At 74.2% G+C, this 56141-nt stretch carries 53 protein-coding genes and 2 tRNA genes (2 of these 55 running past the window's edge); 29 read left to right on the forward strand and 26 right to left on the reverse strand.

The features are described from left to right. The 5 genes from ybeY to RDI86_RS07185 form a co-directional block, all read left to right on the forward strand. Nucleotides 1-274, forward strand: partial view of an rRNA maturation RNase YbeY gene (gene ybeY / locus RDI86_RS07165; RefSeq protein WP_021482948.1) — the 3' portion only. The gene continues 179 nt to the left of window position 1, outside the view; only the last 274 of its 453 coding nucleotides appear in the window; its start codon lies off the left edge, out of view; its stop codon occupies nt 272-274. Next, the gene (locus RDI86_RS07170) at nt 271-1605 is read left to right on the forward strand and encodes a CBS domain-containing protein (RefSeq protein ID WP_308821035.1); all 1335 of its coding nucleotides are present in this window, start codon (nt 271-273) and stop codon (nt 1603-1605) included. The genes ybeY and RDI86_RS07170 overlap by 4 nt, the downstream gene beginning before the upstream one ends. Continuing rightward, complete coding sequence (era, locus tag RDI86_RS07175; protein WP_043651768.1) at nt 1602-2552, forward strand: GTPase Era; 951 nt, start codon at nt 1602-1604, stop codon at nt 2550-2552. The genes RDI86_RS07170 and era overlap by 4 nt, the downstream gene beginning before the upstream one ends. A gap of 77 nt (nt 2553-2629) precedes the next feature. Next, a complete protein-coding gene (locus tag RDI86_RS07180) occupies nt 2630-4228 on the forward strand; it encodes a prolyl oligopeptidase family serine peptidase (protein ID WP_308821036.1) in 1599 nt (532 codons plus the stop codon). Nucleotides 4229-4310: 82 nt separating this feature from the next. Continuing rightward, nucleotides 4311-5963, forward strand: coding sequence for a PQQ-binding-like beta-propeller repeat protein (locus tag RDI86_RS07185; RefSeq protein ID WP_308821037.1), 1653 nt, complete (start codon nt 4311-4313; stop codon nt 5961-5963). Between the two features lie 8 nt (nt 5964-5971). Here RDI86_RS07185 and RDI86_RS07190 read toward each other — a convergent pair whose 3' ends face one another. The 5 genes from RDI86_RS07190 to RDI86_RS07210 all read right to left on the reverse strand — a co-directional run bounded on the left by RDI86_RS07190 (nt 5972) and on the right by RDI86_RS07210 (nt 9796). Further along, the gene (locus tag RDI86_RS07190; protein WP_308821038.1) at nt 5972-7039 is read right to left on the reverse strand and encodes a hypothetical protein; all 1068 of its coding nucleotides are present in this window, start codon (nt 7037-7039) and stop codon (nt 5972-5974) included. Beyond that, complete coding sequence (locus RDI86_RS07195) at nt 7039-7662, reverse strand: ABC transporter ATP-binding protein (RefSeq protein ID WP_251176164.1); 624 nt, start codon at nt 7660-7662, stop codon at nt 7039-7041. Before RDI86_RS07195 ends, RDI86_RS07190 begins: the two co-directional genes overlap by 1 nt. After that, complete coding sequence (locus tag RDI86_RS07200) at nt 7659-8723, reverse strand: peptidoglycan-binding protein (protein WP_170963182.1); 1065 nt, start codon at nt 8721-8723, stop codon at nt 7659-7661. Before RDI86_RS07200 ends, RDI86_RS07195 begins: the two co-directional genes overlap by 4 nt. Before the next feature lie 34 nt (nt 8724-8757). Continuing rightward, on the reverse strand, nt 8758-9246 hold the full coding sequence (locus RDI86_RS07205) for a hypothetical protein (RefSeq protein ID WP_128957480.1): 489 nt from the start codon (nt 9244-9246) through the stop codon (nt 8758-8760). Between the two features lie 169 nt (nt 9247-9415). After that, nucleotides 9416-9796, reverse strand: a complete 381-nt coding sequence (locus RDI86_RS07210) for a hypothetical protein (RefSeq protein ID WP_308821039.1) — start codon at nt 9794-9796, stop codon at nt 9416-9418. A 276-nt stretch (nt 9797-10072) separates the two neighbouring features. Here RDI86_RS07210 and RDI86_RS07215 point away from each other — a divergent pair, with 276 nt between their 5' ends. The 8 genes from RDI86_RS07215 (at nt 10073) to RDI86_RS07250 (ending at nt 19093) form a co-directional block, all read left to right on the forward strand. After that, the gene (locus RDI86_RS07215; protein ID WP_308821040.1) at nt 10073-12319 is read left to right on the forward strand and encodes a hypothetical protein; all 2247 of its coding nucleotides are present in this window, start codon (nt 10073-10075) and stop codon (nt 12317-12319) included. Between the two features lie 231 nt (nt 12320-12550). Next, nucleotides 12551-14332: a 2-isopropylmalate synthase gene (gene leuA, locus RDI86_RS07220; protein WP_043651760.1), complete on the forward strand. Its 1782-nt coding sequence runs from the start codon at nt 12551-12553 to the stop codon at nt 14330-14332. 120 nt (nt 14333-14452) lie between these two features. Next, complete coding sequence (locus tag RDI86_RS07225; RefSeq protein WP_308821041.1) at nt 14453-15574, forward strand: FtsX-like permease family protein; 1122 nt, start codon at nt 14453-14455, stop codon at nt 15572-15574. After that, nucleotides 15571-16281, forward strand: a complete 711-nt coding sequence (locus RDI86_RS07230; protein WP_076405535.1) for an ABC transporter ATP-binding protein — start codon at nt 15571-15573, stop codon at nt 16279-16281. Before RDI86_RS07225 ends, RDI86_RS07230 begins: the two co-directional genes overlap by 4 nt. A 119-nt stretch (nt 16282-16400) precedes the next feature. Next, on the forward strand, nt 16401-16973 hold the full coding sequence (locus RDI86_RS07235; RefSeq protein ID WP_009862740.1) for a TetR/AcrR family transcriptional regulator: 573 nt from the start codon (nt 16401-16403) through the stop codon (nt 16971-16973). Nucleotides 16974-17027: 54 nt separating this feature from the next. After that, entirely contained in the window at nt 17028-17846 is an 819-nt protein-coding gene (gene recO / locus RDI86_RS07240) for a DNA repair protein RecO (protein ID WP_308821042.1), read from the forward strand. Then, nucleotides 17846-18649 carry an isoprenyl transferase gene (locus RDI86_RS07245; RefSeq protein ID WP_061266733.1) on the forward strand — a complete coding sequence of 268 codons (804 nt, stop codon included), beginning with the start codon at nt 17846-17848 and terminating at the stop codon, nt 18647-18649. Before recO ends, RDI86_RS07245 begins: the two co-directional genes overlap by 1 nt. A 69-nt stretch (nt 18650-18718) precedes the next feature. Further along, nucleotides 18719-19093 (forward strand): VOC family protein, encoded by a 375-nt coding sequence (locus RDI86_RS07250; protein ID WP_043651741.1) that lies wholly within the window; start codon nt 18719-18721, stop codon nt 19091-19093. A gap of 42 nt (nt 19094-19135) precedes the next feature. On the opposite strand, the gene RDI86_RS07255 is transcribed toward RDI86_RS07250, so the two are convergent. The 6 genes from RDI86_RS07255 to RDI86_RS07280 are packed head-to-tail and all read right to left on the reverse strand — an operon-like array spanning nt 19136 to nt 23641. Then, complete coding sequence (locus RDI86_RS07255) at nt 19136-19813, reverse strand: alpha/beta hydrolase (protein WP_308821043.1); 678 nt, start codon at nt 19811-19813, stop codon at nt 19136-19138. A gap of 30 nt (nt 19814-19843) precedes the next feature. After that, nucleotides 19844-20452 (reverse strand): DedA family protein, encoded by a 609-nt coding sequence (locus RDI86_RS07260; RefSeq protein WP_076405531.1) that lies wholly within the window; start codon nt 20450-20452, stop codon nt 19844-19846. A gap of 3 nt (nt 20453-20455) precedes the next feature. Further along, the gene (locus RDI86_RS07265) at nt 20456-20848 is read right to left on the reverse strand and encodes a Fur family transcriptional regulator (protein ID WP_009864106.1); all 393 of its coding nucleotides are present in this window, start codon (nt 20846-20848) and stop codon (nt 20456-20458) included. Further along, complete coding sequence (locus RDI86_RS07270; RefSeq protein WP_076405529.1) at nt 20845-21813, reverse strand: metal ABC transporter permease; 969 nt, start codon at nt 21811-21813, stop codon at nt 20845-20847. Before RDI86_RS07270 ends, RDI86_RS07265 begins: the two co-directional genes overlap by 4 nt. After that, nucleotides 21810-22640, reverse strand: a complete 831-nt coding sequence (locus RDI86_RS07275; protein WP_082774215.1) for a metal ABC transporter ATP-binding protein — start codon at nt 22638-22640, stop codon at nt 21810-21812. Before RDI86_RS07275 ends, RDI86_RS07270 begins: the two co-directional genes overlap by 4 nt. After that, nucleotides 22637-23641: a metal ABC transporter substrate-binding protein gene (locus tag RDI86_RS07280; RefSeq protein WP_308821044.1), complete on the reverse strand. Its 1005-nt coding sequence runs from the start codon at nt 23639-23641 to the stop codon at nt 22637-22639. Before RDI86_RS07280 ends, RDI86_RS07275 begins: the two co-directional genes overlap by 4 nt. 155 nt (nt 23642-23796) lie before the next feature. Between RDI86_RS07280 and RDI86_RS07285 the strand changes: the two genes are divergently transcribed. Beyond that, nucleotides 23797-25200 carry a glycine--tRNA ligase gene (locus tag RDI86_RS07285; protein WP_031316194.1) on the forward strand — a complete coding sequence of 468 codons (1404 nt, stop codon included), beginning with the start codon at nt 23797-23799 and terminating at the stop codon, nt 25198-25200. Between the two features lie 111 nt (nt 25201-25311). Here the strand turns inward: RDI86_RS07285 and RDI86_RS07290 are convergent, their stop codons facing one another. Further along, nucleotides 25312-25470: a hypothetical protein gene (locus RDI86_RS07290; protein WP_021483859.1), complete on the reverse strand. Its 159-nt coding sequence runs from the start codon at nt 25468-25470 to the stop codon at nt 25312-25314. 117 nt (nt 25471-25587) lie between these two features. Between RDI86_RS07290 and dusB the strand changes: the two genes are divergently transcribed. Then, nucleotides 25588-26823, forward strand: a complete 1236-nt coding sequence (dusB, locus tag RDI86_RS07295; protein WP_074809728.1) for a tRNA dihydrouridine synthase DusB — start codon at nt 25588-25590, stop codon at nt 26821-26823. A gap of 75 nt (nt 26824-26898) precedes the next feature. On the opposite strand, the gene RDI86_RS07300 is transcribed toward dusB, so the two are convergent. Together RDI86_RS07300 and RDI86_RS07305 are read right to left on the reverse strand one after the other, a co-directional pair. Beyond that, nucleotides 26899-28752 (reverse strand): glycoside hydrolase family 13 protein, encoded by a 1854-nt coding sequence (locus tag RDI86_RS07300; RefSeq protein WP_168944391.1) that lies wholly within the window; start codon nt 28750-28752, stop codon nt 26899-26901. A 181-nt stretch (nt 28753-28933) separates the two neighbouring features. Next, on the reverse strand, nt 28934-30010 hold the full coding sequence (locus tag RDI86_RS07305; RefSeq protein WP_241005729.1) for a LacI family DNA-binding transcriptional regulator: 1077 nt from the start codon (nt 30008-30010) through the stop codon (nt 28934-28936). A 264-nt stretch (nt 30011-30274) separates the two neighbouring features. Here RDI86_RS07305 and RDI86_RS07310 point away from each other — a divergent pair, with 264 nt between their 5' ends. From RDI86_RS07310 to RDI86_RS07325, 4 genes are all read left to right on the forward strand, one after another. Continuing rightward, a complete protein-coding gene (locus tag RDI86_RS07310) occupies nt 30275-31507 on the forward strand; it encodes an extracellular solute-binding protein (RefSeq protein ID WP_021482604.1) in 1233 nt (410 codons plus the stop codon). Between the two features lie 152 nt (nt 31508-31659). Further along, on the forward strand, nt 31660-33306 hold the full coding sequence (locus RDI86_RS07315; protein WP_308821046.1) for an ABC transporter permease subunit: 1647 nt from the start codon (nt 31660-31662) through the stop codon (nt 33304-33306). Between the two features lies 1 nt (nt 33307). Further along, complete coding sequence (locus tag RDI86_RS07320) at nt 33308-34219, forward strand: sugar ABC transporter permease (protein ID WP_009864775.1); 912 nt, start codon at nt 33308-33310, stop codon at nt 34217-34219. 4 nt (nt 34220-34223) lie between these two features. Further along, nucleotides 34224-36065: a glycoside hydrolase family 13 protein gene (locus RDI86_RS07325; protein ID WP_374990523.1), complete on the forward strand. Its 1842-nt coding sequence runs from the start codon at nt 34224-34226 to the stop codon at nt 36063-36065. Between the two features lie 9 nt (nt 36066-36074). On the opposite strand, the gene RDI86_RS07330 is transcribed toward RDI86_RS07325, so the two are convergent. Next, on the reverse strand, nt 36075-36506 hold the full coding sequence (locus RDI86_RS07330; protein WP_168944393.1) for a hypothetical protein: 432 nt from the start codon (nt 36504-36506) through the stop codon (nt 36075-36077). A 113-nt stretch (nt 36507-36619) separates the two neighbouring features. Between RDI86_RS07330 and RDI86_RS07335 the strand changes: the two genes are divergently transcribed. Next, nucleotides 36620-37909 (forward strand): deoxyguanosinetriphosphate triphosphohydrolase, encoded by a 1290-nt coding sequence (locus tag RDI86_RS07335; RefSeq protein ID WP_308821082.1) that lies wholly within the window; start codon nt 36620-36622, stop codon nt 37907-37909. Nucleotides 37910-37930: 21 nt separating this feature from the next. Here RDI86_RS07335 and RDI86_RS07340 read toward each other — a convergent pair whose 3' ends face one another. Continuing rightward, nucleotides 37931-38383 (reverse strand): VOC family protein, encoded by a 453-nt coding sequence (locus tag RDI86_RS07340; RefSeq protein WP_061268625.1) that lies wholly within the window; start codon nt 38381-38383, stop codon nt 37931-37933. 96 nt (nt 38384-38479) lie between these two features. Here RDI86_RS07340 and RDI86_RS07345 point away from each other — a divergent pair, with 96 nt between their 5' ends. Continuing rightward, nucleotides 38480-39442, forward strand: coding sequence for a helix-turn-helix domain-containing protein (locus RDI86_RS07345; RefSeq protein ID WP_308821047.1), 963 nt, complete (start codon nt 38480-38482; stop codon nt 39440-39442). 9 nt (nt 39443-39451) lie between these two features. Beyond that, nucleotides 39452-41398, forward strand: a complete 1947-nt coding sequence (gene dnaG, locus RDI86_RS07350) for a DNA primase (protein WP_308821048.1) — start codon at nt 39452-39454, stop codon at nt 41396-41398. A 52-nt stretch (nt 41399-41450) separates the two neighbouring features. Here dnaG and RDI86_RS07355 read toward each other — a convergent pair whose 3' ends face one another. From RDI86_RS07355 to RDI86_RS07365, 3 genes are all read right to left on the reverse strand, one after another. Then, complete coding sequence (locus RDI86_RS07355; RefSeq protein WP_308821049.1) at nt 41451-42155, reverse strand: hypothetical protein; 705 nt, start codon at nt 42153-42155, stop codon at nt 41451-41453. Nucleotides 42156-42337: 182 nt separating this feature from the next. Further along, a tRNA-Asn gene (locus RDI86_RS07360) sits at nt 42338-42413 on the reverse strand. A gap of 55 nt (nt 42414-42468) precedes the next feature. After that, nucleotides 42469-42984, reverse strand: a complete 516-nt coding sequence (locus RDI86_RS07365) for a hypothetical protein (RefSeq protein ID WP_137281090.1) — start codon at nt 42982-42984, stop codon at nt 42469-42471. A gap of 58 nt (nt 42985-43042) precedes the next feature. Between RDI86_RS07365 and RDI86_RS07370 the strand changes: the two genes are divergently transcribed. Together RDI86_RS07370 and RDI86_RS07375 are read left to right on the forward strand one after the other, a co-directional pair. Continuing rightward, a tRNA-Ile gene (locus RDI86_RS07370) sits at nt 43043-43116 on the forward strand. Between the two features lie 51 nt (nt 43117-43167). Then, a complete protein-coding gene (locus RDI86_RS07375) occupies nt 43168-43527 on the forward strand; it encodes a DUF488 domain-containing protein (RefSeq protein ID WP_205688645.1) in 360 nt (119 codons plus the stop codon). On the opposite strand, the gene RDI86_RS07380 is transcribed toward RDI86_RS07375, so the two are convergent. Then, nucleotides 43500-44618, reverse strand: a complete 1119-nt coding sequence (locus tag RDI86_RS07380; protein ID WP_308821050.1) for an acyltransferase — start codon at nt 44616-44618, stop codon at nt 43500-43502. The genes RDI86_RS07375 and RDI86_RS07380 overlap by 28 nt on opposite strands. Before the next feature lie 142 nt (nt 44619-44760). Between RDI86_RS07380 and RDI86_RS07385 the strand changes: the two genes are divergently transcribed. The 3 genes from RDI86_RS07385 (at nt 44761) to RDI86_RS07395 (ending at nt 46789) form a co-directional block, all read left to right on the forward strand. Beyond that, nucleotides 44761-45567, forward strand: a complete 807-nt coding sequence (locus tag RDI86_RS07385) for a DUF1206 domain-containing protein (protein WP_308821051.1) — start codon at nt 44761-44763, stop codon at nt 45565-45567. Between the two features lie 67 nt (nt 45568-45634). Next, on the forward strand, nt 45635-46120 hold the full coding sequence (gene def / locus RDI86_RS07390) for a peptide deformylase (RefSeq protein WP_021481144.1): 486 nt from the start codon (nt 45635-45637) through the stop codon (nt 46118-46120). Between the two features lie 168 nt (nt 46121-46288). Beyond that, nucleotides 46289-46789 (forward strand): DUF3145 domain-containing protein, encoded by a 501-nt coding sequence (locus RDI86_RS07395; RefSeq protein ID WP_021481145.1) that lies wholly within the window; start codon nt 46289-46291, stop codon nt 46787-46789. Nucleotides 46790-46901: 112 nt separating this feature from the next. Here RDI86_RS07395 and RDI86_RS07400 read toward each other — a convergent pair whose 3' ends face one another. From RDI86_RS07400 to RDI86_RS07420, 5 genes are all read right to left on the reverse strand, one after another. Further along, a complete protein-coding gene (locus RDI86_RS07400) occupies nt 46902-48146 on the reverse strand; it encodes a beta-ketoacyl synthase (protein WP_034651767.1) in 1245 nt (414 codons plus the stop codon). A 97-nt stretch (nt 48147-48243) separates the two neighbouring features. Further along, on the reverse strand, nt 48244-48492 hold the full coding sequence (locus RDI86_RS07405; RefSeq protein ID WP_021482065.1) for an acyl carrier protein: 249 nt from the start codon (nt 48490-48492) through the stop codon (nt 48244-48246). A gap of 163 nt (nt 48493-48655) precedes the next feature. Next, nucleotides 48656-49663: a beta-ketoacyl-ACP synthase III gene (locus tag RDI86_RS07410; RefSeq protein WP_034651764.1), complete on the reverse strand. Its 1008-nt coding sequence runs from the start codon at nt 49661-49663 to the stop codon at nt 48656-48658. Continuing rightward, a complete protein-coding gene (locus RDI86_RS07415) occupies nt 49660-50646 on the reverse strand; it encodes an ACP S-malonyltransferase (RefSeq protein WP_061268619.1) in 987 nt (328 codons plus the stop codon). The genes RDI86_RS07410 and RDI86_RS07415 overlap by 4 nt, the downstream gene beginning before the upstream one ends. A gap of 131 nt (nt 50647-50777) precedes the next feature. Continuing rightward, nucleotides 50778-51977 (reverse strand): CdaR family transcriptional regulator, encoded by a 1200-nt coding sequence (locus RDI86_RS07420; RefSeq protein ID WP_034651758.1) that lies wholly within the window; start codon nt 51975-51977, stop codon nt 50778-50780. A gap of 119 nt (nt 51978-52096) precedes the next feature. Between RDI86_RS07420 and RDI86_RS07425 the strand changes: the two genes are divergently transcribed. Then, nucleotides 52097-52783 (forward strand): hypothetical protein, encoded by a 687-nt coding sequence (locus tag RDI86_RS07425; protein ID WP_034651756.1) that lies wholly within the window; start codon nt 52097-52099, stop codon nt 52781-52783. An 85-nt stretch (nt 52784-52868) separates the two neighbouring features. On the opposite strand, the gene aceE is transcribed toward RDI86_RS07425, so the two are convergent. Continuing rightward, nucleotides 52869-55631, reverse strand: a complete 2763-nt coding sequence (gene aceE / locus RDI86_RS07430) for a pyruvate dehydrogenase (acetyl-transferring), homodimeric type (RefSeq protein WP_076405503.1) — start codon at nt 55629-55631, stop codon at nt 52869-52871. Nucleotides 55632-56061: 430 nt separating this feature from the next. Here aceE and RDI86_RS07435 point away from each other — a divergent pair, with 430 nt between their 5' ends. Then, nucleotides 56062-56141, forward strand: partial view of a DUF3052 domain-containing protein gene (locus tag RDI86_RS07435; RefSeq protein ID WP_031316633.1) — the beginning only. Its footprint extends 334 nt past the window's final position; 80 of the gene's 414 nt are visible here — the first part of the coding sequence; its start codon is at nt 56062-56064; its stop codon lies beyond the right edge, outside the window.

Here is a 56141-nt window from a genome sequence, read left to right on the forward strand (position 1 = left end):
GACGGACGTGCTGTCGTTCCCCATGGACGAGCTGCGGCCCGGGCGCGACGGCGAGGTCGCCGGCCCCGGCCAGCTCGGCGACGTCGTGCTGTGCCCGGAGGTCGCCGCCCAGCAGGCGGTGACGGCGGGCCACTCGACGGCGGAGGAGATGCTGCTGCTCACGACGCACGGCATCCTGCACCTGCTCGGCTACGACCACGCCGAGCCGGAGGAGGAGAAGGAGATGTTCGCGCTGCAGCGCAAGCTGCTCCTGACCTTCCTCGCGGGCCGGTGAGCGGCGAACCCGTCGCGCTCCTGGCGGCCCTGACCGTCCTGGCGGTCGTGCTCGCGGCCGCGCTGAGCGCGGGCGAGGCGGCGGTGCTGCGCGTGACGCGGGCGGCCGTCACGGAGGCCGCCCTGGGCGACGACCCGGCCGTGCCCGCCCGCCCGGAGGGGCGCCGGGCGCTGGCGCTGCTCGCGGACCCGGCGGCGACCGTGCGCTCCGTCGGCTTCGTGCGCGTCGTCGCCGAGGTCGCGGCGGTCACGTGCCTCACGCTGCTCGTCGCGGCGTGGCTGGAACCGTGGTGGCAGGTCCTGCTCGTCGCGCTCGCGGTGAGCGTCGTCGTCGGGCTCCTCGTGGTGCGCGTGAGTCCGCGGTCCCTCGGCCGCCGCCACGCGGTGCGCGTCCTGCTGAGCCTGTCGCGCCTGCTCACGGTCGTCGTCGGGGCCACGCGCTGGCTCACGCGGCTCGCCCCGGCGCCCGACGAGGGAGCCCACCAGCGCGAGCTCCAGGACATGGTGGACCGCGTCAACGAGTCCGAGGTCATCGAGGAGGAGGAGCGCGAGCTCATCCGCTCCGTCTTCGAGCTCGGCAGCACCCTCACGCGCGAGGTCATGGTGCCCCGCACCGACATGGTGACGACGGCGCGCGACACGCCCCTGCGCAAGACCCTCTCGCTCTTCCTGCGCTCCGGCTTCTCCCGCATCCCGGTCACGGGCACGTCCGCGGACGACCTCGTGGGCGTCGCCTACTTCAAGGACGTCGTGCGCGTCCTTCAGGGCGGTCCCGGGACCGACGCGCGGCCCGTGGGCGAGGTCGCGCGCCCCGCGATCTTCGTACCCGAGTCCAAGCCCGTGGACGACCTGCTGCGCGAGATGCAGGCGTCGTCCTCGCACATCGCCATGGTCGTCGACGAGTACGGCGGCGTCGCGGGACTGGTGACGATCGAGGACGCGCTCGAGGAGATCGTGGGCGAGCTCACGGACGAGCACGACCGGCCGGAGCCCGAGGTCGAGGACCTGGGCGACGGCGTCCTGCGCGTGCCCGCCCGCCTCGGCGTCGACGAGCTCGGCGAGCTCTTCGGCCTCGGCCTGGACGACGACGACGTGGACACCGTGGGCGGCCTGCTCGCCAAGGCGCTCGGCAAGGTCCCGCTGCCCGGCTCCGTGGCCGAGGTCCACGGGCTGCGCCTCGAGGCCGACCGCGTCCAGGGCCGCCGCAAGCAGCTCGCGACCGTCCTCGTCTCCACGGCGACCTCGCCCGACGCTCCGGTCCCCGCGCCGGACGAGCCCGACCCCGCGGCCGACACCCGTCAGCCCCTCCCCACCGTGAAGGACACCCCGTGAGCACGACCACCCCCGAGCACCGCTCCGGCTTCGCCTGCCTCGTCGGGCGGCCCAACGCGGGCAAGTCGACCCTGACGAACGCGCTGGTCGGCCAGAAGGTGGCGATCACCTCCGGGCGCCCCCAGACGACGCGCCACACGATCCGCGGGATCGTGCACCGCCCCGACGCGCAGCTCGTCCTCGTCGACACCCCGGGGCTGCACCGCCCCCGCACGCTGCTCGGCGAGCGTCTCAACGACCTCGTGCGCGAGACGCTCACCGAGGTCGACGTCATCGCGTTCTGCCTGCCCGCCGACCAGAAGATCGGCCCGGGCGACCGCTTCATCGCGAACGAGCTCGCGGAGCTCATGCGCGGGCGCCGCGGCACGCCCGTGGTCGCGGTCGTCACGAAGGCCGACCTCGTGGACCGCGGCACCCTCGCCGCGCACCTGCTCGCGGTCGACCGGCTGGGGGAGACGGCGGGCGGCTGGGCCGACATCGTGCCCGTCTCGGCCCAGGACGGCTACCAGGTCGACGTGCTCACCGACGTCCTCGTCTCCCACCTGCCCGAGGGCCCCGAGCTGTACCCGGGCGGCGAGCTCACGGACGAGCCGGAGGCCGTCATGGTCGCCGAGCTCGTGCGCGAGGCGGCGCTCGAGGGCGTGCGCGACGAGCTCCCGCACTCGCTCGCGGTCCAGGTCGAGGAGATCGTGCCCCGCGAGGGCAGCGGCGACGAGGCCACGGGCCGGCCGCCGCTGCTCGACGTGCGCGTCAACCTCTTCGTCGAGCGCGACTCGCAGAAGGCGATCGTCATCGGCCGCGGCGGCTCACGGCTGCGCGAGGTCGGGACGCGCGCGCGGCACGGCATCGAGGCGCTGCTCGGGGCGAGGGTCTACCTCGACCTGCACGTGAAGGTCGCCAAGGACTGGCAGCGCGACCCCAAGCAGCTCCACCGGCTCGGCTTCTGACCCGGGGGGACGTCCTCCGTGCCGTCGTCGGGACGGCACCAGGGACCGGCCGGCGGCCCGCGACGTACGATTCCTCGGTGATCTTCCGGACCGCCGCGACGACGGCAGCCCTCGCGATCGTCCTCGCGATCGTCGGAGCGGTCACCGGGCCGCAGTGGGACCCGGTGCCCGTGACCGAGCACCTCGTCCCCGAGACGCCCGACACGACCGTCGGCGGGCAGCCGCCGGGCGGGGCCGCCCCGGTCGGCACCTACGACGTGCGCGAGACCGACGTGACGGTCCGGCTCGACGGCGCGACCGTCGGGGGCGTGCTGCGCGAGCCCGTCGACGCGGGCGACGACCTCCCGGGCATGGTGTTCGTGCACGGGGCAGGGACCGGCCTGGCGTCGGAGGCGTTCGTGGACGTCGCGACCGACCTCGCGAGCGCGGGCGTCGTGACCCTCGTCCCGGACAAGCGCCTGGACACCTACACGACGCGCCACCGTGACTACGAGGCGATGGCGCGCGACTACGCGCACTCCGTGGACCTCCTGCGGGCGCGTCCCGGCGTCGACCCGGAGCGCGTGGGGCTGTACGGAGAGTCCGAGGGCACGTGGATCGTGCCCGTGATGGCGGCGGACGATCCGACCATCGCGTTCACCGTCCTCGTGTCCGCGCCCGTCGTGCCGCCGCGCCAGCAGGCCGCGTTCGCGGTCGACAGCTACCTGCGCAACACCGACGTGCCCCACGGGGTGTTCCGGGCGATCCCGCGCGCCGTCGGGATGGCGATCCCCGGCGGCGGCTTCGAGTACGCGGACTTCGACGTGGAGCCGTTCCTCGAGCGGCTCACCCAGCCGGTGCTCGTCGTGTACGGCACCGCGGACCCGTCGATGCCCGTCGAGCAGGGGGCGCGGCAGATCCTCGACGCCACGGGCCCGTCGTCGCAGGTGCCGGGCGGGGCCGACGTCACCGTGCGGTACTACGCGGACGCGAACCACGGGATCAAGATCGACGACGTGCTCGTGCCCGACTTCCCGCGCGACGTGAGCGCGTGGGTGACCTCCCTGCCCGCGAGCGCGACCGCGCTGCCGCAGGTCGCGGGCGCCGAGCCCACGCAGCAGTACCTCGCCGGGCCGGTCCCGTCGCCGCGCTGGCTGGGCAACGGCGACCTGTTCGTCGCCCTCGTCCTCGCCGCCGTCGGTCTGCTCGTGCTCGGCCCGCTCGTCGGCCTCGTCGGGGGCCTCGTGCGCCGGCTGCGACGGGTCGCGGGCCGGCCCGGGGCGCCCGCCGGTCTCGCGCCCGGCTTCCGCGTGCCGCTGGTGGGGCTCGGGGTCGGCGCGTTCGCGACGACGGTCGCGCTCGTCGTCTACCTCGTGGCCACCGCGCGGCTCGCGCTCGACTACGAGAAGGACGCGTGGGTCGTGCAGGGCGGCTGGATCGGGGTGCGGCTCGTCGGGCTCGCGACGCTCGTCGCGGGCGCCCTGCTGGTCAACCGGGCCGCCGAGGTCCGCTCCGCGCGCCGTGCGCACGACGAGCGCCGGGGCACCGACGAGGCGGTCGCCGCGGACGAGGGCGGGAGCGTGCTGCAGGTCGCGCGCGGCGTGACCCCCCGCGTCATGCTGTGGTGCGTGATCGCGGGGTCCACCGTCCTGCTCGTCATCCTCGCGTACTGGGGCGTCTACCAGCTCGGCATCTGACCCTGCTCGTGCGCCGTCGTCCGGGCGCGGCGGTCCCGCCGCTCGCCCGGCGCGGCCCGACGGGCGTGCGTATCGTGGACGGGTGAGGCGCCGTCGGCTCGCGCAGGACCGGGCGGCTCGTGCCGGGCACGTCACCCACGAGCCGACGACGGAGGGTGCCGGGACGGCGGTCGGCGGCCTCGAGCTCCTGCCGCCCGAGCTGCGGTCCGACGACCGGTTCGACGCCGCCCTCGACGCCGCGCTCGCGGGTCCTGCCGAGGCGCCCGTCCGCCGTCCGCCCGACGGGCCGCGACCCCGGGACGAGGACGGTCCGCCCGCCACGCGGAGCGGGCACCACGACCGAGCGGCCCGCGACGTGCTGCCCCTGTCGCGCCCGCAGGACGAGCGCCCGCCCACGGCCCCCGACATGCCCGGCCCCGCGCGGTCCGGCGCGCCCCGGCCGTCCGGGTCCGCCGGGGGCGGCGAGTCCCCGCAGGTGCGTGCGCCCGGGCGCCGCTGGTTCCTGCACCCCGTCCCGTGGGTGGCGCTCGCGGTCGCCGTCGCGTTCGCCGGCTCCGTCGCCTTCACCGCGTCGATGGAGGACGCGCGGCCCGTCGACGTCACAGCGCTCGCCGGGGGGCTGCGGCCGCTCGAGGACCCGCCCGAGCCGCGCTGGTCGGTCCCCGTCGAGCCCGGCACCGAGGTGGTCCCCGCGGTCGGTGCCGTCGTGACCGTCGACGGGTCGCTCACGGCGTACTCCGTCGCGGACGGCTCGGTCCTCTGGCGGTCCGAGCGTCTCGGCGACCGTGCCACGTGCCTGCCGGCCTCGGGCGAGCCCGCGCGCGAGGTGGTGGTGTGCGCGGTGCCGACGGGGTGGCGCGAGCAGGCGGCCCGGCTCACCACCGTGCGCGCGACGACCGGCGAGGTCGTGGGGGAGCGCACGGCCGCGACGGCGGGGCGGCTGTCCGTCGTGCCGGTCGGCGCGACGGACGTCGTGCGGGCGTGGTGGCGCGGCGACGAGGTCGCGGTGGTGCGCGAGGACGCTGCGACCGGCGAGGTGCGGTGGGAGCGCACGCTCGCGCACGACGGCCTCGGGAGCGGCGGCGACGTCGTGCTCGACGTGCGCCGCGGCGTCGTCGACGTCCTCGCGCCGGGCGTCGCGGCGGCGCTCACGGAGGACGGTCTCTCGCTCGTCGAGGACGACGTGTGGACCATCGTCCGGCTCCAGGACGGGCGCTACGTCGGCAACGAGTACGGCCGCGGCACCGCCACGGTGTTCACGGCCGCGGGCGAGCCCGCGTTCCGGATCTCCGGCCGCGTGCTCGAGGCGCCCCTGTCGGACGGGTCCGCGCCGGGCGTCATCGTCACGAACACCTTCGGCAGCATCGTGGGCGTGGACGCCGCGACCGGCTCGGAGCTGTGGTCGTTGCCGGGCACGGGCATGCGCGCCGTCGCGCGGGTCGACGGCCGCGTCGTCGTCCAGACGGACTCGGCCTACCGCAGCGTCGACGCCCGCACGGGCGAGGAGGCGTGGGCCGTCACGCTCGAGGACGGCGGCCCCGGGCCGGTGCTCACCGACGGCCGGTCGCTGTTCGTCACGGAGCGGCAGCGCCGCCAGCCAGGGCTCGTGTCGATCGCGCTCGACGACGGGGCGGTCGAGTGGCGCTGGACGCTGCCCGAGGGCACCTACGACGTGCTCGCGGTCGAGGGCCGGCTCTTCCTCCTCGGGACCGGCGGGCTGACGGCCGTGTCCTGAGCGGCGTCTCAGCGATCCTTGAAGTAGCGGAACAGCGAGCGCTCGCGGGTTCCGAGGACGCCGAGCAGCGCGCCGAGGAGCGCGCCTCCCGTGCCCACGGCGACCACGCGCAACCCCGTCCACCACGCCTCCGCTCCGGGGTCGGGGTTGCCCCACCGGGAGATCCAGAGCAGGCATGCGCCGGCGATCAGCGCACCGGCGAGCGTCCAGGCGAGGACCTCCAGGAGCACCTGCCAGGCGAGCGCGGGCCGGGGGACCCGCGCGTGCAGCGCGGCCGCCAGCTCGAGCCGCCGCGCGCGGACCGAGGCCGCTCCGAGCACGAACCCTGTGAGCAGCGCTGCGACCGGCGCGTGACGTGTCAGCCGGTGCGCCAGCAGGTCGAGCGCGTCGTGCTCCGCGCCCAGCCGGGTGTTCAGCTGGCCCAGCGTGGCCTCGGTGGGGTCCGTCGCCGGGAGGAGGGCCGTCGGGAGCAGCGCGCTCGACCCGGCGTCGACGGGCCAGGCCTCGGCCCAGCAGATGTCGAACGTCCCTGCCGGGGGGACCGGCGTCAGCACGGCGTAGGCGAGCGCGCGATCGCGCCCGTCGTCGGGGTAGGCATAGATGCCGGCCACCGTCGCGTCGCCCGACGACGTGGCGAGCCGGTCTCCCGCCACCACGCCGAGGGTCTCAGCGAGCTCTGCGGACAGCCAGACGCCGCTCGTGCGCGCGGGCGTCGTCGTCCCGGTGAGCACGTCGAGCAGACCCGGAGTCACGTCGAAGACGCTGAGCCGCGAGGAGGGCAGGCTGAGCGCCCGCAGAGGCTCGCCGGCGCGGTAGGCCCCGGCGGTGATGCCGGGGACGTCGCCGAAGGCCTCGCACCGACCACCGTCCACGCGTCCCGGCGCAGCGAGCGTCGCGATCGCTGCCCCCGACGCCCGGAAGTCGGCGGCACCGCGCAGCACGTCGACGACGGCACGGGTGTCGAGCGCAGCGAGGGTCCCCACCAGGAGGACGAACGCCACGGCAAGCAGGAGGGCGCGGGTGGTGCCCGAGCGGAGGTTGCGTGCGGCCTCGGACGCGACCGACCGGGGCCGCATCACGAGGTCCTCGTCGCTCGGGCCCGGGTGAGGTCGACGACGCGGGTGCACGCGTCGCGCGTTCGAGGGTCGTGGGTGGCGACCACGACGATCGAGTGCTGCTGCGCCACCCCGGCGAGGACGGCGTTCACCGTGCCGGCGGTGCGCAGGTCGAGCTGGGCCGTGGGCTCGTCGACGAGCAGCAGGTCCGGGGCGAGCGCGACCGCGCGCGCGAGCATCAGCCGTTGTGCCTCTCCGCCTGACAACGCGCGGAACGGACGGTCCGCGGTGGCGGAAAGCCCGAAACGATCGAGGATGGCGCTCGCTCGCGGCTCGGCCTCGCGGCGCCGCAGCCCCCGTGCGAGAAGGGGCAGGACGACGTGGTCCAGGGCGGAGCGCCGCGGCACGCCGTGGGGGTTCTGGAAGACCCACCCGACGTGTTCTATCCCCTCCCGCTCCACCGTGCCCGCGGACGGCGTCACCCAGCCGGCCAGGATGCTGAGCAGGGTCGACTTGCCCGAGCCCGACGGCCCGACCAGCGCGACCACCTCGCCCGGGTCCAGGTCCAGGTCCAGGCCGGAGAACAGGTCGCCGGTACCGGCGAACGCGTGGGCGAGACCCCGCGCACGGACTGCTCGGGTCACCGGCAGTCCCGGCTGCCGGTCGGCGGCGTGAGCGCGACGCGGGCAGGGGTGCTCCCGTCGTCGAACGTGACGAAGGTCTGGCCGAGCGAAGAGGCCACGACGGTCACCGGGCGCGGTCTCCCGTCGGCCACGACGCAGGCCGTGCCGCCCGAGAGGCCGTACAGGGCCCCGGGCGCCACCGTGGAGACCTGGAGCGGCTGCGCCAGCACGTAGTCGAGGGTCATCGGCTCCGTGGCTCCCTCGCTCTGCGAGAAGCGGAACGCCGCGTCGTCGTGGACGGCGTCGAGGAACGACCTGTCCCGGACCACGCCGTCGTCTCCGACCGCGGCCGTGGTCTGGGACCCGGCGAGCCGCACGACGCGGTCGCCCGGCGTCGCGTCCTGCGGCACGGCGTCGATGCGCACGGACTCGAGGACGCCCGCGACGGTCGCCAGCCCGGTGCCGGCGAACGGCTGGCCGACCTGTGCCTCGCACGTCGTGACGGTCACCGAGGGCGCCGGCAGCCACAGGACGGAGGCGACCGCGAGCGCTCCGGGCGGCCGCGCAAGACCGAGCACGTCTCTCTGCAGCGCGGACACGGAGGCCTTCGTCGCCGCGCCGTACTCGCCGTCCGGCTCGACGTCGAAGCCGAGCCGGGCCAGCTCGCGCTGGAGGCTCGCCACGTCGTCGCCCTTCGAGTCCGGCGCGAGGTCCCGCCACAGCGGGACGTCGGTGGCCAGCGCGAGGACGGGGCGGTCGTCGATCGTCGCAGGCGAGCTGCCTGACGCGATCGTCGCACCCGGCGCGCACGCGCTGCGTCGCAGCCGCCCCGAGTCGCCGAGCGTCAGCGTCGTGCTCGGGGTGAGCTGCGGGGTGACCGGGACCTGACGGGCGTCGTCGAACTCCTGCGTCACGACGGCGACGGACGCTTCAGCCGTGGCAGGGCCCCGCAGCGAGGCGGGGGTGCGCTCGGGGACGACGAGGACCCCGGCGATCGCCCCGCCCGTGACGAGCACCAGCGCCGTCAGGGTGGACGTGGCCCACGCGGTCCTGCGCGGGGGAGCGAGAGCGGCTCGCTTCACGGCACCCTCGTCTCCCGTTCGCGCTCCTCGACGGCTATGACACGCACGTCCCGACCTCAGGCGGAGGGACGTAGGACTCGTCGTCGACGAGCTCCTGCAGCTCCTGGTCCGTGAGGTCATGGATCTCGTCGACCCCGGCCGACTCCAGGCACTCGCGCCACAGCTCCAGCAAGGACCTGCCCTCGGGGTTGCTCCGCATCTCGCGGTAGTACAGGCCGATGTCCCAGATCGTCCCGTCCGCGCACGCGTCGGCGATCGTAGGAATCTGGTCCAGCGCGGCCTCGGGGTCTGCCGAGGCGCTACGGAAGGCGTCCTGGGACTCCTGCGTCGCGCCGTAGGAGAACCCGTCGCCGTCGCCGAAGTCCGCCTCCAGGCCGCGGTCAGACATGCAGCGCGCGTAGGCGTCCCGCGCCTCGGCGAGCTCTGCGTCGGTGATCTCGTAGTCGGCGAGCACCTGCCGCTCCAGCGCGCTGACGTCGTCGGCGAGGAGCGCGTCGATCTCCGTGCGCCACCGGTCGGCCACGTCCGGCGCCGGGTCCGCGCCGGAGGAGCACCCCGCCAGTGCCAGCGCGAGGCCCGCTACGGCGACACCGAGGTGCTGCCTGGTCCGTGGACCTTCGAGCGTCCTCGCAGCCTGCCGACCGGTCCGGACGGTCGTTCCTGGGCGCCGGAGCATCGACGTGCGCACTGCTCTACACCGTCTGCTCGTAGAAGCCGAGCTCCGCGCTCCCGGACATGATGGAACCGCCCGTCCTGCCGGAGGCGTACGTGGTGCCGCTCGGTGCGTAGACGGTCACGTTGCTCGTCGAGACCTGTCGGTTCGTCCAGTACGCGGTGCCGCCGGCGGACCGGTACTGCACCCGGGCGGAGACGCGGTAGCAGCTGCTGTTCTGCGCGGTCGCGCCACCGCTCGGCTTCAGCGCCTTGTACTGGCACGTCGCCGTGCTCGCCCGCACGGTGATCGTGCCGGTCGCCGCAGTCGCCGTCGGAGGGAGGGCCACCAGGCCCCCCAGCACCAGGACGCCCGCGGCCCCGATGCTCGCCCACGACTTCCTCAGACTCTTCTGCAGCACCATGTCTGCCCCCCGGGGATGTGGTCGCCCTCGTCGGCGGCCATGGAGTCCTCATGCTGGCGCCCGCGGACCTCGTTTCGCAGGGGTGCTCACATATTGGGACGTCGGCTCGGCCGCGCTCGTGGCCTTTCCTCGGCGGGCGGCCTGATCCGCCCCGGGAGCACGGCGCCGCGCGTGGGCGCTTGAGCCGCACGTGATGAACCGGTAGAAACGGTCGGGGCCCCTCGGCCCGGCGTGCGTGCGACCGGCACCGCGCGACAGCGTAGGGAGTGCACGATGACCAACCAGACAGAGCCGGCCGAGGACCCGCAGCCCGGTGCTGCGGGCACCGGGCCGACCCGGGCGCCCCAGGGCGTCACGGCGGGTGACGGGGACTCCACGGCCGAGCGCGCACCGGACGGTGCGACGGGCTCGGCAGGGTCGGACCCGGACGCGGCGGGAGCCGCGGACACGGGCACGGAGAAGGACACGGGCTCCGCGCGCGAGACCGGCGGGGCCTCGACGGCGACCGCCACCGCGTCGCCCTTCGCCGGGATCCCGGTGAGCGACTACGTGCGCGACGGCGTCGCCGCGCTGCTGCTCCTCGTCTCCCTCGCGCTGCCGTGGGACGTGTCGAGCCGCGCGTCGGACAAGATCGAGGTCGTCCTGCTGACGATCCTCTCGCTGCTGACGCTCGCGCTGCCGTACCTCGCGCGCACGGGCGTGCTCCCGACGACCTGGACCGTGCACACCACGCGCACGGTCCGTCTGCTGGCCAACGCGCCGTACGTGCTGCTCGTGCTCGTCTACCTCGTGGTCGACGTCGTGGGCGGCGGCGACCTCGCCGACGGGTGGGGCGGGGTCGGCTCCGCCGCCGCGCTCGGCCTCGCCGGCGCGCTCCTCGCGGCGCAGCCGCGCGAGAGCGAGCTCGGGCCGCAGGACCAGGACCGCGCGGTCACCGACCGGTGGCTCCAGGCGCTCCTCGCGCTCGCGGCGCTCCTCGCCCTCACCGTGCTGCTCACGGTGATCCTCACCGCCACCGGCACGCGCCTCGGCGGCGCCCTGTTCGTGCTGCTGGTGATCGTGGCCGCGGTGTTCGTCCTCGCGCTCGCCGGGCTGCCGACGTACGGCACGTGGCGCCGGTCCGAGGCCGCGCGCCTCACGCTCGTCGGGCTGGGCGTCATGCTCGCCGTCGGGTTCGTCCTCGGCTCGGGCAACAACGGGCTCGTGACGATCGAGAGCACGCACGGCGGCCGGTTCGGGCTCGTGCTCGTCCCGGCGCTCGCGGCCGTCGCCGCGGCGCCCGCCGTGCACCGCGCGATGGCCGCCGCGGACCCGGTGACCACCTGGGTGCGCGTGGCCGTCAACGCCCTCGACCTCGTGCTCGTCGTCGCGGGCTACGTCGCCGTGAGCGCCGTGCTCACCCTGGCCGACGGCGCACGCGGCGTCCCGGTCGTCCTCGCCGTGATCGTCGGTGTCCTCGCGGCCGCCGTCGCGTTCGTCGCGCGCCGCTCGCTCGCTCGCGACGCCGCCACCGGGCGCCCGCTCGCGCTCGGTGGCGCCGGCGTCGTGGCGCTGCTCGGCATCGTGCTGCTCGTCGTGACGTCGAACCGCGTCGTGCTCGGCGGCGGCGTGGAGCACGTGCTGCTCGCCTTCGGCCTCCCGCTGCTCGTCGTCGGGGCGCTCACCGTCCCGCGCGAGGTCCGTGCGTACTTCGCCGAGCACCGCCCCGTGCCCGCGGCCACCGGGGCGGAGGCGGCACGCGCCTACGTGTGGGAGCCGCCCGCGCCGAAGCCGCCCAAGCCGGCCCGGCCCGCGCCTGCCCCGGCGGGCCCGCCGACCGGCGCGCACCCGACGACCGAGCACTCGGGTGCCTACCCGGGCACGGGCGCCTACCCGGCCATGGGACCGACGGGCGCCTACCCGGCCACCGGACCGACGGGCGCCTACCCGCCGGCCGGGCACACGGGTCCCGTCCCGACGCAGCAGGCGGCGGACCGGCGGTTCGCCGCCGGGTCCGACGCGACCGAGGTGCTCCCGGTCCAGCCGGCGGAGCCGGAGCGCAGCGGGTACGCCGCGCGTCCCGGCCTCACGCCCGACGAGGGCCCGTCGACGGCGGTCCTGCCCGCCTACCAGGAGGAGCAGCCGGGCACCGGCCCGCAGCCGACCGCCCAGCAGCCCGGCCAGGGGTACCCCCAGCAGGGATACGGCCAGCAGCAGGGCTACGCGTCCTCCGGGCCGGGGCAGCAGAGCTACGCGCCGCAGGGGTACGACCCGCAGGGCTACGGCCAGCAGGGGTACGCCCAGCAGCCCGCGGCGCAGCAGCCGTCGTACGCCCCGCCGGCCCAGCCGGCGGGCTTCACCGCGGCCCAGGCGCTCGACCCGGGCACGCCGCTCGAGGTCCTGGCGCAGATCGTCCAGGACGCGCCGCACCTGCGGCCCCAGGTCGCGGCGAACCCGTCGACGTACCCGGCGCTGCTCGAGTGGCTCGGCAACCTCGGTGACCCTGCGGTCGACGCGGCGCTGCGCTCGCGACGCGGCTGACGCACCCCGGCGCCCGGTCGGCCCTCCGCGCGAGGGCCGGCCGGGCGCACCCACGCCGTGCCCGAGGAGCGGACGTCCCGGGCGCGCGGACGGCGGAGGAGTACAGTGGCGTCGTGCACCTGATGCGGCAGCTCCTCCTTCGTTGCCGCGGCGAGGCCCTGTAGCCGGTTCCTCGTCGCGGTGGTTGGTGTGCCGGCTGACACCGATCAGGACGACCCCGAAGGACCGACGATGAATGCCTCCGCCCCCACCTCGACGCCCACCGCCGCGGACCCGAACCCGCAGCAGCCGTCGGGCATGCCGATCCACAAGTACCTGCCGTTCCACCGGCAGATCGACGTCTCCCTGCCCGACCGCACGTGGCCGGACAAGCGCATCGAGACCGCGCCCCGCTGGTGCGCCGTCGACCTGCGCGACGGGAACCAGGCCCTCATCGAGCCCATGAACGCGGAGCGCAAGCTGCGCATGTTCGAGCTGCTCGTCGCGATGGGCTACAAGGAGATCGAGGTCGGCTTCCCCTCGGCCTCGCAGACCGACTTCGACTTCGTGCGGATGCTCATCGAGGAGGACCGCATCCCGGACGACGTCGTCATCCAGGTCCTCACGCAGTCCCGCGAGCACCTCATCGCTCGCACGTACGAGGCGATCAAGGGCGCGAAGCAGGCGATCGTGCACCTCTACAACTCGACGTCCGTCCTGCAGCGCGAGGTCGTGTTCCGCTCGGACGAGGACGGCATCATCGCGATCGCCGTCGACGGCGCGCGGCTGTGCAAGAAGTTCGAGGAGACCGTCCCGGAGACGACGGTCTACTACGAGTACTCGCCCGAGTCGTACACCGGCACGGAGCTCGAGTTCGCGGCCCGCATCTGCAACGAGGTGCTCGAGGTCTTCGAGCCTCGCCCCGACCGCAAGGTGATCATCAACCTGCCCGCCACGGTCGAGATGGCGACGCCGAACGTCTACGCCGACTCGATCGAGTGGATGAACCGGCACCTGCACCACCGCGAGAACGTCGTGCTGTCGCTGCACCCGCACAACGACCGCGGCACGGCGGTCGCGGCCGCCGAGCTCGGCTACCAGGCGGGCGCGGACCGCATCGAGGGCTGCCTGTTCGGCAACGGCGAGCGCACCGGCAACGTCTGCCTCGTCACGCTGGGCATGAACCTGTTCAGCCAGGGCGTGGACCCGCAGATCGACTTCTCCGACATCGACCACGTGCGCCGCACGGTGGAGTACTGCAACCAGCTCGGCGTCCCCGAGCGGCACCCCTACGCGGGCGACCTGGTCTTCACGGCGTTCTCCGGCTCGCACCAGGACGCCATCAAGAAGGGCTTCGACGCGATGGCCGTCCGTGCGGAGGCGGAGGGTGCCACGGTGGACGACATCACGTGGGCCGTCCCGTACCTGCCGATCGACCCCAAGGACGTCGGCCGCTCGTACGAGGCCGTGATCCGCGTCAACTCGCAGTCCGGCAAGGGCGGCATCTCCTACCTGCTGAAGTCGGAGCGCCACCTCGACCTGCCGCGCCGTCTGCAGATCGAGTTCTCGCAGTCGGTGCAGCAGCACACCGACGCGCACGGCACGGAGGTCACGGGCGAGGACATCTGGCGCCTCTTCTCGGACGAGTACCTGCCCGTCGAGCCCGGTTCCGGCCTGGAGCCGTGGGGCCGGCTCAAGCTGCGCTCCACGCGCGCGTCGTCGAGCGAGGACGGCCCCGACACCCTGAGCGTCGACGTCCTCGACCGCGGCGAGGAGCTGACGCTCGAGGGCACGGGCAACGGCCCGGTCGCTGCGTTCGTCGACGCGATCGCGCAGGTGGGGGTCGACGTCCGCGTCCTGGACTACGCGGAGCACGCGCTCTCGGAGGGCGGGGACGCCACGGCCGCGGCGTACGTGGAGTGCCAGGTGGGCGACGACGTCCTGTGGGGCGTGGGGATCGACCCGTCGATCACGACCGCCTCGCTCAAGGCCATCGTGTCCGCCGTGAACCGTGCGGAGCGTGCCCAGGGCTGACCGCCCTCCCGCCGATCTCGCCGACGGCCCGGACGACCTCGTCGTCCGGGCCGTCGGCGTTTTGTCGACACCATGTTGGTAAGATGCCGACGCACTGTCGACAAAATTGGAAGGCTTCTCATGTTCCTCGCGTTGCGCGAGCTCGTCTTCGCGCGCACCCGCTTCCTGCTCATGGGCGGTGTCGTCGCGCTGGTCGCGGTCCTCGTCGTCCTCCTCTCCGGGCTGTCCGCCGGCCTCGTCAACGACGGCGTCTCCGGCCTCAAGCGCACGCCCGTCACCGACTTCGCCTTCGCCGAGGGCACCGGGACGGACGCCGCGTTCACGCGCTCCGTCATCGAGACGGACCAGGTCGGCACCATGGCCGAGCAGCCGGGCGTGCTCGAGGCCGCCCCGTACGGCCTGCTCCTGGCGAACGCGCACCAGGAGGACGGCTCGCCCGTCGACCTCACCCTCGTGGGCGTCGAGCCCGGATCGTTCGTGGCCCCGGCCGCGATGGCGGAGGGCGACGCCGTCGGGGCGGCGGACGGCATCGTCGTCTCGGCGACCGCCGCCGAGGACGGCCTCGCCATCGGCGACACCGTGGATCTCGCGCGCCCGGAGCGCACGCTCACGGTCGTGGGCGTCCTCGAGGACCAGCACACGTTCGGCCACGTCGACATCGCCTACCTCCCGCTCGGCACGTGGCAGGAGCTCCTCGCCGGGGCCGAGCAGCCGGGAGCCGACGTGCCGGACGTCGCGACCGCCGTCGCGCTGCGCACCGATCCCGGGTCGTTCGACCGCGAGGCCGCCGACGCGGCGTCGGGCACGGTGACGCGCACGCTCACCGAGTCCTTCGACGCCTCGCCCGGGTACGCGGCCGAGACCGCGACCCTCCTGCTCATCCAGGTGTTCCTCTACGCCATCTCGGCGCTCGTGGTCGGGGCGTTCTTCACCGTGTGGGTCATCCAGCGCCGGCACGAGATCGCCGTGATGCGCGCCATGGGGGCACGGCGCCGCTTCCTGCTCGCCGACTCCCTCGGCCAGGCCGCCGTGCTCCTGCTCGCCTCGATCGGCGTGGGCTTCGCCCTCGGTGTCGCGGCGGGCGCGGGCCTCGGCGCGTCGCCGATGCCGTTCGCGCTCCAGGCCCCCGACCTCGTGCTGGCCGGCGTCCTGCTCTTCGTCCTCGGCATGGCCGGAGCGGCCGTCGCCGTCGCGCGCGTCACCTCCGTCGACCCCCTGACCGCCCTGGGAGGGCAGCGATGAGCACCACCACCCCCGCCACGCCCGTGCTCGAGATCGACCGGGTCACCGTCCGCCACGGCGACGGCGACACCACGGTCGTCGCGCTCGACGAGGTCAGCCTGAGCGTCGCCGCGGGCGAGCTCGTCGGTGTCGTCGGGCCCTCGGGCTCCGGCAAGTCGAGCCTGCTCGCCGTCGCCGGTGCGCTCACGGCGCCGGACTCCGGGACCGTCCGTCTCGAAGGGGTCGACCTCGGCGCGACGAGCGACCGCGAGCGGGCCCGGCTGCGGCGCGAGCGCATCGGCTTCGTCTTCCAGTCCGGCAACCTCCTCCCGGCGCTCACGAGCGTCGACCAGCTCCGGCTCGCGCTGCGGGTCGCCGGGATCGACGAGCGCGACCCCCGTGCCCGCGACCCCCGCGAGCTGCTGGGCTCGGTGTCCATGAGCCACCGTGCCGACCGGCGCCCGGACCAGCTCTCGGGCGGCGAGCGGCAGCGCGTGGGGATCGCCCGCGCGCTCGTCGCGAGCCCCGCGCTGCTCCTCGTCGACGAGCCGACGGCGGCGCTCGACCGGGCCCGCAGCCACGAGGTCGTGAGCCTGCTGGCCCGCGAGGTCGAGGCCTACGGCGCCGCGGCGCTCATGGTCACGCACGACCACGACGTGCTCGAGCACTGCCACCGGGTCGTCGAGATGGTCGACGGGCGGCTCGGGCTGCCCGCGGTGGCCGGCTGACGTCGGCGGGCGGCCCCGGAGGGCCGCCCGACCGCCCCCGGTCGGGCATGATGGTCCGGCCGGGGGCCGTCGCGCTCCCGGGGGAGCGCTCCGCAGACGCTCCGGGAAGGAGGACCCTCGTGCCCAAGATCGCCGCCCCGACGGTGGCCGAGCACCGCGCGGCGCAGCTCCGGACCCTGCTCGACGCCGCGCGCGACCTCATCCGCGAGGACGGCAGCGGGCTCACGCTCGCGGCGGTCGCGGCGCGGGCCGGGCTCGCCCGGTCGAGCGTCTACCAGTACTTCCGGTCGCGGGAGGAGCTGCTCGACGCGGTCGTCGCCGACGTCGTGCCGCGGTGGTCCGCGCGCATCACCGCCGCGGTGGCCACCGCGGCGTCCCCGGAGGACGCGATCGTCGCCTACGCGCGCGAGAACCTGCTCCTCGTGGCCGAGGGCGAGCACGCCGTCGTCGCCGCGCTGCGCGCCGAGGCGGGCCGCGAGGCGCTCGCCCAGCAGAGCGCCGCGATGCACGCGACGATCCTCGTGCCGCTCGTCGAGGCCCTGGAGCAGCTCGGCGTCCCGGACGCCGCGCGCTCCGCGGAGCTCGTCAATGCCGTGGTGCTCGCCGCGGCCCGCCAGGTCGAGTCCGGCGAGGACGCGGGCACGACGCTCGCCCGGGTCCGCGCGGTCCTCGGGTGCCTCGCGCCCGCGTGACCGCCGTCGGCGGGTGGTGCGCGCCGTGTCGGCGGCGTGACGGACAATAGGGGCGTGGTGCTGTACCGAGACGACGCGATCGTGCTGCGCGCCCAGAAGCTGGGCGAGGCGGACCGCATCGTCACCCTCCTGACGCGCGAGCACGGGAAGGTGCGCGCCGTCGGCAAGGGCGTGCGCCGCACGTCGTCCCGGTTCGGCGCGCGGCTCGAGCCGTTCATGCTCGTGGACGTCCAGCTCTACGCGGGCCGGTCGCTGGACACGGTGACGCAGGCGGAGACGATCGGCCCGTACGCGCGCCGGATCTGCGAGGACTACGGCCTGTACACGGCGGGCGCCGCGATGCTCGAGACCGCGGAGCGCCTCGTCGCCGACGAGCGCGAGCCCGCCGTGCAGCAGTACTGGCTGCTCGCGGGCGCGCTGCGGGCGCTCTCGGAGCACGCGCACGCGCCGGGGCTCGTGCTCGACTCCTACCTCCTGCGCGCGCTCGCCGTCGCGGGCTGGGCGCCGTCGTTCGTCGACTGCGCGCGGTGCGGCGAGCCGGGCCCGCACCACGCGTTCGCCGTCGCGCAGGGCGGGGCCGTGTGCTCGCGCTGCCGCCCGCCGGGCTCGACGGCGCCCGCGCCCCAGACCTTCGCCCTGCTCGCCGCGCTGCTCGCGGGGGAGTGGGACGCGGCCGACGCGTCGGACGCCCGGCACCGCAAGGAAGCGAGCGGCCTCGTGGCCGCGTACAGCCAATACCACCTGGAGAGAACGTTGCGATCACTGCGCATGGTGGAGCGGGACTCTCCCGCCCCGCACGTCCCCGCCGTCCCGCACGCCGACGAGGCCGCCGCCTCCGCGGACCCGCGCGCCGGTGCCGGGGCGGACGCCTGATGGCGCGGCGCACGTACCAGCCGCCGTTCCCGCACCCCAGCGGTGCGCGGCCCCCGGCGATCCCGGCGCAGTTCGTGCCGAACCACGTCGCGGTCGTCATGGACGGCAACGGCCGCTGGGCCAACGCGCGCGGGCTGCCGCGCACCGCGGGCCACGAGGCCGGCGAGGCGGCGCTGCTCGACGTCGTCGCGGGCGCCATCGAGATCGGCGTCAAGCACGTGTCGGCGTACGCGTTCTCGACCGAGAACTGGAAGCGCTCGCCCGACGAGGTCCGCTTCCTCATGGGCTTCAACCGCGACGTGATCCGGCGTCGCCGCGACGAGATGGACTCGTGGGGCGTGCGCGTGCGGTGGGCGGGGCGTCGTCCGCGGCTCTGGGCGTCCGTGATCAAGGAGCTCGAGGTCGCGGAGGAGCAGACGAAGCAGAACGACGTCTGCACGCTCACGATGTGCGTCAACTACGGGGGGCGCGCCGAGATCGCCGACGCCGCGGCCGCCATCGCGCGCGAGGTCGCCGCCGGGCGGATCGACCCGCGCAAGGTCACGGAGCGGACCGTCCAGCAGCACCTCGACGAGCCCGACCTGCCGGACGTGGACCTGTTCCTGCGCAGCTCGGGCGAGCAGCGCACGTCGAACTTCATGCTGTGGCAGGCCGCGTACGCGGAGCTCGTGTTCCTCCCGGAGCCCTGGCCCGACGTGGACCGCCGCTCGCTGTGGCGCGCCGTCGAGGAGTACGCGCGCCGCGACCGCCGCTACGGCGGTGCGGTCGACGCGGTGGGCGGGACGGCGGGCGGCCCGGCCTGACGTCGCGCGCGGAGCAGCGCGTGCCTTGTCGCCGGGACGCCGTGGGAGGCGGCCGGTAGCGTGCGCGGCATGACTCTGAGCATCGGCATGGTGACCGTCGACTCCACCGACCCGCGGCCGCTCGCCCAGTGGTGGGCGCGCCGCCTCGGCGGGCGGCTCGTCGACGAGGCGGACGGGTGGTTTCTCGAGGTCGTGCCCGCCGAGGGGGTGACGGCTCCGGTCCTCGGGTTCCAGCGCGTCGAGGACCCGACGCCCGGCAAGAACCGGCTGCACCTCGACCTCGGCACGTCCGACCGCGAGGCGGACGTCGCGGCGCTCGTGGCGGACGGTGCGACGCTCGTCGGGGAGCACACCATCCCCGGGTACCGCTGGGCGGTGCTGGCCGACCCGCAGGGCAACCAGTTCTGCGTCGGCGCGCCCGAGGAGCCGACGAGCGTCGGTTGAGGCGCGCGGTCGTCCCGTCGGGCGTCCCGTCGGGTCGGCCCGTCAGCGAGCCAGCGCGTCGAGCCGGGCGGCGAGCTCGGCCGGGCGGCTGAGCGCCACGAGGTGGCCGCCCGGCATCGTCTCGACCTCGGCACCGAGCCGCTCGCGCGCGACGGCGCGTTGGAACGGCGGCGGGAAGAGGCGGTCGTCGTCGCCCTGCAGCACGACCGTGGGCACGGCCGGCCAGGCGCGGGCGGGCCACGGCTCGGCGAAGGACCGCTCGGACGGCTGCCGGTCGCTGCGCTGCACGACGACCGCGACCGGGTCCGGCACGTCGTGGAAGAAGTCGTCCACGGGGTCGAACGGGCCCAGGCCCGTGGCGGCACGACGCGCGGCGTGGTCCGTCGCCCGCCACCAGTCGCCCCCGCTCTCGCCCGGTCGCGGGATCATCGGGTTGAGCAGCACGAGCAGGCGGACCGCCTCGCGCTCGCACACGAGCGGCCCGACGTACGCGCCCATGGACTGGGCGACGACGACGAGGTCGTCCCGCTCGGCGGGGGCCGTCGCCCGGCGCAGCGTCGTCACCGCGGCGTCGGTGAGGTCCGCCCAGTCGTGGCCCTCGTCGTGCTGGGGGAGGTCGACGGCGACCGGCCGGTGGCCGAGCCGGTCGAGCTCCGGGACGAGCAGGTCCCAGTACGCGGGGTCGCCGCCGGCGCCGGGCAGCAGGAGGAACGTCGTCATGGAGGTTCGGACGGTCCGGGACGCGTCATCTCATCGGTCGGTGTGCGGCGCGTCCTCGTCGCGAGGGAGCGTCGCCTGCCCGTCCAGCGCGGGGACGTCCCCGGCGGGCGCGCCGGTCGGCACGACCGCGGCGTCGGCGCCCGCCCGGGCGGCCCGACGGCGGGCCATGAGGACCACCGCCACGACGACCACGACGACGATCGCGACGAGCACCGCGACGCCCGTCGGCGAGCCCGTCGCGGCGGCGAACGCGGCGGTCCACACCGCCCACCCGACGGTCGCGTAGATCGTCGCGTGCACCGCGCACCCGAGGATCATGGCCGCGAGGTAGCGCCCGAACGGCATGCGCACGACGCCCGCGGCGGCGTTGATCACGGTCTTCGTCCCGGTCGCGAGGAACGACGCGGGCACCGCGAGCACGCCCCACCGCCGCACGGTCTCGATCCCGCGTGCGGCCGACCGTCCGGACAGCCAGGCGTGGACGCGCGCGACCCACGGCTTGACGGGGCGTGTGCGGTCGAGCGTCCACGTCGTGACGAGGCGCGCGATCCAGTAGGTCGCCTGCGTCCGCACGAACGCGATCGCGAAGAAGAAGGCGAAGAGCGCGGCGAACGGGGCGCCGTCCAGCGCGTCGGGCACCGCTCAGTCCTGGACGGCGGTGGCCCGCGCGCAGCCCGCGCACGTGCCGAACAGCTCGATGGTGTGCTGGATGTCGACGAACCCGTGCGAGGTGCCGACCTGGTTGGCCCAGGCCTCGACCGTCGGGCCGTCGATCTCGACGGTCCGCCCGCACGCCCGGCACACGAGGTGGTGGTGGTGCTCGCGGCGCTCGCACCGGCGGTAGAGGTTCTCGCCCTCCTCGGTGCGCAGCACGTCCACGTCGCCGCCGTCCGCGAGGCTCTGCAGCGTGCGGTAGACGGTGGCGAGCCCCACGTTGTCGCCGCGCGTGCGCAGGATCTCGTGGAGCTGCTGGGCGCTGCGGAAGTCCTCCAGGTCCTCCAGCGCGTCCGAGACGGCGGCGCGCTGGCGGGTCATGCGCTGCACGGGTCACCTCCGGTGGTGCGGTGGGTCGACCCCGAGGGTACGAGGTCGAGCTCGACGTCGTCGGGGATGTCCGGGTGCGGGTCCCGCGCGACGCGCGGCCGCCGTCGGACCCACAGGGGTCGCAGCGCGGCGACGACGAGGTACGTCGCGATCGCGAGGACGACGATCGTCGCACCCGGCGAGACGTTGTTCCAGTACGTGAAGGACAGCCCGACGACGCACACGACCACCCCGACGACCGACGCGACGAGCATCGTGCGGCGGAACGAGCGCGTGACGAGCTGGGCGACCGCGACGGGCACGATCATGAGGGCGCTGACGAGCAGCAGCCCGACGACCCGCATCGACACGGTCACGGTGAGCGCGGCGACGACGGCGACCGCGATGTTCAGCGTGCGCACGGGCAGGCCGGACGCGCGCGCGAACTCCTCGTCGTGGCTCACCGAGAACAGCGCGGCCCGCAGGCCGACACCGACGAGCAGGATCACCGCGCTGAGGACGACCGTGAGGACGAGGTCCGACGACGTCACCGTCGAGATCGAGCCGAACAGGTACTGCATGAGGCTGCCCGACGAGCCGCCCGCGAGGCCGATGAGCAGGACGCCGCCCGCGATGCCGCCGTAGAACAGCAGCGCGAGCGCGAGGTCACCGCTCGTGCGGCCCCGCTCGCGCACGAGCTCGATCGCGACCGCGCCGAGCACCGCCGCGACGACCGCGCCGGGGATCGCGAGCGCGTCGTTCGGCACGACGCCCATCGCGGCGCCGACGAGCCACCCGAGCGCGACGCCCGTGAGCGCGACGTGCCCGATGCCGTCGCCGAGCAGCGAGAGCTTGCGCTGCACGAGGTACGTGCCGACGACGGGGGCGCTGACGCCGACGAGCAGCGCCGCGAGGAGGGCGCGCTGCATGAGCGGGTCGGTGAGCAGCAGGGAGATCTCGGAGAACAGGGTGGTCATGAGGCCGTCCTGGGTGCGTGGCCTGCGGAGAGGTCGGGGTTCAGGGTGTCGGTGAGGCCCGTCTCCGGGCCCGCGGGACGGTTGTCGCCGTCGACGGGCTCGTGCGGGTGCAGGTGCTGGTGCGTCGCGCCCGCGTGCGTGGACGACGCGCGGGGCGGTGCGCCGTCGTGCACGACGCGCCCGTGGCGCAGGACGACCGCGCGCTCGACGAGCGGGGCGAGCGCCCCGAGCTCGTGGAGCACCACGAGGACCGTGAGGCCGTCGCCCACGAGGCGCGTCATCGTCGCGGCGAACGCCTCCTGGCTCGGCTTGTCGACGCCCGCGACGGGCTCGTCGAGCACGAGCAGGTCGGGCCGGCGGACGAGGGCGCGCGCGATGAGCACGCGCTGCTGCTGCCCGCCCGAGAGCTCGGCCGTCGAGTCGTCGGCGCGGTCCGCGAGGCCCACGAGCTCGAGCGCCTCGACCGTGCGGTCGCGCCACCCGCGCGGGAGCCGGAGGCGGCCGCCGCCGAGGAGCCCGGACGCGACGACCTCCGACGCGGTGGACGGCATGCCCGAGGGCGCGCTCACGCGTTGCGGCACGTAGCCGAGCCGCCGCCACGGCAGCCGCGGGCCGAGCGGCGCGCCGAACAGGTCGACGGAGCCGCGGGAGAGCGGCACGATCCCGACGAGCGCGCGGACCAGCGTCGACTTGCCCGAGCCGTTCGCGCCGAGGAGCGAGACGACCTCGCCCGCGCGGACCGAGAGGTCGATGCCGCGCAGGATCTCGCTCCCGCCGAGGGTCACGTGGACGTCGCGCGCGGCGATCAGCTCCGGTGCGTCCGTCATGCGCACGCGAGGCCGGACGTGAGCGCCTCGAGGTTGGACTCCATGACCTCACGGTAGTCCGTCGCGCCCTCCGCGAGGCTCTCGAGCGGGTCGAGCAGAGCGGTCCGGACGCCGAGGTCGTCGGCGAGCGTCTGGGTCACCTTCGGGCTGACGAGCGTCTCGAAGAAGAGCGTGGTCACGCCGTTCTCCCGGACGACCTCGCCGACCTCGCGCAGGCGAGCAGGCGAGGGCTCCGCCTCGGGGTCGATCCCGGAGATCCCGACCTGGTGCAGGTCGTAGCGCTCGGCGAGGTAGCCGAAGGCCTCGTGCGAGGTGACGAGCGTCGCGCCCGCGCACGGGGCGAGCGCCTCGGCGAACTCGGCGTCCAGGTCGTCGAGGTCCGCGGTGAGGGCGGCGGCACCGGCCGCGTAGTCGTCGGCGTGGTCGGGGTCGATCGCGGAGAGCTCGTCGGCGACGGCGTCGCCCACGGCGGCCAGGCGTGTCGGGTCGAGCCAGAAGTGCGGGTCCGTGGGGCCGTGGTCGTGGCCGTCGCCGGACTCGTCCGCGTGCTCGGCGTGCTCCTCCGCGGTCTCGTCGGCGTGCTCCCCCTCGCCGCCGGGGTGCTCCTCGAGCCCGGCCGACGCCGCGGCGTCGACCACGTGCTCGGGGGCGCGCTGCTCGATCCCCTCGTCGACCGCGGGCTGGAACCCCGAGAGGTAGACGACGAGGTCGGCGTCGCCGATCGAGCGGACCTGCGCGGGCGCGAGCTCGAGGTCGTGCGGCTCGGCCGCGGGCGGCGTGAGGTTCGCGACGTCGACGTGCTCCCCGCCGACCTGCTCGACGACGTACTGGAGCGGGTAGAACGACGCGAGCACCTGGAGCCGGCCGTCGTCGCTGCCGCCTCCTCCCGAGCCGCCGTCCCCGGGGGAGTCGCCGAGGGAGCAGGACGCGACGAGCGCGGCCGTGGCGAGGGCGGCGGTGGTGGCGAGGGCGCGACGGCGCCGGGCGGGGGAGCGGTGCATGACCACCAGTGTCCGCCTTCTTGAGAATGAATGTCAAAACCGTTCCCGGTGAGCCGGGTCACGGCCGGGTACGCTGGTCGGTCGGCGCCCGTGCGGGCGTCGCCCACCCGTCCAGCCCCCACGAGCCACGTGCGGGGCCGTGAGCACCAGGAGTGATGTCCGTGGCCGCAGCGCCCTCACCCACCGCCCGTCTCGACGCCGTCGTCTCCCTCGCCAAGCGGCGCGGGTTCGTCTTCCCCTCGGGCGAGATCTACGGCGGCACCCGCTCCGCGTGGGACTACGGGCCCCTGGGCACCGAGCTCAAGGAGAACATCAAGAAGCAGTGGTGGCGCGCGATGGTCACGAGCCGCGACGACGTCGTGGGCCTCGACTCGTCCGTGATCCTGCCACGCCAGGTCTGGGTCGCGTCGGGCCACGTGGGCGTCTTCACCGACCCGCTGACGGAGTGCCTGCACTGCCACAAGCGGTTCCGCGAGGACCAGATGATCGAGGAGTTCGAGGAGAAGAAGGGCCGCGCGCCCGAGGGCGGCCTCGCCGAGATCGTCTGCCCGAACTGCGGCACGCGCGGGCAGTGGACCGAGCCGCGCGACTTCAACATGATGCTCAAGACGTACCTCGGCCCCGTCGAGGACGAGTCGGGCCTGCACTACCTGCGCCCCGAGACGGCGCAGGGCATCTTCGTGAACTTCGCCAACGTCATGGGGGCGAGCCGCAAGAAGCCACCGTTCGGCATCGGCCAGATCGGCAAGTCGTTCCGCAACGAGATCACGCCCGGCAACTTCATCTTCCGCACGCGCGAGTTCGAGCAGATGGAGATGGAGTTCTTCGTCGAGCCCGGCACGGACGCCGAGTGGCACCAGTACTGGATCGACACGCGCACCGACTGGTACGTGGACCTCGGCATCCAGCGCGACAACCTGCGCCTGTACGAGCACCCGCAGGAGAAGCTCTCGCACTACTCGACCCGCACGGTCGACATCGAGTACCGCTTCGGCTTCTCCGGCTCGGAGTGGGGCGAGCTCGAGGGCATCGCGAACCGCACCGACTTCGACCTCAAGACGCACGCCGAGCACTCCGGCAAGGATCTGTCGTACTTCGACCAGACGAAGAACGAGCGCTGGGTGCCCTACGTCATCGAGCCGGCCGCGGGTCTCACGCGCTCGCTCATGGCGTTCCTCGTCGAGGCGTACACCGAGGACGAGGCGCCGAACGCGAAGGGCGGCGTGGACACGCGCACGGTCCTGCGCCTCGACCACCGCCTCGCGCCGGTCAAGGCCGCCGTGCTCCCGCTGAGCCGCAACGAGCAGCTCTCGCCCAAGGCGAAGGACCTCGCGACGGAGCTCCGCAAGTACTGGAACGTCGACTTCGACGACGCCGGCGCCATCGGCCGCCGGTACCGCCGCCAGGACGAGATCGGCACGCCGTTCTGCATCACGGTCGACTTCGACACGCTCGACGACCAGGCCGTGACGATCCGCCACCGCGACTCGATGAGCCAGGAGCGCGTCGCGCTCGACAAGGTCACCGAGTACCTCGCCGGGCACCTGCTCGGCGCCTGACGCGTCACCGGCCCGGCGCACCGGCGCCGGGCACGCAGGAGGGGCGGGACCGTGCGGTCCCGCCCCTCCTGTCGCGTCTCGTCGGGACGCGTCGCCCCCAGCGGCCTCGCGCTAGCGGGCCGCCCCCTTAGCCCTGTTGAGCAGGCCGATCACCAGGCTCACGACGAGCACGATGATGCCGATCCAGATGAGGATCTTCGCGGCCTCGATGGCGACGCCGAGGATGAGGAGCACGGCGCCGACGATGACCAGGATGAGCCAGAGAGGCATGTCGTCCCTTTCGTCCGTGTCCGGCCTGGATTGCCGGACCTCCTCAACACTGCCACGACCGCACGCTGCTCGCTCGTCGAAACGGGGCTCGTCGTGCAGCGGGAGCCGGGTGGGACAATGGAGCGCGTGACTGCACCCGCTCCTGCCCTCAGCACGACGACCGACCGCCCCGACCCGGGGACCGGTCCGCTCGTGGCGCCGCTGCGGATCGGCCCGATCGTCGTCCGGACGCCGGTGGTCCTCGCCCCGATGGCGGGCGTCACGAACCGCGCGTTCCGCACGCTGTGCCGCGAGGCCGGCGCGTCCGGCGGCGACGACCCCGGCCTCTACGTCGCCGAGATGGTCACGAGCCGCGCGCTCGTCGAGCGCAACCCCGAGGCGCTGCGCATCGTGACGTTCGGCGCGGACGAGACGCCGCGGTCCGCGCAGGTGTACGGCGTGGACCCCGCGACCGTCCGCGAGGCGGTGCGCATCATCGTCGCCGAGGACCGCGCCGACCACGTCGACCTGAACTTCGGCTGCCCGGTGCCCAAGGTCACGCGCAAGGGCGGGGGAGCGGCGCTGCCCTGGAAGCGCGACCTGTTCACCGCGATCGTGCAGGGCGCGGTCGAGGCCGCCCGCCCGTACGGGGTCCCCGTCACCGTGAAGATGCGCAAGGGCATCGACGACGACCACCTCACCTACCTCGAGGCCGGCCGCATCGCGGAGGGTCTGGGCGTCGCCGCCGTCGCGCTGCACGCGCGCACCGCCGCCGAGCACTACTCCGGCACGGCTGACTGGTCCGCGATCGCGCGTCTCAAGGAGGCCGTCACGAGCGTGCCGGTGCTCGGCAACGGCGACATCTGGTCGGCCGAGGACGCCGTGCGCATGGTGCGCGAGACCGGGTGCGACGGCGTCGTCGTCGGGCGCGGCTGCCAGGGCCGGCCGTGGCTGTTCGCCGACCTCGCCGCGGCGTTCGCGGGCCGCCCGGAGCGCGTGCGCCCCGGGCTGCGCGAGGTGGCGGGCACGATCTACCGCCACGGCGAGCTCATGATCGAGTACTTCGACGGCGACGAGGGCAAGGGCATGCGCGACCTGCGCAAGCACATGGCCTGGTACCTCAAGGGCTACGCGGTGGGCGGCGACGCGCGCCGCGCGCTCGCGATGGTCTCGACGCTCGCCGAGCTGCGCGCGCTGCTCGACGACCTCGACCAGGACGCGCCCTACCCCGGCGAGGCCGCCGAGGGTCAGCGCGGCCGGGCCGGGTCGCCCAAGACGCCCCACCTGCCGTACGGCTGGCTCGACTCGCGCGAGCTCGACGCCGAGCACGAGGAGCGCCTGCGGGAGGCCGAGCTGAGCGTCTCCGGCGGCTGAGCGCCGCCTCCTCTGCCGGCCGCCCCGGCGCGGCCCTGCGCCGACGGGACGCAGAGCACGACGCGACGGCGTCGGTCAGTGCGCGCGCAGCCAGACGGTCGTGTCCGACGGGACGCGGACCTGCGGGTCCGCGGAGCGGTCGGTCACGACCGGGCCGGAGGCCACGAGGACCTCCGTGCCGTGCGGCAGCACGACGGGCTCGGCGCCCAGGTTGGCGAGCACGACGACGTCGCGGTTGCGGAAGGCGACGACGTCCGCCGAGCCGGCGAACTCCTCGACCCACGCGAGCGTGCCCGCGCCCAGGCGCTCCGCGCGACGCGTGGCGAGGGCCGTGCGGTACGTCTCGTAGGTCGAGCCCTCGACGCCGCGCTGGACGTCCGCGGCGTAGCGGCCGTACGACTCCGGCTGGGGGAGCCAGGTCTTGCCGGACGGCCCGAACCCGAAGCCCTCGGCGTCGGCGCGCCACGGGAGGGGGATGCGGCAGCCGTCGCGGCCCGCCTCGGCGCCCTGGGTGCGGAAGAACGCCGGGTCCTCACGGACGTCGTCGGGCAGGGCGGTGTGCTCGGGGAGGCCGAGCTCCTCGCCCTGGTAGAGGTACGACGACCCGGGCAGGCCGAGCATGAGCAGCGACGCGGCGCGCGCGCGGCGCAGGCCGAGCTCCTCGTCGGGCTGCGGGTCGTGGGCGAAGATGCCGTTGGGGCGCAGGCCCGGGTCGGCCAGGCCGAGGCGCGACGCGTGGCGCACGACGTCGTGGTTCGACAGGACCCACGTCGTGGGCGCGCCGACCTCGTCGTTCGCGTGCAGCGACGCCGCGATCACGGTGCGCAGCGGCGCGGCGTCCCAGCCGGTGGTGAGGAACGAGAAGTTGAACGCCTGGTGCATCTCGTCCGGGCGGACGTAGCGCGCGAGGCGCGAGAGCGGCTCGACCCACGCCTCGGCGACGAGCGCACGGTCGCCGTCGTACTCGGCGAGGACGCGGTGCCACGCACGGTAGATCTCGTGGACGCCGTCCTGGTCGAACATCGGGCCGGAGTTCCCGGCGCCCGTCGAGCCGTCCTCGGGGGCGCCCGGGTCGGTGCCGTCCTCGCCGTCGGCGGCCTCGGTGCCCTCGACCATCGAGACGGTGCCGTCCCAGTCGGGCAGGCCGTCTGCCTTGATCATGCCGTGCGCGACGTCGACGCGGAACCCGTCCACGCCCTTGTCGAGCCAGAAGCGCAGGACCTGCTCGAACTCCTCGCGGACCTCCGGGTTGTCCCACGCGAGGTCGGGCTGGGTCGAGTCGAAGAGGTGCAGGTACCACTGCCCGGGCGTCTCGCCCTCGGCGCCGGTCACGGGGCGGGCGTTCGCACCGGCCGTGACGCGGGTCCACGCGGGACCGCCGAAGATCGACTGCCAGTTGTTCGGGGGCAGCTCGCCGTGCTCGCCCTCGCCCTCGCGGAAGATGTACCGCGCGCGCTCCGGCGAGCCCTCGGGCGACGCGAGCGCCGCCTGGAACCAGGCGTGCTGGTCCGACGTGTGGTTCGGGACGAGGTCGACGACGATCCGGATGCCGCGCGCGTGCGCCTGGGCGAGGAGCTCGTCGAAGTCCGCGAGCGTGCCGAACAGCGGGTCCACGTCGCGGTAGTCCGCGACGTCGTAGCCCGCGTCCTTCTGGGGCGAGCGGTAGAACGGGCTCAGCCAGACGGCGTCGACCCCGAGCTCGGCGAGGTGGTCGAGCTTCGAGGTGATGCCGGGCAGGTCCCCGACTCCGTCGCCGTCTCCGTCCGCGAAGGAGCGCGGGTACACCTGGTAGATGACGGCGTCGCGCCACCACTCGGGGGCCTCGCCCGGCCCGGTGTGCACGAGCGCCCCCGTGCTGAAGGGCGCCGGGGCGGTGGCCAGCCCGGTGCTGGTCGCGGCGGCGGTCGGCGTCGAATCGATACGAGTCATCGAGCTGTCGGTCCTCACGTACGTGGTGCTGGGGTTTTCAGGGGATCTTCCGGTGGTGGTCACTCGGCTGGCGGAGCGGGGTGTCGCCGACCCTCCGTCGAGTGTAAGCGCTTGCGGTGCGGTGCCGACGAGGGGTCGGCGGACGCCCGCAGCGAGGTGCGTGGACTTCCCGGCGCCGGTCTCAGGCGGTCGGCGAGCCCGCCGCGGCGACCGTGCTCGCGTCCGTCGCGGACGCCGCGCGGGCCGGGGCGGCCCCGGTCGAGTCGCGGACGATGAGCTCCGGCTGGAAGAGGAGCTCGGTCCGCGGTGCCCGCTCGCCCGCGATCTCCGTGAGGAGCGCGCTCACGGCGGCGTGCGCCATGGCGCTCACGGGCTGGCGCACCGTGGTGAGCGGCGGGTCGGTGAAGGCGATGAGGGGCGAGTCGTCGTAGCCGAGCACCGAGACGTCCTGCGGCACGCGCAGCCCGCGCGAGCGCGCCGCGCGGATGGCGCCGAGCGCCATGAGGTCGGAGCCGCAGACGATCGCGGTGTGGCCCGAGTCGATGAGCTCGCCGCCCGCGGCCTGGCCGCCCTCGACGGTGTAGAGCGTCACGACGACGTGCTGGGCCGCCTCCGCCTCGTCGGCGACGAGACCGTGCCGCACGAGCGACTCGGCGAAGCTCGCGAGCTTGCGCTGCGCGGGGACGAAGCGGTCGGGGCCGATCGCGAGGCCGACGCTGCGGTGCCCGAGCGAGACGAGGTGCCGCACCGAGAGCTCGACGCTCGCGACGTCGTCGGGCGAGACGAACGGGGCGTCGATGCCCTCGGCGAAGCCGTTGACCAGGACGATCGGGATCCCCCTGCTGCGCAGCCGCTCGTAGCGCTCGTGGCTCGCCTGGGTGTCCGCGTGCAGGCCGGAGACGAAGACGATGCCGTCGACCGCGTGGTCCATGAGCATGTCGACGTAGTCGTCCTCCGTGGTCCCGCCCGGCGACTGCGTGCACAGCAGCGGCGTGTACCCGTGCTCGGACAGGAGCGACTCGATCGTCTGGGCGAACGCGGGGAAGACGGGGTTCGTCAGCTCCGGGACGACGAGGCCGACGAGGCCGGCGGAGCGGGTGCGCAGCGTCGACGGTCGCTCGTAGCCCAGCACGTCGAGCGCGGCGAGCACCGCCTGGCGGGTCTCGCTCGCGACGCCGGGCTTGCCGTTGAGGACGCGCGAGACCGTCGCCGTGGAGACGCCTGCCTGGGCGGCGAGATCACTGAGACGGGTACGCACATGGGGCAGCGTAGGGGACACCGGACCTCCTCGTCCTGGTCGTCCGGTCGGCGAGCCGCGATCCCCTGTGCGGAGGCGCGCGGACCCGTCGGCCGGAGGAGGCGGGTGGGCGCCGGTCGACGCCCTGCAAAGCGTTGCATGAAAGTTACCGCAACGACTTGCACCTGTGCCACCTCCCGCTCTACCGTCGTGCCCATCAGGGTCCGGCGCCGGTGCCAACGCCGGAGCGGGCCGCCCATCACGACACGCTTGGAGTGACCACTGATGCGACGGAGCATCCTTCTTGCCGCCGCGCTGACCACGACGCTGGCGCTGACCGCCTGCTCGTCCGGCGGCTCGGGCGACGAGACCACCGACGAGCCGAGCGCCGAGGGTTCGTCCGCCGGTGGCTCGCTGACCGTCTGGGTCGACGAGACCCGTCAGGACGCCGTGACCGCGGCGGCCGAGTCGTTCGAGACCGAGACGGGCACGACGGTCGACGTCGTGCTCAAGAACTTCGAGGACATCCGGGCGGACTTCCTCGCCCAGGTCCCGACGGGCGAGGGCCCTGACATCACCGTCGGCGCCCACGACTGGCTGGGCGAGCTCACCACGAACGGCGTCGTGGCGCCGCTCGAGCTGGGCGACAAGGCGGCCGAGTTCGAGGACGTCTCCATCGAGGCGTTCACGCAGGACGGCCAGGTCTACGGCCTGCCCTACGCGATCGAGAACATCGCCCTCATCCGCAACACGGCGCTCGCGCCGACCGCCCCCGCCACGTGGGACGAGGCCGTGGCCGCGGGCCAGGCCGCCGGGACGCAGTTCCCGATCCTGGTCCAGTCGGACGGCGACAAGGGTGACCCGTACACCCACTACCCGTTCCAGACGTCGTTCGGCGCCCCCGTCTTCGCGCAGAACGAGGACGGCAGCTACTCGTCCGAGCTCGCGATGGGCGGCCCCGAGGGCCAGGCGTTCGCGCAGTGGCTCGGCGCCCAGGGTGCGGCCGGCGTGCTCAGCCAGGACACGACCTACGACATCGCCGTCGAGGCGTTCAAGAACGGCCAGTCGCCGTTCATCGTCGGCGGTCCGTGGATGATCGACTCGTTCGAGGGCCTCGACCTGTCGATCGACCCGATCCCCACCGCGGGCGGCCAGCCCGCGCAGCCGTTCGTCGGCGTCCAGGGCTTCTACCTGAGCGCGGAGAGCGACAACGCGATCGTCGCGAACGACTTCCTCGTGAACTTCCTGTCCACCGAGGACGCGCAGCTCGCGCTGTACGAGGCGGGCAACCGTCCGCCGGCGCTGACCGCCGCCGCCGACACCGCCGCCGCGGACGACCCGATCGTCGCGGGCTTCCGCGCCGTGGGCGCCGAGGCCGTGCCGATGCCGTCGATCCCCGAGATGGCTTCCGTGTGGAGCTTCTGGGGCGTCACCGAGGCGGCGATCGTCGCCGGTGCCGACCCGGTCTCGAGCTGGGACAAGATGATCGCCGACATCCAGGGCGCGATCGACTCCTGATCCGGGTGCAGCCCGCCGTCGCGGTGCGCAGGGCTCCTGCGCACCGCGACGGCGCGTCCCGACCTCCGGCCCCGGAACGGGCCGCGACGCAGCACGACGACACTCCAGAAGACGCAGCACCCCGCGCGTCCGACGACCTCGGAGGCACCACGATGTCCGCCCCTCAGACCACGGCCGGCGACGAGCGCGTCGGCACCTCCGGAGCCGACGGCCCGCCGCCGCGCGGCGAGCGCCGCCTGCGGCCGCGCGACGCCTCGCACGCGCGCGACTACGGGCCCGGGTTCTTCGTCAAGCTCGCCCTCATGGCGGTCGTGGACGCGCTCGGCGTGTACGTGGTCTGGTCGGCGTGGACGGCGGGCTCGTACGGCATCCTCGCCGCGACGCTCGTGCTGCTCGTCGCGGCGAACTGGGTGTACTTCTCGAAGCGGTCCCTGCCGCTGAAGTACATCCTGCCCGGCCTAATCTTCCTGCTCGTCTACCAGATCTTCGTCGTCGGGTACACGGGCTACGTGGCGTTCACCAACTACGGGACGGGCCACAACTCGACGAAGGAGCAGGCGGTCTCCGCGCTGCTCATCCAGAACGAGCGCCGGGTCGAGGGCTCGGCGTCGTCCGCGCTGACCGTCGTGGAGGACGGCGACGCGCTCGGGTTCGCGGTCGTCACCGACGACGGCGAGGTCGAGGCCGGCACGGCCGACCGGCCGCTGTCCGTCGTCGACGGCGCGACCGTCGAGGACGGCCGCGCGACCGAGGTTCCCGGGTACACGGTCGTGCCGCGCGACCAGGTGCTGCAGCGCCAGGCCGAGGTGACCGAGCTGCGCGTCCCCGTCTCGGACGACCCCGAGGACGGCTCGATCCGCACCACCGACGCCCGTACCGGCTACGTGTACACGTCCGCCCTCGAGTGGGACGCGGCGGCGGACACGATGACCGACACCACGACGGGTACGGTCTACACGCCGAACGACGAGGGCCAGTTCCAGGCGCCCGACGGCTCGACCCTCGCGGTCGGGTGGCGCGTCCCGGTCGGGTTCGACAACTTCGTCACCGCGTTCTCGGACGCCCGCTACGCGCAGCCGTTCGTGAAGATCCTGCTGTGGACGTTCGTGTTCGCGATCGGCTCGGTCGCCACGACGTTCCTGCTCGGCCTGTTCCTCGCGATCGTCTTCAACGACACCCGGATGCGCGGTCGCAAGGTCTACCGGACGCTCATGATCCTGCCGTACGCGATCCCGGGCTTCCTCGCGGCGCTGCTGTGGTCCGGGCTGCTCAACACGCGGTTCGGGTTCATCAACGAGGTGATCCTGAACGGCGCGCACATCCCGTGGCTCACCGACCCCTGGCTCGCGAAGCTGTCCGTGCTGGGCGTGAACCTGTGGCTGGGCTTCCCCTACATGTTCCTCATCTGCACGGGCGCGCTGCAGTCCCTGCCGTCCGACGTCATGGAGGCCGCGAAGATCGACGGCGCGGGCCGCTGGACCACGTGGCGCGCGATCACGCTGCCGCTGCTGCTCATCTCGACCGCGCCGCTGCTCATCTCGTCGTTCGCCTTCAACTTCAACAACTTCACCCTGATCTACATGCTCACCGGGGGCGGGCCACGCTTCGCCGACGCGTCCGTGCCGCTCGGCCACACGGACATCCTCATCTCGATGGTGTACTCGATCTCCGGCGTCGACGGCTCGGCGCAGAAGGACTTCGGGCTCGCGAGCGCCCTGTCGATCGTCATCTTCGTCATCGTGGGGACGATCTCGGCCATCGCCTTCCGCAGCACGCGCAAGTTCGAGGAGATCAGCTGACATGGCGACCACCCAGGCACCCCCCGTCGTCGGCGGCACCGCCGTCCCGGCGTCCCGGAACCGCATGCGCCCGGGGCGCTGGTTCTCCGAGCTGGGCTGGCGGCACGTCGTCGGCGTGATCGCCGTCGTCTACGCCGCGTTCCCGCTCGTGTACGTCCTGTCGGCGTCGCTGTCGGAGAACGGGACGCTCACCGGCTCCAATTCGCTCTTCTCCGACGTGAGCACCGCGAACTACGCCCAGCTCGGCACCACGATGTTCTGGACGTGGATGGGCAACACGCTCGTCATCGCGGTCGCGACGTCGGTCGGCACCGTGCTCATGGGCGCGGCAGCGGCGTACGCGTTCTCGCGGTTCCGCTTCAGCGGCCGGCGCGCCGGCCTCACGTCCCTGCTGATCATCCAGATGTTCCCGCAGATGCTCGCGTTCGTCGCGATCTTCCTGCTGCTCATCTCGCTCGGGAACGTCGTGCCGGTCCTCGGCCTCAACAGCAAGATCGCGCTCGTCGCGGTGTACCTCGGCGGGGCCCTGGGCGTGAACACGTTCCTCATGTACGGGTTCTTCAACACCGTGCCGCGCGAGCTCGACGAGGCCGCGAAGATCGACGGCGCGACCCACACGCAGATCTACTGGACGATCATCCTGCGCCTCGTCGCGCCGATCCTCGCCGTCGTCGCGCTGCTGTCGTTCATCAGCACGTTCGGCGAGTTCATCATCGCGCGCATCGTGCTGTCGTCCGAGAGCAACTGGACCCTCGCGGTCGGGCTGTACGGGTGGGTGTCGTCGCTCAAGGAGGCCAACTGGGGCCTCTTCACGGCCGGTGCCGTCATCTCGGCGCTGCCCGTGCTCGCCCTGTTCCTCTACCTGCAGAAGTACATCGTGGGCGGCCTCACGGCCGGCTCCGTGAAGGGCTGACCGCGTGCACGACGTCGCCACCACCGTCCCGCACCACGACGGCTCGGCGCTGTACGTCCCCGAGGGCGTCCCCGCCCTCGGGGACACGGTCCCGGTCCGCGTGCGCGTGCCCCGGTCGGCCGGCGTGCGCGACGTGTGGCTGCGCACCGTGCGCGACGGCGAGCCGCGCCTCGCGCCGGCGCGCCTCGACCGCTCGGACGAGCACGAGGACTGGTACGTCGCCGAGGTGCTCGTGCACAACCCGGTGACCGGGTACCGGTTCTTCCTCGACGAGGGCGAGCGCGGCTACCGCTGGCTCAACGGCCGCGGGGTGTGGGACCGCGACGTGCCCGACGCCGCGGACTTCCGCCTCACCGTCCACGAGGGCGCGCCCGCGTGGATGCGCGACGGCGTCGTGTACCAGGTCTTCCCCGACCGGTTCGCGCGCTCGGCCGGGGCCGACGGGCGTCCGCTCCCGGAGTGGGCCGTCCCCGCGGCCTGGGACGACGAGCCGCACGGCGCAGGGCCCGACGTCGGCACGCAGTATTACGGGGGCGACCTCGCCGGGGTCGAGGAGCGGCTCGACCACGTCGTGGCGCTCGGCGTCACGACGCTCTACACGACGCCCGTCTTCCCGGGGCGCTCCAACCACCGCTACGACGCGAGCACGTTCGACCACGTCGACCCGCTGCTCGGCGGCGACGCGGCGTACGCGTCGCTGATCCGCGCCGCGCACGCGCGCGGGCTGCGCGTCATGGGCGACCTCACGACGAACCACACGGGCGCCGGGCACGAGTGGTTCGCGCGGGCGCTCGCCGACCCCGGCGCGCCGGAGCGCGACTTCTACTACTGGACCGACGGCGAGCCCGGGTACGTGGGCTGGCTCGAGCACGCGTCGCTGCCGAAGCTGTCGTACGGCTCGGCCGAGCTCGGGGCGCGCATGATCGACGGACCCGGGTCCGTCGTCGGGCGCTACCTGCGCGAGCCGTTCGGTCTCGACGGGTGGCGCATCGACGTCGCCAACATGACGGGGCGCTTCGGCGCCGAGGACCGCACGCTCGACGTCGCGCGGCGCCTGCGCACGACGATGCGGGGCGTGAACCCGGAGGCCGCCCTCGTCGCCGAGCACTTCCACGACGCCTCCGGTGACCTCGCGGGCGACGGCTGGCACGCGAACATGAACTACTCGGCGTTCACGCGCCCGGCGTGTACCTGGCTGTCTCCCGCGCACTCGCCCGTGCCCTACCTCGGGCTGCCCGTGCGCACGCCGCGACGGGCCGGGCCGGCCGTCGTGGAGACGATGCGCGAGTTCGACGCCGTCCTGCCGTGGCGCGTGACCGCGTCGCAGTGGAACATGCTCGGCTCGCACGACACCCCGCGGCTGCGCTCGATCGTCGGCTCGCGCGAGATGGTCGAGGTCGCGGCGACGCTCCTGCTCACCTACCCGGGGACGCCCGTCGTCTTCGCGGGGGACGAGGTGGGGCTCACGGGCCTCAACGGGGAGCACGCGCGCGCGACCATGCCGTGGGACGACGCGGACTCGGGCCACGGGCGCTGGGACGGCGCGACGTTCGACCTGTACCGGGCGCTGATCGCGGTGCGCCGCGGCTCGGACGCGCTGCGCCGCGGCGGCCTGCGCTGGGTGCACGTCGCCGACGACGCGCTCGTCTACCTCCGGGAGACGCCCGAGGAGCGCGTCCTCGTCGCGCTCGCGCGCGCGTCGTGGGGCGGCGTCACGCTGCACCCCGCGCTCGTGGGACGTGGGGAGCCCGAACGGCTGCACGGCGCGCTGACCCTGACGACGCACGACGGCGGCGCCCGGCTCGCGGGCGACGGCCCGGCCGTCGGGGTGTGGCGCCTGCCCTAGACATCACACCTAGCCGAACAGGTGCGCGACCGCGCGCACCGCGTCGTCGTACTGCGCGCGGTCGAACGTGAACGGCCCGAGCGCGGAGTAGTCCCACTCGGGACGGAACGGCTGCGTGAGGTCGCGCCACGTGACGGTCGTCGCGTCGGCGTCGACCGCCACCTCGAACGGCCAGCACCCCGCCTCGTGGCAGTCGCACGCGAGCACCCACGCCCGCCCGCCCGCGGGCACGCGTCCCCGCCCGTACCACTGGTGCGCGGCGTCGCCGTAGCGGAAGAACGCGGGGACCAGCCCGCCGTACGCGCCCGCGGGGGAGTACCCGCGCGCCGACTCGAACCGTCCGACGACGTCCACGAGCGACCGACCGTCCACGTACGGGACGACCTCGACCAGGCCGTCGACGGTGACGGCCCGCAGCTCGAGCGCACGCGCTGCACCCATACGCCGGAGGGTACGCCCGCGGCGGCCCGCCCGCCGTCCGCCGGGTGCCGACCGGCGTCGTTACGCTGGGGCCCGTGCAGACGTTCGAGCAGCAGGCGTTCGACCCCGCGGTCGTGGGGACCGGCCCGCGCCCGGCGCGCGGCGAGGAGGGCACGGCGTCGTACTCCGACGCCGACACCGAGCGGTGGTTCGTCGAGTCCGCGAAGTCCCGGGCCCGCACGCCGTTCGAGCGCGACCGCGCGCGCATCGTGCACTCGTCGGCGCTGCGCCGCCTCGGCGCCAAGACGCAGGTGCTCGGGCCGGGCAGCGACGACTTCGTCCGCACCCGGCTCACGCACACGCTCGAGGTCGCGCAGGTGGGCCGCGAGATCGGCAAGGCGCTCGGCTGCGACCCGGACATCGTCGACACCGCGTGCCTCGCGCACGACCTCGGGCACCCGCCGTTCGGGCACAACGGCGAGCGGGCGCTCGCGGACCTCGCGGTCGACGTCGGCGGGTTCGAGGGCAACGCGCAGACGCTGCGCCTCCTCACGCGGCTCGAGCCCAAGGTCGTGGAGGACGGCCGGTCGTACGGGCTCAACCTCACGCGCGCGAGCCTCGACGCGAGCGTCAAGTACCCGTGGGGCGCGGGGGAGGCGCCGCTGCGCGCGGACGGCCGGCCCACCCACAAGTTCGGCGTCTACGAGGACGACCGCCCGGTGTTCGACTGGCTGCGCGCCGGGGCGCCCGCGCAGGTGAAGTGCCTCGAGGCGCAGGTCATGGACCTCGCGGACGACGTGTCGTACTCGGTGCACGACGTCGAGGACGCCGTCGTCGGCGGGCGCATCGAGCTCGCCGTGCTCGACGACCCCGACGAGCGCGCGCGCGTCGTGCGTGCCGTCCACTCCTGGTACGGCACCGCGTACGACGAGGCGGCGCTCGACGCGGCGATCACCCGGCTCCAGGGCACCGGGCACCTGGTCACCGGGTTCGACGGGTCGCGCCGCGCGCTCGCCGCGCTCAAGGACGCCACGAGCCAGCTCATCGGCCGGTTCACGGGCGCGGCCCAGGACGCGACGCGCGCGCTGTTCGGGAACGGCCCGCTCACGCGGTACGCGGCGCGGCTCGTCGTGCCGGACGAGACGGTCGCCGAGATCCTCGTGCTCAAGGGGGTCGCGGTCGCGTACGTCATGGCGCCGCGCGAGCAGGAGCCGCTCTACCAGCGCCAGCGCGAGGTGATCGCCGACCTGGTGCACGTCCTGGGCGACCGCGCGCCCGTCGCGCTCGAGCCGTCGTTCGCGGCGGACTGGGAGGCGGCGCCCGACGACGCGGCCCGCCTGCGCGTGGTGATCGACCAGGTCGCGTCGCTCACCGACGTCTCCGCGATGCAGCTCCACGCGCGGCTCGTGCGCCCGCCCGCCTGACCGGCGGGCGCACGGGCCGGGTCAGCCGCGCTCGGCGACCCACGCGTCGCTCGCGCGCTGCACGTCCTCGGCCGTCACCGACTCCGCGACGGTCGCGAAGTACCAGCGGTGCCCGAACGGGTCGCGCACCGCCGCCTGGCGGAACCCCTCGAACCAGTCCGACGGCTCCGCGAGGCTCGACGCGCCGGCCGCGAGCGCCCGCGCGTACGCGGCGTCGGTGTCCTCGACCGGGACGGTGAACGACGCGTGCGTCGGGGCGCCGGGCTCCGGCGCGACCGAGTCCGGCGGGAACGCCTCCGCGACGGTGAACGTGCTGGTCCCCGCCGGGGAGACGAGCCGCAGGTCGGAGTGGATGACGGCGTCGCCCGCCGTGATCGTGTCGACCACCTCGGCGCCGAGCGCGGCCTCGTAGAACGCGATGGCCTCGCGCGCGCCGCTCACCGTGACGTTGGGGTGCAGTGCCGACATCTCCATGGTGTCCTCCTCCTCGTGGTTCCCCGCCCACCCGGGGCGGGCCGTCCCCTCATGCTCGTGTCGGCGGGCCGTGCCAGTCTTGGAGGAATGCGACAGGTGTTCGAACCCGCTGGTGCCGGCGCCTCTGCGGAGCCCCGGCGCCCGACGACGTCCGTCCGCGGCCTCGTCGACCCGGCGGCCGCGCGGCGCGGCTTCGAGCTCGTGCGCGTCGAGCCCGCCCCCGACCTCGCGGACCTCGTAGAGCGGCACTGGGTCGTGCGGTGGGACCTGCCGCCCGGCACGGAGTTCACCCAGGTCCTCGTGCCCCACCCGGTCGCGAACGTCGTCGCGGAGGAGTCGGGGTACGTCGCGCACGGGATCCCGCCCGGGCTGTTCGAGCGCACCCTGACCGGGTCGGGCGCCGTCGTCGGCACCAAGTTCCGGCCGGGCGCCTTCCGGGTGCTGCTCGGCCACCCGGACGCCGTGCGTCCGGGCGTCCAGGTCCCGGCCGCGGCGCTGCTCGGCCCGACGGCGGAGCGCACCGGCGCCGCCGCGCTCGCCCTGGCGGTCACCGGCCGCGACGAGGAGGCCGCGCGGACGGTCGAGCCCCTGCTGCGCGCCCGGGCCGAGCGGGTCCGCACCGCACGCGCGAGGCGCGACCTCGACCGGGTCGCGCAGGCGTTCGCGGCGCTCGTCGGCGGCGAGCTCGGGCCGGGGGCGGGCGTGGGGGACCTCGCGGACGTCGTCGGCACGTCCGCGCGCTCGCTGCAGCGGCTGTTCGCCGCGTCCGTCGGCGTGAGCCCCAAGTGGGTGCTCCAGCGGCACCGCGTGCACCTCGCCGCGGACCTCCTGGCGGCGGACCCGGGCCAGGACCTCGCGGCGCTCGCGACCGCCGTCGGCTACTACGACCAGGCCCACCTCGGGGCGGACTTCGCGCGCGCGACGGGCGTCACCCCGGGTGCGTACGCGCGCCGCTGCGCGGCGTCGCGCGCGGCCCTCGTGGGGGCGGCGGCGGGGACCGGCGCCGGGGTGACGGACGCCGCCACCGGGGCACCCGCCGGGCCGGCCCGGGGCGCATAGACTCGCCTCGTGGCAGGCCTGATTCGACGCGAGGACGTGGAAGCCGTCCGCGACCGCGCGCGGATCGACGAGATCGTCTCCGCGCACGTCACGCTCAAGACCGCAGGCGTCGGCTCGCTCAAGGGCCTGTGCCCGTTCCACGACGAGCGCTCGCCGTCGTTCCACGTGCGCCCCGGCGTCGGGCGCTGGCACTGCTTCGGCTGCGGCGAGGGCGGCGACGTCATCTCGTTCGTCCAGAAGATCGACGGTCTGACCTTCGTCGAGGCCGTCGAGTACCTCGCGGACCGCATCGGCATCCAGCTCCGCTATGAGGACTCCGGCGGCCCGCAGCGCCCCCGCGAGGAGCCCGGCCGTCGCCAGCGGCTGCTCGAGGCGCACCGTGTCGCCGCCCAGTACTTCTCCGAGCAGCTCTTCGCCCCGGGCGCCCAGGCCGCGCGCGCGTTCCTCGCCGAGCGCAGCTTCGAGCGGGCCGACGCCGAGCACTTCGGCGTCGGGTACGCGCCGACCGGCTGGGACAACCTCCAGCGCCACCTCCAGGGCCGCGGCTTCACGCAGGCGGAGCTGGTCGCCTCCGGCCTCATGAGCCAGGGGCAGCGCGGCATCTACGACCGGTTCCGCGGCCGGCTCATGTGGCCGATCCGCGACGTGACGGGCGAGATCATCGGGTTCGGCGCGCGCCGCCTCTACGACGAGGACCAGGGCCCCAAGTACCTCAACACGCCCGAGACCACGCTCTACAAGAAGTCGCACGTGCTCTACGGCATCGACCTCGCCAAGCGCGAGATCGCGAAGCAGAAGCGCGTCGTCGTCGTCGAGGGGTACACGGACGTCATGGCCGCGCACCTGTCCGGCGTGACGACCGCCGTCGCGACGTGCGGCACCGCGTTCGGCTCGGACCACGCGCGCATCGTGCGGCGCCTCCTCGGCGACACGACCGCGGGCGGCGGCATGCAGCTCGCGTCGGGCGCGTCCGTCGGGGGAGAGGTCGTCTTCACGTTCGACGGCGACGCCGCGGGCCAGAAGGCCGCCGTGCGGGCGTTCGGCGAGGACCAGCGCTTCTACGCCCAGACGTTCGTGGCGGTCGAGCCGAGCGGCATGGACCCCTGCGAGCTGCGCATGGCGCGCGGGCCGGACGCGGTGCGCGCGCTCGTCGACGGCCGCCAGCCGCTCTTCGAGTTCGTCATCCGCACGACGCTCGCCTCGTTCGACCTCGACACGGCCGAGGGGCGCGTCGGCGCCCTGCGCGCGGCCGCTCCCGTCGTCGCCGGCATCCGCGACACCGCGCTGCGGCCCGAGTACGCGCGCATGCTCGCCGGCTGGATCGGCACCGACGCGGAGCGCGTCCGGCGCGAGGTCGCCGCGGCCGCCAAGCGCGGCAGCGCGCCCGGGCCCGTGCGGACCGCCCGGCCCGACGACGCCCGCCCCGGCGCCGAGGCCCGGCCGCCCGAGCCCGAGGTCCCCGCGCTGCCTCCGCCCGACCCGCGCGACCCCGTCGCGCGCCGGGAGCGTCTCGCGCTCGCGGCCGTCCTCCAGTACCCCCAGCACGTGCCGCCGATGTTCGACGACCTCGGCGAGGACGCGTTCGCCGTCCCCGCGTGGCGCGCCGTCCACGCCGCGATCCGCGCCGCGGGCGGCGTGCGCGAGGGCAGGTCGCTCGGCGCCGGGCACTGGGTCGAGGCGGTCGTCGAGCAGGCCGCCGAGCCCGTGCGCGGCCTCGTGACCGAGCTCGCCGTCGCGCCCCTGCCCGAGGACCGGGAGAACGTCGTCGGCGGCTACGTCGCAGGCGTCGTGCGCGGCCTCGTCGACCTGGGTCTCACGCGCCGCGTCGCCGACGCGAAGAGCCGGCTCCAGCGGCTCGACCCGTCGGTCGACCTCGCCGCGTACCAGGAGGCGTTCGCCGCCCTCCTCGCCGTCGAGGCCGAGCGCCGCACGCTGCGCGAGGGCGAGATCGCCTGACCCCCACCGCTCGACCGGCGAGGGCCGCGGCGCAGCCGATGCCGGGTGCGGCTCAGAGCCCGCCCGGGTGCGGCGAGAGCCAGTCGGTATGGCGCTCCCGCAGGGTGTCGCGTTCGGCCTCGGTCGGGAGCAGGACGTCGGCGCCCCCGTCGTACGGGCAGTAGAGCCACGAGAGGTCGTGCGCGCCGATGACGATGTGGCACTGGTCGTCCGCTGCCCCGAGCAGGAGCGCGTCGATCTCCTGCGGGGACCGATCCGACACCGCCCAGAAGTACTGAGGGGCGTCGTCGCCGTCCGGGGTGCTGCTCCGCCAGGGCCACGCTCCGGGCAGACGGCGCTTCGTCCAGCCCGCAGCCAGGTCCCGCCAGTCCCAGTCGACACCGACGACGTACACGCCGTGGAAGGCGCGGGAGTCGGCAGAGCCGAGCAGCTCGTGCAGGATCGTGCGGTGCCGCCGCACGATCTCCTCGTCGTCGGTCGCGTTCTCGGCGCATCGCTTCGACTTGGGGAGACTGTGGAACCGGACCCACCTGTCGGGGTGCTCGACTCGCAGCACGTGCGCGAGCGGCTCGACACCGGGCCACCTGCGCTCCCAGAGCTCGGTGAGGCGCGTCGCCCGCGCACTGACCTCTCCGTGCGCGAACGCACCGTGGCGCCCTTGCAGGCGCCGCCAGCGGCTCCTCGCGGCACCACGCGCTTCCACGGCCTTGGACTCGAGCCCGGCGCGGAGCGAGTCGAGCGCTGACGGCAGATGCATGGACGTGAGCGTAACGATCCTCAACCGGCCACCACCGCGAAGGTTCGCCGCCCCCGGTCCGCCGACCGGACAGCGACCCGACCTCCGGAGACACGGACACGAGCAAGCGGACGGGTGCGATGAGTGCGTCTGGGTCGCTCGAGGAAAAGAAAACCCCCACCCGGGGATCCGGATGGGGGCGATGGCTCCCGCGGTAGGACTTGAACCTACGACCGTCCGATTAACAGTCGGATGCTCTGCCAGCTGAGCTACGCGGGATCGACCATGGCCGTCGGGGTTTGCACCGCAGCGACCGGGGAAAACTCTAGCAGGCTCAGAGGGGTAGTCCGGACGCCGACCGGACCCGACCCTCGGCCGCGTCGACCCGTGCCTCGACCTCCGGGTCCGTCAGGTCCAGCCCGGGGTCGGCGACGACCTGCGAGAAGAGCTCGCCGTCTGCGTCCCGCCGCACGGCGACGCGCGCGGTGAGCCCTGCGGCGAACGTCACGGTCTCCGAGAGCACGACCGACGACTGCACGCGCTCGCGCAGCGTCTGCGCGAGCGACGTACGGCGCGGGTCGGCGAGGCGCAGGGCCAGGGGAGGAGCGCCGTCGACCCACGAGACGGTGATCGTCGCGCTCTCCGGGTCGTACCCCGCCCGGTCGACGTCCGACCAGAGGTGCCGGACGACGGTCGTCCCGCCGGCGTCGCTCGTGAGGAGCCCGGCCCGCGTCGCGACGGCCCACGACCCGTCGGCGAGCTCCGCCGACGCGAGGACACGATCGGTGGCCGGGAGGTCGAGCGCACGACGGACAGGGTCGGGCAGCGCGGGACGGCGGAACCAGGACACGTCCCCACCGTAGCGGCTCTCCGACCGCCTGCCGCACGGGCGGTATGCTCGCCCGCGCGCCCCGTTAGCTCAGCTGGTCAGAGCAGGAGACTCATAATCTCTCGGTCGCGGGTTCAAGTCCTGCACGGGGCACCCTTCCGCGTCGCGCGTGCGGCGCGAGCGTCCGCGCGGTGTCATGGCCTCATGACGGTGCGGACCAAGCGCGTGTACGAGCCGGCCGAGGAACAGGACGGGTTCCGCGTGCTCGTCGACCGCCTGTGGCCGCGCGGCGTGAGCAAGGAGGCGGCGCACGTCGACCTGTGGCTCCGGGACGTGGCGCCGTCGACGGACCTGCGGCGCTGGTTCCACCACGAGGAGCGGCTGTTCGACGAGTTCGCCGAGCGGTACCGCGCCGAGCTCGACGCCCAGGGCGACGCGGTCGCGGAGCTGCGGGACGTCGTCGGGCAGCACCCCGTGGTGACGCTGGTGTACGGGGCGAGGGACGAGCAGCACAACCAGGCGGTGGTGCTGCGCGACTACCTCGCGGCGAGCGCCTCGTCCTGAGCGCCCCGGGACGCGGCGGCCCGGGTCGGGCGGTCGAGGTCGCGTCGCAGGTCGCGGTCGAGGGCGTGGCGCAGCCGGGGCCCGAGCGGCCGTTCGACGGCGCGGTGGATCACCCAGGCGAGGGCGAGGCACACCGCGACTGCCACCGCGAGGGTCGCGGCGCGCGAGAGGTACGGGTGCACGGACTCGATGACCCATCGCCCCCAGGACGAGTGCACGAGGTAGAGCGGGTACGTGAGGGCGCCGAGAGCGGTGAGCCAGCCCCAGGAGACGCGAGCGAGCGGGGTGAGGGTCGCGACGGCGACGAGCGCGAAGCACACGACGATCGCGACCCACCACGCGGTGGGGGAGACGACGACGTCGGTGCTGTTCTCGATGCGGCCGGACTGGATCTGCCCGGAGAGCGCCGCCCCGAGGAGCACGTTCAGCGCGAGCGCGAGCCAGAGGACGGGGGAGCGGCGCTCGCGGGTCAGCAGATAGAGCACCATGCCGCCCGCGAAGAGCGGGGCGTCGGGGGCGACGAGCACCGTCGCGGCCAGCTCGGAGCCGGTCTGGGTCGCGATCGCGCCGACGACGGGCCACAGCACGACGAACGCGAGGACCCGCGCCCGGGTGAGGCCGACGGCGACGAGCACGCCGACGAGGACGTAGAACCGCAGCTCGGACCAGAGCGTCCAGTAGACGGCCTCGAGGTCGGGGATCCCGAACGCGCGCTGGACCATGGTGAGGTTGGCCGCCGCCTGCGGCAGGTCGACGTCACGCCGGCCGGGGACGACGAGCACCAGCAGGACCACCGTGAGCAGCACCGAGGCCCAGTACGCGGGGAAGAGCCGCCCGGCGCGCGACGCGACGAAGCCGCGCACGTCGCGGCCCCACGCCGTCATGAGGATGACGAAGCCGCTGACGACGAAGAAGAGCTGGACCCCGAAGGACCCGTAGGCGGTGACCGCCTGGGCGCCGGGGAGCGAGGCGCTCGTGCGCGCGCCCCACGCGTGGTGGTTGACGGCGACGAAGTGGTAGACGAGCACCGCAGCTGCTGCCGCGAACCGGAGTCCGTCGAGCACGGCGAGGCGAGGGTTCTGCGGGGGCATCCGCGGCACGTTACCGAATCGTGACCAACGCCGCCTGGCAACGCCGTCCGGCGTGCGCGGAGTGCGCAGTTCTGGCACCGTGTGCGGGCCGGAGAACCCGGCGACGCGGTGGGGGCGGCGTCCCGACGACCGAGGAGGTCCTGTGGCACCGAGCTTGAGCTCGACCGGCAAGGCGGCATCACGCGGCGCACGCGGCAGCAAGACCCTGGAGCTCCTGGCCCGCGGGGGCTACGCGGTGAGCGGCCTGCTCCACCTCGTCGTCGGCGTCCTCGCCGTGCAGGTGGCGACGGGCTCGGCCTCGAGCGAGCAGGCCGACCAGACCGGTGCGCTCACGGCCATCGCGCAGACGCCGGGCGGCACCGCGCTGCTGTGGTTCGCCGTCGTGGCGTTCGCGGCGCTCGCCCTGTGGCAGGTCACCGTCGCGCTGAGCGGCGCGGCCGAGACGTCCGACCGGCTCAAGGCCGCGGGCAAGGCCGTCCTCTACCTGGCGCTCGGGGTGATCGCCCTCCAGGTCGTGACCGGGTCCGCAGGCGGCTCCGGCCAGGAGGAGAGCGTGACCGCGACCCTCATGGAGAAGCCCGGCGGCGTGCTGCTGGTCGGCGCGGTCGGGGTGGGCATCGTCGCCGGCGGCGTCTACCACGTCGTCAAGGGGTGGCGGAAGAAGTTCCTCGAGGACCTCCAGGGCGGGACCAGCGGGCACCTGGGCCGCGCCGTGGTGACGCTCGGGCGGGTGGGGTATATCGCCAAGGGCGTCGCGCTCGGCGTGCTGGGCGTGCTGTTCGTCGTGGCCGCCGTCCAGCACGACCCGCAGCAGGCGGGCGGCCTCGACAGCGCGTTCGCCACGCTCGCGGCGCAGCCGTTCGGGGTCGCGCTCCTCCTCGCCGTCGGGCTGGGCTTCGCGGCCTACGGGCTCTACTCGTTCGCGCGGGCGCGGTACGCGCGGATGTGACGTGCGCCCTGGTGCGGGGCTGGGCACGACGGCCGGACGCCGTCGTGCGCATGGAAGAATGGTGACCATGGCGATGAGAGAGATCCGGACCATCCCGGACCCCGTGCTCCGCACCCCCTGCGACGAGATCACCACCATCGACGACCGGGTGCGCTCTCTCGTCGCCGACCTCGTCGAGACGGTCGACCACGAGGGGCGCGCGGGGCTTGCCGCCAACCAGATCGGCGTCAACCTCCGGGCGTTCTCGTGGAACATCGACGACGAGATCGGGTACGTGCTCAACCCGCGCATCGTCGAGCTGTCCGACGACTACCAGGACGGCGACGAGGGCTGCCTCTCCGTCCCCGACCTCTGGTACCCGACGCGCCGCGCCTGGTACGCGCGCGTGGTCGGCACCGACCTCGACGGCAACGAGGTCGTGGTCGAGGGGACCGAGCTCATGGCCCGGTGCCTCCAGCACGAGTGCGACCACCTCGACGGCATGCTCTACCTGGACCGGCTCGACCGCTCCGTGCGCAAGAAGGCGATGCGCGAGCTGCGCGAGCACCTCTGACACGGGTGTGCCCGGTCGGTCCCGGGCACGCCCGCCCGATCTCTCGCGCGCACGCGGGATGTCGTGCAAGATGAGCACGAGACACGCCGCGACATCGGCGCGAGCGCTGTGGACCCGCCCTGGGTGAGGACGTTGGGGAAGACGAAACCTCGACCTAGGGAGGCAGACATGGCCGGTGCCATCACCCGCGGTGTTCTTTACGTGCACTCAGCACCGCGTGCTCTGTGCCCGCACATGGAGTGGGCCGCGGGCAACGTCCTCGGCGTGCGCGTGTCGCTCGACTGGACCGAGCAGCCCGCCGCGCGCGGCCTCTACCGGGCCGAGTACTCGTGGCAGGGGCCGCAGGGGACGGGCGCCAGGCTGGCCTCCGCGCTGCGCGGATGGTCCCACCTGCGGTACGAGGTGACCGAGGAGCCCAGCCACGGGGTCGACGGCGGTCGCTGGTCCCACACGCCCGACCTCGGCATCTTCTATGCCCAGACGGACGTGCACGGGAACATCGTCGTGCCCGAGGACCGGATCCGGGCCGCGCTCGAGCAGGTGAGCGAGCCCTGGGCGATGCGCGACGCCCTCCACCTCGCGCTCGGCAAGGCCTGGGACGACGAGCTCGAGCCGTTCCGCTACGCCGGAGCGGGCGCTCCGGTGCGCTGGCTGCACCGCGTCGGCTGACTCTCAACAACGCCGCTCCGCCGAGACGGCTCACGCGCGCTCGTCCGCGAGGACCACGAAGGGCGCCTCCCCGAGATCGGGGAGGCGCCCTTCGCGTCGTCGTGGTGTGTGGTCAGACGCTGGCCACGGCGAGGGCGACGTTGTGGCCCCCGAAGCCGAACGAGTTGTTGATCGCGACGACGTCGCCGCTCGGCAGCGGTGCGGGCGTGTCGCGCACGAGCGGCACCTGGAGCTCCGGGTCGGGGTTCGCGACGTTGATCGTCGGGGGAGCGAGGCGCTCCGCGACGGCCTTGATCGTGAAGATCGACTCGAGCGCGCCGGCACCGCCGAGGAGGTGTCCGGTCATCGACTTGGTGGCCGAGAGCAGCACGTGGTCGGCGTCGTCGCCCAGGAGCGAGCGGATGGAGCGGGTCTCGGTGAGGTCGCCGACCTTGGTCGAGGTCGCGTGCGCGTTGACGTGCACGACGTCCCGCCCGGTGACACCGGCCTCCTCGAGCGCACGGCGCATCGCCGCGACCTGGCCCCGACCCTCCGGGTCGGGAGAGGTGATGTGGTAGGCGTCGGAGGACAGCCCGACGCCGGCGAGCCGCGCGTAGACGCGGGCACCGCGGGCCGCGGCGTGCTCGGCGCTCTCGAGGACGACGACGCCCGAGCCCTCGCCGATGACGAAGCCGTCGCGGTCGACGTCGTACGGGCGCGACGCGCCCTGGGGGTCGTCGTTGCGCAGCGAGAGCGTGCGCGAGGCGGCGAAGGCCGCCATCGGCATGGGGTGGATCGTGGCCTCGGTGCCGCCGGCGACGACGACGTCCGCGCGGCCCGCGCGGATCATGTCGACGCCGTAGCCGATCGCCTCGGCGCCGGACGCGCACGCGGAGACGAGAGCGTGGGCGCCCGCCCGAGCGCCGAGCTCGAGCGAGACGTACGCGGTGGGGGAGTTCGGCATGAGCATGGGCACGGTCATGGGCAGCATGCGGCGCGCGCCGCGCTCCCGCAGCGTGTCCCAGCCGTCGAGCGTGGTCCAGATGCCGCCGATGCCGGACGACACGACCGTGCCGAGCCGGTCGCCGTCGACCTCGGGGCTGCCCGCGTCCGCCCACGCCTCGCGCGCGGCGATGATCGCGTACTGCGTGGAGGGGTCCATGCGCTTGATCTCGGGGCGCGCGAGGACCTCGGCCGGGTCGACCTTGATCGTCGCGGCGAACGTCACCGGGATCTCGTAGCGCTCCGCCCAGTCGTTCTCGAGCGTGCGCGCGCCGGACTCGCCGGCCAGTGCCGCGGCCCAGGTGGAGGGCACGTCGCCGCCGAGCGGCGTGGTGGCGCCGAGGCCGGTGACGACGACTTCAGTAGCGGCAGACATGGTGCTCCTCGGGGGTTGCGGCGGGGGCGGGAGGACGGGCGGGCCGGCGTGGGTGACGCCGGCCCGCCCGCAGGCCTGCGAGGCAGGCGGGGCGTGCTCAGGCCTGGGCGCCCGTGATGAAGGACACGGCGTCGCCGACCGTCGTGAGGTTCTTGACCTCGTCGTCCGGGATGCGGACCCCGAACTTGTCCTCGGCGTGGGTGACGATCGTCATCATCGACAGCGAGTCGATGTCGAGGTCGTCGGTGAAGGACTTCTCGAGCGCGACGGCGTCGGTCGGCAGACCCGTCTCCTCGGCGACGATCTCCGCGAGGCCGGCGAGGACTTCCTGCTCGGTGTAGGCCATGGTTTCTCCTTGTCGTGGGGCCGGCGGCGACCGGTCCCGGTGGCGGTGCCCGGTGGGTGTGCCGGGCGGTACTTCGTCAGACGGTGCGCGCGACGGACGGGTCCGCCGACGGCGTGGGTCCTCCCCGCGGGGAGGGCGGCCGTCCGTCCAGGGTGATTCTCCCCTACGGCAGCACGACCACCTGCGCCGCGTAGACGAGCCCGGCGCCGAACCCGATCTGGAGGGCGAGGTCGCCGGAGCGGACCTGCCCCTCGTCGAGCAGGCGCCGGGTCGCGAGGGGGATCGAGGCGGCCGACGTGTTGCCGGTCTCCGCGATGTCCCGGGCGACCGCGACGGACGCGGGGAGCTCGAGCTGCTTGATCATCTGGTCGATGATCCGCATGTTCGCCTGGTGCGGCACGAACGCGCCGATGTCGGCCGGGGCGACCCCGGCCTCGGCCATCGCCTTGGCGGCGACGGGGGCCATCTGGAACGCGGCCCACTTGAACACGCTCTGACCGTCCTGGCGCAGCGTGGGCCACCCGAGCGAGGGGTCCTCGCGCAGGTCCGACCATGCGTGCGTCTGGCGGATCGCCTGCGCCTTGCCGCCGTCGGAGCCCCACACCGTCGGGCCGATGCCCGGGGTGTCGGACGGTCCGACGATCGCGGCGCCGGCGCCGTCGCCCAGGAGGAACGAGATCGAGCGGTCGGTCGGGTCGATGAAGTCGCTCATCTTCTCCGCGCCGACCACGAGCACGTGCGTCGCGATGCCGGCGCGCACGAGGGCGTCGGCCTGCGCGATGGCGTAGGCGTAGCCCGCGCACGCGGCGGAGACGTCGAACGCGGCGGCGGGCGTCGCGCCGAGGCGCTCGGCGAGCACCGCCGCGGCGGCGGGGGTCTGGTGGAAGTACGTGACCGTGGAGACGATCACCGCGTCGACGTCGGCGCCCTGGAGGCCCGCCCGGGCGAGGGCGTCGCGCGCCGCGGCCTCGGACAGGTCCAGGACGTCGACGTCGGCGCCGGCACGACGCCGCGTGACGATCCCGGTGCGCTGCCGGATCCACTCGTCGGAGGAGTCGATGGGCCCGGCGATGTCGTCGTTCGTGACGACGTTCTCGCCGCGCACCCCGCCGATCGCGAGGATGCGCGAGTGCGCCGGGCCCGTGGCCTGGCGCAGGGTCGCGCCGCTCACGCGTCGACGCCCGGGGCCGCGCCGGCCGCCACCGAGTGCCGGGCGACGAGGTCGCGGGCGGCCTCGACGTCATCCGGCGACTTCACGGCCACGGCCTCGACGCCCTTGAGCGACCGGCGGGCGAGACCCGTGAGGACGCCCCCGGGCGCGAGCTCGAGCAGCGCGGTGACGCCGAGCTCCGCGAGGGTCTCCTGGCACAGGTCCCAGCGCACAGGCGCCGCGATCTGCGCGGTGAGGCGGCGGACGACGTCGCGCGCCTTGCCGTACGTGCTGCCCTCGATGTCGATGGTCCCGTAGGACTCGCCGTCGGCGTTGGACAGGAGCGGCAGGCGCGGGTCGGCGACGTCCCACGACGCGGCGACCGGCTCGAACTCCTCGAGCGCCGGCTGCATGAAGGGCGTGTGGAAGGCGCCCGCGACCTGGAGCGGGATGACGCGCGCCTTCGCGGGCGGGTTCTCCGCGAGGGCGGCGAGGTGGTCGAGGGCGCCGGCGGCGACGACCTGCCCGCCGCCGTTGACGTTCGCGGGCCACAGGTGGGCCGCCTCGATCGCGGCGAGGACCTCCTCCGGGTCGCCCCCGACGACGGCGCTCATGCCGGTGGGGGTCGCGGCGGCGGCCGCGGCCATGGCGCGCGCGCGGTGGGCGACGAGCCCGACGGCGCCGGTGTCCGTCAGCGCCCCCGCGACGGCCGCGGCGGCGAGCTCGCCGACCGAGTGCCCGGCGGTCACGTCGACGACGTCGGCGGTGTCGCGCCCGTCGAGGATCACGCGGAGCGCGACGAGCGACGACGCGACGATGAGCGGCTGCGCGACGGCCGTGTCACGGATCGTGTCGGCGTCCGACTCCGTCCCGTGCGCGCGCAGGTCGAGGCCCGCGGCCTCGCCGAACGCGGAGACCTGGTCGGCGACGCCGGGCAGCTCGAGCCAGGGGGCGAGCATTCCGGGGGACTGGGAGCCCTGTCCAGGGCACAAGACGGCGAGCACCCGTCAACTGTGCCAACGCGAGGGCCGTGCGCCACGTCACGACGCGCACCAACCTTGCGGAGGGTGGTTGTGCTGAACCTACAAGGCGCCGCGGGCGGGGAGCCCGCGGGACGTCGGGCGCGCCCGGCTCCTCAGCGGACCGTCGAGAGCTGCCCGAGCGCGAGCGCGACCTGCAGCACGAACGACTCGCGGGCGTCGAGCGGGTCCCACCCGGTGATCTCCGAGACCTTGCGCAGGCGGTAGCGCACGGTGTTGGGGTGGACGTACAGGGACCGGGCCGCCGCCTCGAGCGACCGGCCCGTGCCGAGGTAGGCGGACAGCGTCTCGAGCACCGAGCCCGTCGCCTCGGCGAGCGGGCGGTAGGCCTGGGCGACGAGCGTGCGTCGCGCCGTGGTGTCGCCGGTGAGGACGCGCTCCGGGAGCAGGTCGTCGGCGAGCACCGGGCGCGGGGCCTGCGGCCAGGCGGGCGCGGCCCGCAGCCCCGCGAGCGCGGCCTGCGCCGAGCGCGCGGCCTCCTCCAGCCCGGGGACGGTCGGCCCGATGACGACCGGGCCGGGCCCGAAGCGGGGCAGGAGCGACGCGGCGGCGGCCTGGAGGTCGCCCTCGCCGCCGAGCACGAGGACGAGCCGGTCGCCGTGGATGCCCACGAGCGCGTCGCCCGCCGCGCGGCGCGTCGCGCGGCGCAGCTCCGCCGTCCGGACCTCGTCGAGCGTCGCGGCGATCGTGCCCGCCATGACGAGGGTCGAGCCGTGGCCGCCCCAGCCGAGCGCCGAGACGCGCGACCGCAGGGAGTCGTCGCCGTCGCCGCGGATGAGCGCGTCCACGACGAGGGCCTCCAGGCGCGCGTCCCACGCGCCGCGGACCTCCGCGGCGCGGGCGTAGACCTCCGCCGCGGAGAACGCCACCTCCCGGGAGTAGCGCAGCACGGCCTCGCGCAGGTCGCGCTCGCCGCCCGGCGCCGCGAGCTGGTCCGAGTACGCCTCGACGACCTCGACGACGATGCGGACGAGCTGGAGAGTGTTCTGGAGCGAGATCGAGCGCGTGAGCTCGGGCGGGGCCGCGGCGAAGATGTCGCTCACGCCGTGCGGCGGGGCCTGCGGGTCCGCGTACCAGGTGACGAACGCCGTGATACCGGACTGCGCGACGAGACCCACGTAGGAGCGGTCCTCGGCCGGGAGCTCGCGGTACCAGCGGATCTCGTCGTCGAGCCGGCGCAGCGCGGCGGACATGAGCAGGCCGCTGCCGTCGCGCAGGCGCTGGAGGTTGTCCGCGTTGCCGGCCGGGCTCGTCGGGGTCGGCGCGGTCGCCGGGGTCCTGGGGGTGGCCGTCACGCGCCGAGCATACGGCCGGGGTTGTGGACAGTCCACAAAGCGCGCGCCGTGGCGGCGGCCGGGTCGCCGGGGGACCGGGTCGCTGGGTGAGCACCCGGACGACCCGCTAGGGTCGGGGAATGGCACTCATGCCCCGACTTCGACAGCTCATGCGTCGGCCGACGTCCGCGTCGACCGTCGGCACGCGCCGCCCACGGTCCGGGGAGAAGCGTGGCGACACGGTCCACGAGGACGCGCTGCGGGCGATGCTCGTCGACGACCCGAACGACGAGCGGGCCTTCCGCGCGCTCGCGGAGCTGGTCCGCCGTCGCGCCGCGGAGGGACCGACCACGGACGACCCGCTCGCCGCCCCGGCGGACGAGACGGAGAAGCAGCGTGCCGCCGACCTCGCGGTCTGGGCGCTCGCCGAGGAGCTCGCCGGGCACCCCCGCGGGTGGTACCCGCTCGTGGAGCTCGGCCGTCTCTCCCTCGACGACGACCCGGAGGCGGCCCTGCGCCGCTTCGCGACGGCCGCGGAGCGCGACCCCTCGGGGCACGCGCTCGCGCAGTCCATGGAGGTGCTGCGCACGGCGGGACTGCCGGTCGAGGCGCTGGGCCTCGGCGTCGGCCACTGGCGCGCCCGCGAGCACGAGGCCGAGGTCGGGCGGCAGCTCGTCCTCGCCGCCATCGAGGCCGACCGTCCCCTCGACGCCCGCCACCACCTCGAGTCGCTCGTCGAGTACGGCGACCCCCGGGGCGTCGCGCCGCTGCGCGCGGACCTCGAGCGCGCCGTCGCGCAGGCCGAGCAGCACCGCGCCGGGACCTGACCCACGGCGTCCGGCACCTTCCGGAGACGACGACGGCCGGCCACCCCGCGGGGTGACCGGCCGTCGTCGTCTCAGGCGGTGGCCGTCAGGCCTCGCCGCCCGCGTTGCCGGACGTGCCGGCGGTGACGTCCATCAGGCGGTACTTCTCGATCGCGCGGGCCGACGCGTCCGCGGGGACCTTGCCCTGCTTGGCGAGCGCCTGGAGCGTGCGCACGACGACGGACGGGCCGTCGATCTTGAAGTGCCGGCGGGCCGCCGCGCGCGTGTCCGAGAACCCGAAGCCGTCGGCGCCGAGCACCTCGTAGTCGCCCGGGACCCACTTGCGGATCTGGTCGGGGACCAGGTGGTCGTAGTCGCTCGTCGCGACGAACGGCCCCTCGGCGCCGGAGAGCTTCTCCGTGACGAACGGGACGCGCGCCGGGGCGGCCGGGTCGAGGAACGCGGCCTGGTCGGCGGCGAGCGCGTCGCGCCGCAGCTCGTTCCAGCTCGTCACGCTCCACACGTCCGCCGCGACGCCCCAGTCCTCCCGCAGGAGCTGCTGCGCCTCGAGCGCCCACGGCACGCCGACGCCCGACGCGAGGATCTGGGCGCGCGGCCCGTCGCCCTCGCCCACGGAGATGCGGTGGATGCCCTTGAGGATGCCCTCGACGTCCACGTCCTCCGGCTCGGCCGGCTGGACCATCGGCTCGTTGTACACCGTGAGGTAGTACATGACGTTCTGGTCGCGGCCGTCCGCGCCCACGCCGTGCTCGCCGGGACCGAACATGCGCTCGATGCCGTCGCGCACGATGTGCCGGATCTCGTAGCCGAACGCCGGGTCGTACTGGACGATCGCGGTGTTCGTGCCCGCGAGGAGCGGCGAGTGGCCGTCGGCGTGCTGCAGGCCCTCGCCCGTGAGCGTGGTGCGGCCCGCGGTCGCGCCGATGATGAAGCCGCGCGTGAGCTGGTCGCCCGCCGCCCAGAACTGGTCGCCGGTGCGCTGGAAGCCGAACATCGAGTAGAAGATGTAGAACGGCACCATGATCTCGCCCTGCGTGGCGTAGGACGTGCCGACCGACTGGAAGGCGGCCGCGGAGCCCGCCTCGTTGATGCCGGTGTGCATGATCTGCCCGGCCTCGGACTCCTTGTAGCTCAGCATGAGCTCACGGTCCACGGCGAGGTAGTGCTGGCCCTGGGTGTTGAAGATCTTCGCCGACGGGAAGATCGAGTCCAGGCCGAACGTGCGGGCCTCGTCGGGAATGATCGGCACGACGCGCTTGCCGAACTCCTTGTCCTTGATGAGGTCCTTGAGCAGCCGGACGAACGCCATCGTCGTGGCGATCTCCTGCTGGCCCGAGCCCTTCTTGAGGATCTCGTAGGACTTGTCGCCGGGCAGGGTGATCGGCTTCGGCGACGAGCGGCGCTCGGGCACGAACCCGCCGAGCTGCTGGCGACGGTTCAGCAGGTACTGGATCTCCGGCGCGTCGGGGCCCGGGTGGTAGTACGGGGGCTCGTACGGGTTGGCGTCGAGCTCCTCGTCCGTGATCGGGATCCGCAGGGAGTCGCGCAGCGCCTTGAGGTCGGCCAGGCCGACCTTCTTCATCTGGTGCGTCGCGTTGCGGCCCGCGAACGACGGCCCGAGCGCGTAGCCCTTGACCGTGTGCGCGAGGATCACGGTCGGCTGGCCCGTGTGGGCGCGCGCCGCCGCGTAGGCCGCGTAGATCTTGCGGTAGTCGTGGCCGCCGCGCTTGAGGTTCCAGATGTCGTCGTCGGTCATGTTCTCGACGAGCGCCTTCGTCCGCGGGTCGCGGCCGAAGAAGTGCTCGCGGATGAACGCGCCGGACTCCGCACGGTACGTCTGGTAGTCGCCGTCGGGCGTGACGTTCATGAGGTTGACCAGGGCGCGGTCCTTGTCCGCGTTGAGCAGGACGTCCCACTCACGGCCCCAGATGACCTTGATGACGTTCCAGCCCGCACCGCGGAACTGCGCCTCGAGCTCCTGGATGATCTTGCCGTTGCCGCGCACCGGGCCGTCGAGGCGCTGCAGGTTGCAGTTCACGACGAAGGTCAGGTTGTCGAGCTGCTGCTGCGCCGCGAGCTGGAGCATGCCGCGCGACTCGGGCTCGTCCATCTCGCCGTCGCCGAGGAACGCCCACACGTCCTGCTGCTCCGTGTCACGGATGCCGCGGTTGTGCAGGTACTTGTCCGTCCACGCCTGGTAGATCGCGCTCGCCGGGCCGAGACCCATGGAGACGGTCGGGTACTCCCAGAAGTCGGGCATGAGCCGCGGGTGCGGGTACGACGGCAGGCCGCCGCCCGGGTGCGACTTCTCCTGGCGGAACCCGTCGAGCTGGTCCGCGGAGAGCCGGCCCTCGAGGAAGGCGCGCGCGTACACGCCGGGGGAGGCGTGGCCCTGGAAGTAGACCTGGTCGCCGCCGCCCGGGTGGTCCTTGCCGCGGAAGAAGTGGTTCAGGCCCACCTCGTACAGCGTCGCCACCGACGCGTAGGAGGAGATGTGGCCGCCGACGCCGATGCCGGGCCGCTGCGCCCGCGTCACCATGACGGCGGCGTTCCAGCGGATCCACGAGCGGTAGCGGCGCTCCAGCGCCTCGTCGCCGGGGAAGTAGGGCTCCTCGTGCACACCGATGGTGTTCACGTAGGGGGTGGTCAGGGAGGTCGGGACGGCGACGTTGCGCTCCCGGGCCCTCTTGAGCAGGTTCAGCAGGACGTAGCGGGCGCGCGGGCCCCCGCGGTCGTCGATCAGGCCGTCGAGGGCCTCGACCCACTCGCCGGTCTCGGCGGGGTCGAAGTCCGGAACCTGGCTGAGCAGACCGTTGATCAGCGGTCCGGTCTCGTCGTACGAAGCCACCAGCAACCTCATATCTCGTCGGATGCCGGGTGTCGGCCGCGCGGTACACGGCCGACACCCGTCTCGGGCCCACTCCGGGCACGCGGCCGCGGCCGCTGGTGGCGACCGCGCCTCTTCACGAGACCAGGGTGGTCTACCCATTGTGTTCACAACGCGCGCGTAAGTCACACCATCGGGTGGTCAAGAGGGCGTGATTTCGGCGACACGGGCCGGACGGCGTGCGCGCCGCCGTCGTGCGGCCGCCCGGCCGTGCCCGGCCACGGCCGACGACCCGCGCGACGGCCGTCCGTGGGCGGTGCCTTGCCAAGCACCGCACCCTGCGGTGGGCTACCTTTGCCAGACACGGCAGGTCGTCGTGCGCGCGGGCGCCCGCCCGGGCGCGCGCGACGGCCCACCGCACGGACAGGACGAGGAAAGGAACGACACGACAGTGACCGACACCGTAGGGCCCAGCGGGGCGGACCGACTGGGGTTCGCGCCCGGCAACGTGGTCCAGGAGTTCGGCTGGGC

Source organism: Cellulosimicrobium sp. XJ-DQ-B-000, from assembly GCF_031119065.1.
In the GTDB taxonomy this organism is placed as follows: Bacteria; Actinomycetota; Actinomycetes; order Actinomycetales; family Cellulomonadaceae; genus Cellulosimicrobium; species Cellulosimicrobium funkei.

Bases quoted from the DNA above. Each gene is read 5' to 3' on its own strand.
- RDI86_RS07310 (WP_021482604.1), top strand. From the start codon at position 30,275: ATGCGACGGAGCATCCTTCTTGCCGCCGCGCTGACCACGACGCTGGCG.
- RDI86_RS07270 (WP_076405529.1), bottom strand. From the start codon at position 21,813: ATGACCACCCTGTTCTCCGAGATCTCCCTGCTGCTCACCGACCCGCTC.
- RDI86_RS07245 (WP_061266733.1), top strand. From the start codon at position 17,846: ATGGCGCGGCGCACGTACCAGCCGCCGTTCCCGCACCCCAGCGGTGCG.
- RDI86_RS07395 (WP_021481145.1), top strand. From the start codon at position 46,289: ATGGCCGGTGCCATCACCCGCGGTGTTCTTTACGTGCACTCAGCACCG.
- RDI86_RS07315 (WP_308821046.1), top strand. From the start codon at position 31,660: ATGTCCGCCCCTCAGACCACGGCCGGCGACGAGCGCGTCGGCACCTCC.
- RDI86_RS07340 (WP_061268625.1), bottom strand. From the start codon at position 38,383: ATGGAGATGTCGGCACTGCACCCCAACGTCACGGTGAGCGGCGCGCGC.
- RDI86_RS07290 (WP_021483859.1), bottom strand. From the start codon at position 25,470: ATGCCTCTCTGGCTCATCCTGGTCATCGTCGGCGCCGTGCTCCTCATC.
- RDI86_RS07250 (WP_043651741.1), top strand. From the start codon at position 18,719: ATGACTCTGAGCATCGGCATGGTGACCGTCGACTCCACCGACCCGCGG.
- RDI86_RS07425 (WP_034651756.1), top strand. From the start codon at position 52,097: ATGGCACTCATGCCCCGACTTCGACAGCTCATGCGTCGGCCGACGTCC.
- RDI86_RS07330 (WP_168944393.1), bottom strand. From the start codon at position 36,506: ATGGGTGCAGCGCGTGCGCTCGAGCTGCGGGCCGTCACCGTCGACGGC.
- RDI86_RS07400 (WP_034651767.1), bottom strand. From the start codon at position 48,146: ATGTCTGCCGCTACTGAAGTCGTCGTCACCGGCCTCGGCGCCACCACG.
- RDI86_RS07405 (WP_021482065.1), bottom strand. From the start codon at position 48,492: ATGGCCTACACCGAGCAGGAAGTCCTCGCCGGCCTCGCGGAGATCGTC.
- RDI86_RS07230 (WP_076405535.1), top strand. From the start codon at position 15,571: ATGAGCACCACCACCCCCGCCACGCCCGTGCTCGAGATCGACCGGGTC.
- RDI86_RS07215 (WP_308821040.1), top strand. From the start codon at position 10,073: ATGACCAACCAGACAGAGCCGGCCGAGGACCCGCAGCCCGGTGCTGCG.
- RDI86_RS07265 (WP_009864106.1), bottom strand. From the start codon at position 20,848: ATGACCCGCCAGCGCGCCGCCGTCTCGGACGCGCTGGAGGACCTGGAG.
- dusB (WP_074809728.1), top strand. From the start codon at position 25,588: ATGGAGCGCGTGACTGCACCCGCTCCTGCCCTCAGCACGACGACCGAC.
- RDI86_RS07285 (WP_031316194.1), top strand. From the start codon at position 23,797: ATGTCCGTGGCCGCAGCGCCCTCACCCACCGCCCGTCTCGACGCCGTC.
- RDI86_RS07380 (WP_308821050.1), bottom strand. From the start codon at position 44,618: ATGCCCCCGCAGAACCCTCGCCTCGCCGTGCTCGACGGACTCCGGTTC.
- def (WP_021481144.1), top strand. From the start codon at position 45,635: ATGGCGATGAGAGAGATCCGGACCATCCCGGACCCCGTGCTCCGCACC.
- RDI86_RS07275 (WP_082774215.1), bottom strand. From the start codon at position 22,640: ATGACGGACGCACCGGAGCTGATCGCCGCGCGCGACGTCCACGTGACC.
- RDI86_RS07255 (WP_308821043.1), bottom strand. From the start codon at position 19,813: ATGACGACGTTCCTCCTGCTGCCCGGCGCCGGCGGCGACCCCGCGTAC.
- RDI86_RS07280 (WP_308821044.1), bottom strand. From the start codon at position 23,641: ATGCACCGCTCCCCCGCCCGGCGCCGTCGCGCCCTCGCCACCACCGCC.
- RDI86_RS07375 (WP_205688645.1), top strand. From the start codon at position 43,168: ATGACGGTGCGGACCAAGCGCGTGTACGAGCCGGCCGAGGAACAGGAC.
- RDI86_RS07190 (WP_308821038.1), bottom strand. From the start codon at position 7,039: ATGCGGCCCCGGTCGGTCGCGTCCGAGGCCGCACGCAACCTCCGCTCG.
- RDI86_RS07320 (WP_009864775.1), top strand. From the start codon at position 33,308: ATGGCGACCACCCAGGCACCCCCCGTCGTCGGCGGCACCGCCGTCCCG.
- RDI86_RS07300 (WP_168944391.1), bottom strand. From the start codon at position 28,752: ATGACTCGTATCGATTCGACGCCGACCGCCGCCGCGACCAGCACCGGG.
- leuA (WP_043651760.1), top strand. From the start codon at position 12,551: ATGAATGCCTCCGCCCCCACCTCGACGCCCACCGCCGCGGACCCGAAC.
- RDI86_RS07225 (WP_308821041.1), top strand. From the start codon at position 14,453: ATGTTCCTCGCGTTGCGCGAGCTCGTCTTCGCGCGCACCCGCTTCCTG.
- RDI86_RS07355 (WP_308821049.1), bottom strand. From the start codon at position 42,155: ATGCATCTGCCGTCAGCGCTCGACTCGCTCCGCGCCGGGCTCGAGTCC.